Here is a 57,190-nt window from a genome sequence, read left to right on the forward strand (position 1 = left end):
CTCCTCCTACGAAACGCCGGCGATTCGTGGCGCAGGCTTCGATGACCGATTCCGCGTTGCCGCTTCGTTGTAGGAAGCGGCTTCAGCCGCGATGCCCTTCGTCATCCCAACCAAAAGCATCGGGCCTGAAGGCCTCTCCTACAGAAAGCAGGACGAACTCGCGGCGCGTGTTTCGTTGACGGTGCACGCGTTACCGTTTCGGTGTTTGCCTCAGCCGCGATGCTTCTCGCCATCCGCTCCCTTCTCCGGCCGGCGGGAGACCAAACGGCAGGACTGCCGTTTTGCGCAGCGAATGCTGCCCGCAGGGCGAGCGCCATGGATGGCGCGAGTTCAGGTGCCCGCAGGGCGGATGAGGGTGGGTGAGCCCCGCGGGGGCGAATGCTTCCCCCCCTCAGTTCTTTCCGGAATCCTTCGACTCCTTCCGATCCGCCAGATACTTCTTGTAATCAATCGGCCGTATCTCATTGATCCGACACTTGTCCTGGCCGGCGACGACGAAATCGAAGCGCCGGTTGACCTGGTGCACCGACGAGGTCAGCCCGATCGAATGCGCCCATTCCAGGTCATTGCACGGACTATCCACCGTAATCAGATACGCCTCGTTTAGCCGCGGCCAGACGATCACCTTGTACTCGCCGACCAGCTCATAGCGGATCAGATCCCAGAACTGGAACCTATCTACCGGCTCCCCCGCGTAAGGCAGGTACTCGGCGAGCCGCTTCTCCTGCACCTCACGGGTCTGCGCAGATGCCACTGTCACCGCCAATAGCGCGAACAAAGCAAACAGAATCTTCATCGGTGGCCTCCAGATGCCAAGAAATCACTCAGACCCCAAGCATGACGCATCAGGGCAAGCCATCGTCACCGCGCCGAACCACGCGATTCATCTCGGGTTTCGATAGCCGCAATCGCCCGCCAACCCCCCATCGTCGTCCCTGCGCAGGCGGGGACCCAGCGACTTTTCGCCCCATCCGGCACGCTGAACTTGACGAATCCAGCCTCAATGGCTCTAATACGCGCCCCTTCGCCGCGGCCTTCAGCGCCCCGGCACGCAAGCACAAGGGCCGGGTAGCTCAGTTGGTAGAGCAGGGGATTGAAAATCCCCGTGTCGGCGGTTCGATTCCGTCCCCGGCCACCATCAAAACAGCTACTTAGATCGTAAGCGCGAACTTCCTTAGATTCTGTGTCCGGCGTGTGTCCGGCAATACTGGCACGGCTATCGGAAAGGGTCGCTGTTCCTCCTCTCCTTTCCTCTGCTTTTCCGTTATGTAAGACTCTCAATATTGGGGAGTGACTTGATGCCAGACACGTTTGCTGACGATTTCAAGGCGGCGGTTGACGGCCTGCATGCTGCAGACGCGCATAGCGACTACCTTGTCATCAGCACCGGCATCAGTCGGGGCCTTCATCGCGATTTGAGCACTCTTGTATGCAAGCGTCCTCCGAAGGATGCAGTTACGGTATTTTTGACGACTGACGGTGGCGATCCGAACGGTGGATACCGTGTCGCGCGTTGTCTGCGGCATCACTACAAGAAGGTTCGACTAGCTGTGCCGAGTTACTGTAAGAGTGCTGGCACTCTGATCGCGATCGCCGCTGACGAGCTCGGAATTGGTGATCTAGGAGAACTAGGCCCTCTGGACATACAAGTTCGGAAGGGTTCAGAGCTTCAGGAGCAAAGTTCTGGCTTGGACATCATGCAGGCGCTCCAAGCGGTTACATCGTACACGCAGGACGCGTTCCACAGATTGCTTGTAGGTACCCGTAGCCTAGGCCTTTCGACTAAGATTTGCGCAGAGTTTGCCGCCACCGTGGCTGCCGGTGTAGCTGCTCCATTATTGGCGCAGATTGATCCGATTCGGCTCGGCGAGATGCAGCGTGCGACACGCATCGCGTATGAGTACGGCACTCGTCTTGACGCGTACACAAAAAATTTAAAACCGGGAGCCCTGGAGCGCTTGGTGGGCGAGTACCCAGCTCATGGCTTCGTCATCGACAGGAAGGAAGCGAAGGAACTCTTTCACCGCGTGTCCAATCTAACCCCGCAGGAAGCAAAACTGTGCGATGTTCTCTGGCATTGCGTAGTCAATCAAGGCGATTTCGCGCCAACTTTTCTAGACCAAACTCCAGATCAAACCACCAATGGGACCGAAGACGATGGAACTCATGACCAAGGCAATGCCGAAGCACCAGGCCAAACCGACGGTTAAGGGCAAGTTTGCGCCGCTGTCGGACTCGCATTCCACGAAATCGGCAATAAGCTCCATTGAGCAATGCCAGATGGACAAGGCTTATCAGTTTGCGCGAATGGCAACGACAGGAGCGAGGGAAGCCGAAGACCGCTGCGAACGGGTTCGTTAGAGCCGCGACGCGCTACTTTTCTGAATCGGCGAAGGGGATGCTCGCGACGTCGGCTTCTCGGGCATCCCTTGCAGGGCGCATACGCCAGGACATCGCGAGCCACGCTAGATTGCGCGAACCGATGCGGATCCGATGCCGCACATCGTCGCGTCGTCGTGTAGGAAATTTCCTACTCTGCTTGTGGGATTCGGGATGCGATCACCCCGTTCCTGTCGCACGTTTCGCAGCAATATCCGATTCCATCGCACGTTGGACAGGTCGTGTACTTCCACTGCGATCGATGAATGAAAGTGCCTACGCCGCAGTGATAGCAGCGCAGACCTACCTGGTGCAGACCCTGGCACTGCCGGCCGCAGTGGTCGCAAATGCCAGGCGGTCCCATGAAACGAGTATTTCGAGCCATGGCCAGAGAATCGCTGCTAGCCGTCTCATGCCTTGATCGGCTACCAGAGCAACAGCGCGGCCAGGATCACGCCTGCCGGTCCCTGGAAGAGTGCAAAGCCTGCATCCATTCCGCATAGTGCGGGTGGTCTTGGGCGAATATATACGGGCCGGCATCGGTACTGAAAAAGGCGAGTTCCGAAAGCTCCTCTCGGTGGTCGCCGGGAAGGAATGCCCACTCGGGCGGTGGTAGCCCTGCGTCCCAGATCGCCTCCAGGGATTCAGGCGCGTTTAGGCGTTGCCTTGTGCGGCGTCGAATGGTGCTCACTGTGCGGCCTCCCGCAGTGCGTCGCGGATGTGCTCGCGTCGCAACCATCCATCGTCCAGGTTCAGCAGCGCAGGCCCGAACAACCACGGGGGCAGGCGCAGTTCCTTGTACAGCGCAAGCCAGTCGCCGACCTTGTAGGCGTCGACTGCTAGCGGCGAGATAGCTGCGGCGTTTGATCGCTTGCGGTATCGAATCGTGCCCATTGCCTACCTCCCTGATGGCCGTCCGACTTTCATCGGTGGCAAAACGTCCAGGTTCAATTGCTTGAACGCGGCGTGCATGGCTGCCCGACTGTCACGTTCGACTGTTGTGGCCGGATTGCTTTTCAATTGGCCGAATTTGTCCGAGACCACGATTCCATGCCTGGCCACCAGCGCAGCGGCCTCGCTCATGCGGTCGAATGATCGCAACGCGGATTCAAGCAAGAATTTCGCGGCCTCGTCGGTTAGGTCGAACTCGCCATGCAACCGCTTCCACCATGCGACCGCTGCGGGTGATAGCCCTTTCGGGGCGGGGTGTGTCGATGATTTCGCCATGGAAGTCGCCTATTTCTAGAAGGATTTACCCAATTCCGGCAATACAGAGGGGTGGCATCGATTTCCTTTTGTCTTGCGGTGGCGTTTTGGCTTGCCCCCCCGAAGGTCATGCGAACCAATCTCGGACCGCCTGCAAGTCGTGCGTCTCGTAGAGCGTCCTGCCGAACTGCCGGATGGCGAAGTGCTCGCCCGTCACGCTGGGAGCCATCCGCACCGTGTAGCCCTCGCGCATTGCCGTGTCCTTCAGCCGATGCCAAAGGTCGAGTTCGTGGCTGTCAAGATCGGGCGCGTTCAGTGCGTGACCTCGCTGGCATTCAGCGGCGCTCTAAACTGAATGCACTCAAAGCCTTCGCCGAAGTCGGCTTGAGCGACTACTGCCAGCAAGGCGTAGCCATCATGCGCAATCACTTGGGCGTCAATCATCCGAACGACCGGCGGGTCATTAAGCTCCCCCTGCCATTCAGCAATTCGGCGCTCGATTGCCATGAACGCTTCCGGATACTCTGTCTTTGCGGCTTCAAGATTCATCGTCAATCCTCTGTTGAAAGTCCGCGTCTGTCGGTGGTCAGCATCCTTGTCCAGTCAGAGCCGGCTCCGGGTGCGTCCGTCGTCTCTCGGCTCGCCACCCAAAGGCTGCCGCCGAACGTCGTCATGTCGCCCTTCTGATAGCGTACGGCGCGGTTGTATTTGGCCATGAACTTAAGGCCACGACCTTCCATTGATTGCTCGAACGCATCGAGCCGCTTCGTAATTGGTTCGACCGCTTCGCGAACGATGGTGCCGATGATTCGCCCAAGCTCTTCAGCGGTTGGGATATGGGTGCTCATGCGTAGTGAACTCCCGTCAACATGACCACGGCGCCGCTGCGCTGAACTTCCCAATTCGCCAGGGCTTCCGCCATCCAAGCGGTCGTGTTCGTTTGCCAAAGGCTGACCAGTTCTCCCGGATCGGACTCCGGATCGTCGCTCATAGTCAGGGATGTTTGATCAGCCGTCTGGATATCCAGGTCTTCGAGTCCGTATGCAATCGCCTGCGTGTCGACCAGAGCAATCGTCGGGCCGTTGCTATCGAGTGCAAGCGCGGAAGTCGTCGCGACCGGCAGGCCGAACATCGTGCCGCCGGATGCGCTCAAGTCGACCTGAGACGACGCGCCGGCAAGCAGGGCGATTTGCAGCGCGCTCACGGGAGCCATGATTAGGGCAGCGGTCTCAATGTCGCCGCCGTACATGCTCAGCAAAGTGCTCAAGTCCGAACGCAATGCGTCGAAGGTTAAACCCGTCGCTGGAGTGCTCGGCGCGGCATAGGTAATTGATGCCGGGGTTTCTCCCGCGATGCCAGCGTTCGCCGGGTCGAGGAATGCGAGATCGACCGCAGCCGCAACGGCTCGTTCCAGATCAGCCGAAAGGCCCGCTTCGACCAAATTGCTTGTGTCGCGGAGTGCCTCCTGCGTCTGGCAAATGAGCGCCGCGCATTTCAGCGGCGCAAGTGTCGATCCCACAAGCGCCGGCTTGCTCAATGGTTTGGGACTCGCCTGCGAAACCCAATATCCTTGTGCGCCGGTCGTCTGGCTAATCAATCGTACGTTGAACGGAACCTGCCGAAACCCGAGTCGGGAAAGTACCGTTCGCCCCAGTACCGCCCCCAAAAAATCCGCTGCGAACTTGTTGCCGTCCGAAGTGAGTGATGAAACTGCGCCCTTGCTGATTGATTCCGGGCCAGCCCACGGCCAGCGGCTATGTGCGTACGCCGTCGTTGCCTCGGCGCTCCCCTTTGTAACGGAACGAGCGATCAATGATCGAACAAAAGTGCGGCTGGCCTTCAATGCGGCCGTGTCATATGCCATCGGTTTTCCAGTGAGTGAATGAGATTATAGTTTGGACGCTTAAACGTCCGAATTCCAGAAGGTTTCAAACGGTTTACAACGGTTCCAATCGGTATTAGTCAATCATTTTCTCCTCCGGCGAATGCAGCAACGTCTGCCAACTGATATCGGAGTCGCCCGCCACTTTTCCGGTACCGCAATCGTCCGTCTGTGGCTCGCCATCCTCGAAGCGTGTGAGTGCTACGTCCTAGCGCAGCAGCAGCGGCAGCCTCGTCGATTGTGTCGCTCGGACCGACCCAGAAACCCCGTTCGCGGAGCCATGCCCGCATATCGGCGACAGGATCACGTGCGGTCACGGGCATAGGCTGGCCGCAATGTGAGCAACGGCAGGTCATGGCAACACCTCGACAGTGGGACCATGCAGGCGATGAAGTTCCTCGATGACTTCCTCGCGTGTTCGTGTGCCGATGGCCGTGCACCACGATCGCGGGCAGCCGCCACGGAGCCGGTACTTGACGACGGTTCGCACGACGCGCGCATCGGGCAGCACGGCGAGCAATGCCGGCTTCAGTTCCCGTACGCGGGCGCGCAGGTCGTCCGGCGGACGACGGGGCGCGCGCATGTGAATACGATCGCCGCGGCGTTCGATGCGGACATGGTGTTGTTGCAGGTCCGCAAGCAGGGAGTCGACGGCATTCATTCGTCGTCCTCCCATTCGGCCTGTTCCGCCTGAAGGTGCTCAACTTTGCTGAAGGTGCTCACGTTTTTTTGTTGAGCACCTTCAGGGTTTTTGAGCACCTTCAGCGTTTCCGGGTCGTCCGACAGTTCCCATAGCCATTGCTGCGGACCCTCGCCGAAGTGACCGCCGTCCTTCCGGGTGATGACGCCTAGCCGGGTCTTCGCGCGACGGACCGATGCCCAAGCCACTCCTGCATTGCCAGCATCCGACTTCACCTGTTTCGCCGGCACCGGACCGTCGGCGAGTATCTGCCGAAGGAATTGTTCGGCGGATGTGATGGCGTCGGCGACGTCGCCCATGACTTCCTCGGCGGCGCCGAGCAGTTCGCGTGCCGAGCCGTCCAGCGTCGCGCCCCATCGGACCATGGATGCCTGCATGCCTTGCCCGATGTCGACCTGCTCCAGGTCGTAGCCGAAGCCGCCGCCGTCCGGGCCGATGTTCGACTTCGCCCTCGCCAGCATGCGCGGCGGACCATCCTCGCCCTCGGCAGACTTCGCGGCGACCAGGACCACGCGCGCCAGGGCACCGAACGCGATCGATCCGACAACCCGCTCGGTCGGGTCGCGCCCTTGACTTCCCTTGCTGAAGTGCGTGATTCCGAGAATGGCCGCGCCGATCCGGTCGGCCAGTTCGACCAGCGGTTGCAATGCTCGTCTGACCTCTGTGTTTTTGTGGCTGTCGCCGGCAACGGCAGACACGACAGGGTCGGCGACGATCAAGGACACGTTGCCGATGCGGTCGGCCTCGATCGACAGTGCCTGCACGTCGCGCGCAGGGTCGAAGTATCGGACGCCTTCCGCGTCGGCCACGTCGCCGACGAAAAAGACGCGGTCCAGGTTCGCGCCTGCGGCCCGGAGTCGCGGAATCAGCGTGTCGCCCGGATCGTCCTCGCCACTCCAGATGAGCACGCTTCCTGTCGGCGCCGATGATCCGCTCGGCCAGCGTCCGCCGCTCGACACCGCGGCTGCCAGCGCCATTCCCAGGGTCGACTTGCCGACGCCGGGGGCGCCTGCGAGCAGGTGCAACTTCCCCCGTGCAAGCCAGCCCGGCCAGAGCCAGCGGATCGGCACGCATGGGATGTCCGCTGCCCTGCGCAGGGTTACTGTCGGGCGCCATGCGTCATCATGTGGCTCGCGGTCGGCCGCTTGCTCCATGCGGCGCAAGTCACGCTCGGCGCGCTCGTCGACCTCGCGGATGCTGCGTGGAAGTTCGGGAAGTGCGTTCATGCCAGCACCTCCCGCGCGCCGTGGATGCGTTGCGCGGCCAGGTGGACGCGCTCAATGTCGCCGTCGTCGAGCATGTCGCCTCGACCGATCGCGGCGGCGGCGACCTCGATCACGGTTGCCTCAGTGCCGAGCACGGACAGCGCAGCGCGCCAGTCGGCCATCGTGACTGCCTCGCGGCGTTCCCGTGGCGACCATGCCGACGCCTCCATGCGTGCCGGGAACAGGTCGGCTAGCTCCATGCCGAGCGCGTCGAGTACCGGATGGACATCGATGCAGGCATGGCAGCGCATCAGCACGCGGCCGTCGTCGCCGACACGGATCGCCAGCGTTCCGCGCGACGAATGGCCTACCGGGCAGTCCGCACGCCAGCCGTTGCCGTACTGGCGCACGCGGTCGAGTCGGGCGAGCAGAGCAGGTATCGGGTCCGCTGGACGGCTAGACGTCTGTTTGGTACGATCACGAACAGATTGATGATGTTGTTCGACTCGACGCCCGGTGCCCGCCGGGCTTTGTCGTGTTTGGGGGTTAGGCTGCATCCGGCTGCCCTCCCTGCGCACGAAGATCGGCTATCGAACGCCTCAATCCCTCGACGATAAGTTCCGCATCCTGCAAGGATCGTGGTCGGGGTCCGAATGTCTGCCAGTTTGTGACGATGGAATCGAGCCTGCGGATTGCTGATTGCAGGTCAACAATGCGTTGGTCCTGATTGCCTGCCAGGGCGCGAAGCTGGCGAACCTGCGCCAGGTGGTCGACGGCGCTCATGCTGCCACCCGTTGCGTTTGCAGCCATGCCGCAATGTCGTGCCGGCTGTAGAGCACGCGACCAGCGATCTTGTAGTGCGGCGGACCAATCCGCACACGCCGCCAGCGCTCAAGCGTGACGACGGACCTTCTCAGGAGTTCCGCAGCTTCGGCCGGGGTCAGGGTGTCGTTTTCTTCACAAAGCATCGCAGGAGCCTCATTTGCTATGGGGCTCCTATTCAATAGCCATAATTGGCCGCAATCTAATGGACTTTAATCTGGCGTCGGATCAATCCAGAAACGATGGACGTGCTCGAACTCCGACTTGAACGGTTCGCCTTCTGGTGCCATCCAGGCGATGACGTCGCGCACCCTTCGGTCGAATCCGGCGCTCTCCCGGCCGAAACCGAACTGGGCAAATGCCGCGACCATGAAGGCATGAAACTTGCCGATCGGCCTGCCCGCTATCGGGTCCCACACTCTGCCGGGAAGCGATTTCGTCGCCTCGAAATACACGACGTAGCAGGCACATCCGAAGTCGAATTCGGCGAAGCGCATAGGCTGCCCGCGCTTCGTTGCGCGATACGTGTGGCCCGTCGCTTGACTGATTGCGTCGGACGGATGCGTTCGCTTTGCCTCAATGCCGCCGGCTGCGGCGTCTCGCAGAAGCTGCAGCGTTTCAGGATCCAGCGCGTTAAGTCGGGCTTGCGTCGCATCGGACACCAGCCATTCCCGAGTCGTCGTGAACGGCGCCCCGAATCGACCGGGCATAAAGGTTGCTGCGGCGGCAGCGATCTCTAGTCGCGCGTCCACGCTCAACTCGAGAAAAGGCTTTTCGCTCTCGATTTCCTTGAGCACGGGACCGTCGCCCGGCAGAGCGTTGCGACGTGTCTGCTTTCCCCTTATCGCAGCACACGCACGCGCCAGCGCTGCGCAACCTTCGCGCGCATCCTCGGTAGTCGCCCCGGCTGCTACAAGCGCCCCTTCTGCACTGGTCACGCGCGCGATCTCCGCAGCGGCACAACCTTGCCGCCGGGCTCAAGAATGGCGCGCAGGCGTTCCAGGGCGGCCCGTTTCTCGGCGGCAAAGTCATGCATGGCATAGAATCGGTTTTGAATCCCGCCCATGCCGTGACTCTGTAGGTGCGCGCGTACTGCCTCGGAAACCCCGGCAGCCTGTAGCCGCGTCTCGACCGTTATCCTCAGTTCCCCCGGCGTAAAGGTCCGGCCAACCTCGCCCGCGTCGACCATATCCGCAGCAACTCGCGCGACCAGGGATCGCACGGCATGATAGCCAGCGCCATGCTTGCCGCCGTCCAGGGTGAACGCAAAGCCCGATCCGCCGGCCATCGTGTCGACTGCAGCGAGTGCATCCGGAATCAGCGGGACTACGTGCCGACGGGCTGCCTGCCGGCGTCCCTTGCTGTCCCATAGCGTCATCGTCTTGGCGTCCCCATCGATGCCGCGCGCCGCGAGCCGGGCCAGTTGTTCGCAGCGCTGCGCCCCGGTCAACAGGTGGAGCCTCAGGACTGCGCCCTGTGCCCCGGGCATTTCGCGAATGCGTCGCCAGTACGCGGCGAGCTCGTCGACGGACAGCGCACGCTTGCCGGTTTTCTCGCCTTGCTCGTCCGGAGCGTCAATCTTCGGTCGCTCGATCGTGCCCAAGTCCCGCGCGATGTTCTCGACGTGACCGAAGGCCTCGAATAGATCCGCTGTCGATGCGCTTCCACGCGCCCGGCTTGCTGCCGTGAAGGCTGCCCGCAGGTAGCTCCTAGTTTTCTCGGCTTGCCGCAGCTTGCCAGCCCGAACGAGTCGATTAGTGACGCGCACCAAGTCATCGATTGTCACGTCAGCCGCAGGAGCACGCCATAGCGCCGGGAATGGCGCCTTGACCGTGCGGAGTAGTTCAGCCTCGACTTTCTGCGCGCTCGGCTTCTTCTGTCGCCTGAGCGCTTCGACGTAGGCGGTCAACATGCCTCCGAAGGTCGCGCCTTCCAGCGCGCGTTCTCTCGTGGCCTCTGCGCGCGTTTTCTGGGCATCCTTGAACGGGTCAGCCCCGCTGTCGACCTGCATCCGCAGCTTGCGTGCCGCGGTGCGTGCCGTGGTCGCAGTGAAAGGTCCGAAGTCGCCGATCTTCTGCCGGCGTTCTCGGCCGTTCGCTGCGACGTAGACGAGTAGAAACGTTTTCGTCCCTGCCGCCGTAGTACGGACAGCGAAGCCGCGCACAAAGTCCTTGTCACGCGGCCCACTCGGCACGTCGTAGTCGATCCTATTGCCCTTTCCAGGTGCCTCCAGGTTTCGCACGGTCTTGTCGTCGAGTCGAATCTTCGCCATGCCCTGCCCTCGCTAGATGCCGGACCTCGGTTTGTGTCCGGCATGTGTCCGGCGGTAAGTTCACCAGACGTTAGGGGATATGATGGCGCGTTATCCCCTTGCGATGCAAGCTTAAACAACGGTCCTCGCGCATGTACTTGCCGGACACAAGCGTTGGCGCGGGCTTGCGGGTTTGTGTTTCAGGGGATTGAAAATCCCCGTGTCGGCGGTTCGATTCCGTCCCCGGCCACCATTCCTATTGGATGCACTGAAAATTTCCGTGTGGCCCGAGTATTCCGCTTCGTAGGGGAATCGAACCGCTTGAGAGCGCGGTTCGATGATTCGCGCCTTCCTGGCGATCACCCCTTCGGGGCCGCCTTCGGCGTTCGCTACGGCATCCATGCCTGCGCAGTCCGTCCCCGGCCATCATTCCTATTGGATGCACTGAAGATTTCCGTGTGGCCCGAGTATTCCGCTTCGTAGGGGGAATCGAACCGCTTGAGAGCGCGGTTCGATGATGCGTGCCTTCCTGGCGCTTACCCCTTCGGGGCCGCCTTCGGCGTTCGCTACGGCATCCATGCCTGCGCAATCCGTCCCCGGCCACCATTCGTTTCCCCGTTTCGATTGACTTCCCGGCAACGACTGACTCCACGCGCCATGGAAATCGAACCGCTTAAAGGCACGGTTCGATGGTGCGCGCCCTCCTGGCGCCTTCCCGACGCCTGCATTGCTGGAAACGCCCACCACCAACCAACGCTCAATCAACCACCCGCAGCCTCGGCAAGACAACAATCCCCTCCCCGCCACCCCTGCGCAGGCAGGGGTCCATTTTGACGTTGCTCCTGCCCCGGCCAACAACCGGAACCCAGTCCAGGTCACCTGAACCTCGCAGGCTATTCGTAACAGGTACCCGTCTCGCGCACCTCGATGGTCGCCCACTGCGCGGCCGGGCATTCGGCGGCGATGGCCAGTGCCTCCTCCCGGCTGCCCACGTCGATCAGGAAGAAGCCGCCGATCATTTCCCGGGCTTCGGTGAACGGGCCATCGACGACGCGGCGCTCGCCGTCACGCATGCTCAGGCGAAAGCCCTCGCTTTCCGAGCGCAAGGCTTCGCTGGCCACCAGCAGGCCGCGTTTGTGCAAGCCGGCGCCGAAATCGAGCATGCGCTGGTAGGCCTCGCGGCCCTGCTCGGGGGTGCGTTCGCTGCGTTGTCCACGCGGCTCGAGAACAGTCAACAGATAGGCCATGACCCAGTCGCTTCCTCAGGTTGGAGAATCCGGAACATCATCAATCGCCGCGTCGCAGCCCGGCGGCGCGTTCAAGCAGGAATTCGCGTTCCCGCGCATTGCCGGCAAGGGCGGCCGCCTGCTCGAACTCGGCACGCGCCTCGTCGAGGCGACCGAGCCGTTCGAGCAGGTCACCGCGCACGCCCGGCAACAGATGGTAGCCCACCATCTTCGGCTCATCAGCCAGCGTAGCGAGGGCATCGAGGCCGGCCTGCGGCCCGTCACGCATCGCCACGGCGACGGCGCGATTGAGCTCAACCACCGGCGAAGGGGCCACGCTGGCCAGCCGGGTGTACAAGGCGACGATGCGCGCCCAGTCGGTCGCCTCGTACTGTTCAGCGCGTGCGTGACAGGCGGCCAGGGCCGCCTGCAGCACATACGGGCCGTCCGCCCCGCCCAACTCTTCGGCACGCGCCAGCGCGGCCAGGCCGCGGCGGATGCAGCCCGCATCCCAGCGCGAGCGATCCTGCACGGCCAGCAGGATCGGCCGGCCAGTGCCATCCACGCGTGCGGCGAAGCGCGAGGCCTGCAACTCCATCAGCGCGATCAGGCCATGCACTTCGGGTTCGGCCGCGGCCAGCGACATGATCGTGCGGCCCAGGCGCAGCGCCTGCGCGCACAGCAAGGGGCGCATCCAGTCCTCGCCGCTGGTCGCGGCGTAACCTTCGTTGAAGATCAGGTAGACCACTTCCAGCGCCGAGGCCAGGCGCGGCCCCAATTCCGCCGTCGGCGGCAGTTCGAACGGCACCTGCTTGTCCGCCAGCGTCTTCTTGGCCCGCACGATGCGCTGGGCGATGGTCGCTTCGGGCACCAGGAACGCGCGGGCGATCTCCGGCGTAGTCAGTCCGCCGAGCACGCGCAGGGTCAGGGCCACGCGCGCATCGGTCGACAGCACCGGGTGGCAGGCGATGAAGATCAGGCGCAGCAGATCGTCGCCGAACTCGTCATCGGCGTGGGTGGGATCGCCCCCGGCCTGCAAGGCATCCGACATCACGTGCTCCAGCAGTTCGTGCTTGCGCGTGGTCAAGGTGGCGTGGCGCAGGATGTCGATGGCGCGACGGCGAGCCGTGGTCAACAACCAGGCTCCGGGCCGCTCCGGCACGCCCTTGAGCGGCCAGGTCTCCAGCGCCGCCACCAGCGCGTCCTGGGCCACTTCCTCGGCGAGCCCGAAATCGCGCAGCGAGCGCGCAAGACTGCCGATCAGCCGGGGCGCTTCAATGCGCCAGACGGCCTCGATTCGGCGGCGGATGTCATTAGTGCCTGGCATGGCCACCGATCAAAGCATCGCCCACGCCGTCGCGCAAGACGCACCAGCGCGCCGCCGACGATGCATCGCGAACCCTGGCCGACAATGCCAAGCCGATCGACACGCACCCCATCAGCAAGGCGAGCCGCCATCGGTCACCGCGGCACGGACCTCCGGCGGAAAATCCGCGAGCTCCTGCACCTGGCGCACCTCGATCACCTCGTTCGCGCCGGCCGGGCATCGACGCGCCCATTCGATGGCCTCGGCCAGCGAGCCGACATCGATCATCCAGTAGCCACCCAACACCTCGCGGGCCTCGGTGAACGGGCCGTCGACCACGCGACCCTGGCCCTCGTCAAAGTGGATGCGCGCGCCCATCGACGGCGGATGCAGCCCGTCGCAGCCCAGCAGCACACCGGCGTGCTGCAGCTCGCGGTTGTAGGCCATCATCCGACGCACCGCTTCGGGGTCAGGCATCGTTCCGGGTGCGGCCTGGTCATAGCCGCCGGGAATCATCAGCATCATGAAACGCATGGGAGTTTCCTCAAGGTGAGTGGCGGCGACGATCGCCCGCAAGCGAACGTGCCGCATGGGCCAGTATTCAGCGAGGGATCGCGCGGATCACCCGCCGAATCCGGGCTTCGAAACCACGATGATCCAGGCCACGCCAAAGCGATCGGTCAGCATGCCGAAACTGGTCGCGAAGAAGCTTTCCGCCAGCGCCATCTGCACCTTGCCCCCATCCGCCAGCGCATCGAACAGCCTGCGCGCATGTGCATCGTCGTCCGCGTTCAGCGACAGCGAGACCCCCTTGAACTCGGGATTCCCCGCCGCGAACCCATCGGAACACAGCACCTGGCTGTCACCGACCTGCAGACATGCATGCATGACCTTGTCCGCAGGCGGCATCGGCCCCGTGCATCCGTCTCCGTCGGGTGCCTCGCCAAAGCGCATCAGCATGAGCACTTCCGCGCCAAGATTCTTGCGATAGAACTCGATCGCCTCATCGCAACGACCGTCGAAATAAAGGTAAGGCTGGATATGCATGCCGTGATCTCCATGGTTGGGAAACGAGCCCGAATGGCGGCTCTACCCCTGACGACGGATGGGCAACATGGAAATCGACATGGCCTTGGTCAATCGCCTGCAAATTGCGCTCAGATTGACAAATTCGGGGGCAACCACAGCAGCAATCCCCTCCGAGCATACTGTCTGCTCGGCGTCTCCGACCTCGCGATTGAATACGGCCACTCCAATACGTTGAAGAATCGACGCTAAACCATGGGTCGAGCGACTTCATTCAATTCAACAACAACCGCGCTGTGATCTGAGAGCCCCATTTCTCGCGGTGCATGATCGATTCGGCAGGTTGCATTCGGATATGCGTCCACGAACGCGCTATTCCCGAACGCATGATCGATTCGGAATCCGTTCTTTGGCGATCGCCAGGTCCAGTCGCGCGCTTCATCGCCACGCTGCGCGCGCCAGAGATCGGTCAGACCGCGAATTTCCGATAGTTCGATGAACTGATCTTCACAGTGGAATGGTGCGCCGCCAGATTCGATATCACGTTCATTGCATCCCGTGTTCAGATCACCGATCAACAACAGCGGCCCGACATCCTTCGAAGCCGATTCGGCACAGTATGTGAAGTAGGTCGCCTTGGCTTGCCTCTGCGGAAAATACGCCCCAAGAATACGAATACCCTGGACATCAACAAGTAGAAGTTCGCCTCGCATTGCCTCTCGCGGCGTTACCCGAGTACCCGTATGCTCGGCCCTGGAAAATACGGCAACGCCATTATCCGGCTTGCCGTCGCGGATGGCCTCGGTTCGGTTGAAACCCGCCTGCTCGAGCGCAGCACGAATTTCTGTCGAGCTTCTACGCCATTCTGTGAGAACGAACAAATCGGAACAGGTGCCGATCAACCAGTCTGCCAGTGCGCGCTGACGCGTTCCGCCTCCTTGGCGGATATTGAGGCAAGTGATCGTCCTCATTGCGGTACCGCCCCTGGCAATCTGCTCAACCTCACCTGATTGCTGGCCATCATCTCCACTCCGGCTTCAGGACTGCTTCACCCATATCCACCCTTCACGAAGCGCTATTTCGAAATCGCATTCAGGAGGTGGCCTCGACTTGTCGCTCAGGAAATCTGCCGCTGCAAGCAAACAAAGTCCGGCATCGAATATGTCGGCGCTTCCTTCACATAGCACGTCGAGGCCTCGGACGGTATTCACGAGTCTCGCAGCAATCTCTTTACGCTTTTCGCCTTGCTCCCGCTTCTTGTAGCTCGAACGTGGAAGGCCATTCGCCTTCAGCGATGCCGCGGGATACACCTCGATGACGGCGTTCCCCAAAAATCCGGGTGTCCAGGCAAGCGGGAAACCCAGTCCGGTCATGGTGCGAATCTCGTCTAGTACGGAGAGCGCCTCATGAGCCGCACGCGCGATTCTGTCCGCCGCTACCTCAAGCGGCGCATGTCCACCGAATTCTGCTTGCCTGAGATTTCGTTCAGTCAGCCGACGAAACGTCGTCTCTTTCGAAGCAGTCAGGTTTTTACCAGCAACGTGGTGCTTCAATGCATCCGACAGCGCAGACGGCCAACCCAAGGGGGCATCGATCGCGAGCAGGATCCGATACTTTGGATCGATACCGAGAATCCAGTCCACCACTCGACAAAGCTTGTCCCGCCGTCCTTCGACCGTTCCAAGGCAACCTGATGAACTGACCTCGACGGAGCCATTCCGGAAATACCCTGTCGCATAGCCAAACTTGCGAGGGTCGGAAGCGGCGTCAAGCCCGACGACGGCAACCATTTCCGCGCCGCCTGCGAGGGACTCGGCAGTCGCCCCTCCCGACAAGTCGTCATTGCTCATCGGTTGGCCAAACTCGCCCGGAGTTCATCACACCCATTCCGCACAAAGCAGTTCGGCCTGCATGAGCACGGTCTTCACCGCTTCCTCCTGAAGGTCCGGCGGATAGCCGTGCTTTCGGAGGATGCGCTTCACCATGATCTTGATCTTCGCTCGCGCACTTTCGCGGAGGGTCCAGTCGATGGTGACGCTCTTTTTCACCTGGGTGATGAGTTCGGCGGCGATGACCTTCAGCTTCGCGTCGCCCATCGCCTGCACGGCGCTGTCATTGGCAGCGAGGGCGTCGTAGAAGGCGATCTCGTCGTCGGTCAGTCCCATGTCCTCGCCGCGCTTGGTAGCGGCATCGAGGTCCTTGGCCAACTTGATCAGCTCTTCGATGACCTGCATCGTCGAGATGGCGCGGTTGTGGTAAGCGTTGAGCGTCTTCTTCAATTTCTCGGAAAAGACCTGGCTCTGCACGAGGTTGCGTCTGGAGCGCACCTTGAGTTCGTCCTTGAGAAGCTTCTCCAGCAACTCGGCCGCGACATTCTTGTGTTTGAGACCACGCACCTCGGCGAGGAACTGGTCGCTCAGGATCGAAATATCCGGCTTCGGCAACCCGGCGGCAGTGAACACGTCGATCACCTGGCCTTCGGTCGTGATGGCCTTGCTCACGAGCTGGCGGATAGCGGCGTCGATTTGCTCGGGCGTCTTGCGGGTGTTGCTGCTCTGCTTGTTGAGCGCGGCTTGCAGGGCCTGGAAGAAGCTCACGTCGTCGCGGATCTCGGTGGCATCATCACTCGCGGCGCAGAGGGCAAACGCGCGGGAAAGCTCCGTCACCACCTGAATCCAGCGCTTCTTGCCATCGTCCTGCTTGAGGATGTGCTCCTGCCCGGCCGGAATGAGTTGCAGGCGTTCAGTCGGCGTGCCGCTGACCCACTTGTCCCAGTTGAAGCCATGCATCATGTCGCAGGCGATGCCGTGCTTCTCCCGCATCACCGCAACAGCCTGGGCGACGTCGTAGGTCGGGTTTCCGTGGCCACCGCTTTCGGTATAGGTGACGAGCGCCTTCTTGAGCTGATCGGCGAGGCCGAGATAGTCCACCACCAGCCCGCCTGGTTTGTCGCGGAAGACACGGTTCACACGGGCGATGGCCTGCATGAGGCCGTGGCCTTGCATCGGCTTGTCGACATACATCGTGTGCAGACAAGGTGCATCGAAGCCGGTAAGCCACATGTCCCTCACGATCACGATACCGAACGGATCTATTGGATCCTTGAAGCGGTTTGCCAGCGTGCGGCGCTTTTCCTTGTTGCGGATGTGCGGCTGCCAGTCGGGCCCATCGTCGGCACTGCCGGTCATCACCACTTTCACCACGCAGGCTTTACTGCGCTCGGCTTCGACGTCGTCGTCCTTGGCGCTGGCCCAATCGGGGCGCAGCTTGATCAACGCGTCGTAGAGAGCGACGGCGATGCGGCGGCTCATGCAGACGATCATTGCCTTGCCGTCCATCGCCTCCACCCGCTTCTCGAAATGCGTCACAAGATCGGCGGCCACGAGTGCGATACGTTTCGGGTCGCCCACCAATGCTTCCAGGGCGGCCCACTTGGTCTTGAGCTTCTCCTTCCTGGTCAGCTCTTCGCCTTCGGTAATCTCTTCGAACTCCGCGTCGATCTTTGGCAGCTCGGCAGCGTTGAGGGCGAGCTTGGAAATTCGGCTCTCGTAATAGATCGGCACCGTGGCCTTGTCGGCAACAGCGCGCTGGATGTCGTAAATGGAAATGTAGTCGCCGAAGACCGCCCGCGTATTCGCATCCGTCTTCTCGATCGGCGTACCGGTGAAGCCGATGAACGAGGCATTCGGCAACGCATCGCGCAGGTTGCTGGCGAAGCCGTAGGACATCTCGCCGGTCTTCTCGTTGACCCTGCCGCCGAAGCCATACTGGCTGCGGTGCGCTTCATCGGCGATCACGACGATGTTCCTTCGCGCGCTCAGCTCGGGCATCACCTCGCCCTTTTCCGGCATGAACTTGTGGATGGTCGTGAACACCACGCCGCCGCTCGCCCGGTTCAGCATCTCGCGCAAATGCTCGCGCCCGTCGGCTTGCATAGGCGTTTGGCCGAGGATGTCCGCGCAGCGCTGGAACTGGCCGAAAAGCTGGTCGTCCAGATCGTTGCGGTCGGTCAGCACCACCAGCGTCGGGTTTTGCATCGCCGGATGGCGCACCACGCGGGCGGCGAAGAAGAGCATGGAGAAACTCTTGCCGCTGCCCTGCGTGTGCCAGACCACGCCCGCGCGACGGTCGCCCGGCTTGCCGCCATGCATTCGACCTGCCCAATAGTGCCCCGGCGCTTCCCGCTGGCGATCGAAATCTGCCATGCCGCTGGCGCGAACCGTTTCCTCCACCGCCGCATTCACGGCATGGAACTGATGATAGCCGGCGATGATCTTGTGCAGCGCGCCCGAATCTGGGTCTTCCTCGAAGACGATGAAATGCTGCAGCAGGTCGAGGAATCGACGCCGCTCGAATACGCCCCCGATCAGTGTCTCCAGTTCCAGCGAACCGGGTGCGGCGTCACCCTGCCCGTCAATCGTTCGCCAGACCTTGAACCACTCCTGGTTGGCCGTTAGGGAGCCGATGCGCGCTTGCAAGCCGTCACTGACGATCAAGGCTGCGTTGTAATTCAGCAGTGAAGGGATTTCCGCCTTGTAGGTTTGCAACTGCGCGTAGGCGCTCCAGATCGTTGCATCCTCATCCACCGCGCTTTTGAGTTCGATCAATCCCAACGGAATGCCATTGACGAAAACCACAATATCCGGCCGGCGGTGGTGCTGAGCCTCGACCACCGTGAACTGATTCACCGCCAACCAGTCATTTTTGTCTGGATCGGCAAAATCCACGAGCCGCACATGATCTCCCGCGATGCTGCCATCGGGTCGCTGGTATTCAACCGGAACACCGTCGCGCAGCATCCGCTGAAACGAACGATTGGTCTGCGTGAGCGAAGGCGTCGCTATACGCAACGCCTTGAGCAAGGCGTCTTCAAGAGCAACGGCAGGTATCTCCCGGTTCAGTCGAGCAATGGCGTCTCGCAGTCTGCCAACAAGCACCACATCGCCAAACGAGTGGCGCTCAGCAGCGGGCTCTCCCGGCGCGAGATCTGGACCGCTCTCGATGCGGTAGCCAAGCTCGCGGAACCACGAGAGGGCAGCATCTTCGACAATGGATTCGTTCAGACCACTCACGATTTTCCCCAACGCTCGCGCGCTGATGCCAAAGGTAGCGCAACAAGGTCCCTTATGCGGGCGACGACCTCATCCAGCGAAGGCCCAACAAGTCCATTCTTGGCCAAAAACGCCTTCCATTGGGACTGCTTGAGCGGATCGAGCCCGAAGTCGTCGCTCAACCCAATCGGCAAGCTGTCTGGGACGAGTGTCCTGCGACGCTCGAAAGTCGCGGCAATCGACTCACCCAATTGATCAGAACGCGCCAGCCCTTCCCGGGCAATCGCGTTCAAGTCGAAGTAATCCTTCATCCGGCTGTTTCGTGAGCCGAGCAACACGATGGCATGAAGCTTCTCTGCAACAACGGTCTCTACTGCATACGCACGCATTCGTGGGCGCGGCAGATCCAACAGACTCGGATAGTCCAGCCAGACAGGTTCCGGCACCGTTGCATCGCCGATACCGACGTCCACCTGGACACGCAGCGCGGCTTTACCCATCTTCGCGCCGAGAAGAACTCGCCGACCGCCATAGGCGTCCTCGATCCGGATGGGTTCCACGCGCACAGATTCAGAGAGAAACTGAATCGCATCGGGCTCGACTACGGTGTCGCAGACCTCAGCAAACATTTTCCCCAACGTCTCGTCAGACAGTTCTCCGAATCCCAGCAGATCGGCGTCCCGGGTAGGTCGCAAGGTTTCGCCCAGCCATACCAGCATCAACAGCGCACCCTTCAGTACAAACCGTTCCGCGTGCGGCGAGCGTGAAAGTCGATACAGAAACCGCTCGATCGCATACCGAGTCAGCAACAGATTCGGATCGACGCCAATTTCCCTCGCATGCCTCGCCAACCGCGACTGCAAAGAACGGACCAGCCCATCGCGGTCGCCGCTCATGCAGTCAGGGCTTCGAGATACGGTTGCATCACGCGCTGGACGCGGCAAATGCGGGCGTAACGATCCAGTTCGTCCATCGTCACACGGCGGGCGCGCCACGCTTCGCGCAGCGCCTCCAGAGCGACATCGACACCGATCTTGTTGCGGTATTTGAAGCAATCGGCCACGGTCTTGGCCAGGCTGTACACGCGAACCGTCTGCCCCTCGATGCGATGCGATTCGACTCCCGCAGTGAGGGCCGGGCCAGAAAATCGGACGATGCGCAAGGGTGGATAGGTCAACGCCGGGCGACGATCACGCCGATCAATCGCGATCCACACCTCGAACGGCGCCTGGGTGCCGATGCCATGGAACTGCAAGGCGCTGAGCAGGCAAACGATCGCACGCGGAATCGCCGTGCTCGCCAGAACCAGACCATGGTGTTCCGAAAACGATTGCTCCGGCAGCCGATACAGCCCGCGCGCGATGCGTTCCACCTGCCCTGTCTGGACAAGTCGAGTCAGCGTTTGCGTATGAATACCGGCAGCCACCAACTCGCGCGTGGTGACCCCCTGACGGCGACCCGCCAGCTTCAGAACCTTCGCGTGGTCGGTACCGGGCATGTGGCGAATAGTAGACGTTTACTCATAACTGTCAACGATTAGCCACACATTGGATCTTCACTGCGGAAAAGCAAACCCAATAGATTCAATACGTTCCCCTCGATACCGGGCTTCGCTTCGGCCGCTGGGGCCCGCATGTTCCGCACTGACTACTGTCGTCCCGGCTCCATTCCGGGACCACGGAAGAGAACGTAAACGCCCAGTCAATCAGGTCGCGAAGTTCCTGCTCCAAGGCGAGACCGTGGTTGACACGATGGCCTCGCCCCAGCGAAGCAACCCGCCTCGCCACACGCGGGAACAATCGCTTGTACTTATCTGTCCCCATGCTGCCGAAATAGCGGAAATCGGTGGACAACAGCGTATTGGCACGCCGATAGGCCGGAGGCGCGCTCAGATCATGAACCAGGTCACCGGGATGATTGTGAAATCGGGCATCTTTACGCAAGTCGTATCGGCCACCACGCCACGCGTAAATGCAATCCCCACGGTTCCGAAACTCCGGATCTCTGAAGTATCCTCCGTCAGTGGTTTTTCCGGTGACGCGCGCGACATAGATCAAATGATTGTCTGAAGCCAGCGCGTTGGCCGCACGCCGATCAACACATCACCCTCAATGGCAACACTGCGAATTCTCGGCTTGCAGATGCACAATGAAAGCAGCTCGTCCTCGACACACGGCGCACCACCGTCATCGTTCGTGAGCTTGTAGACGTAGATGCGCGACATCACTAGTTGTTGCGTTGAACCAGATCGACATTCCGGGAAAGGAACCACTTGTAGAATCGCCCGGCATCATGAAAGGAAGGCGGGCGCGCGCTGCGCTGCAGGTAGCCATCTCGAACGCTCAAGCCACCCCAGGCCTCCTGCAAGTCGGGCCAGACCCGGTAAGCACGATCGCGATAGTCGCCGATCGGAATGCAGCGCTGAAGTCGACCGGAAACCCCTTGTCTTGCACGTACGATGATGTCACTTGCATCGGCCGATGGAACCCGCCGTGTGTGCGCATTTTCATGCCATCGGTTCGAAGGCACATCAGCGCCGTCTATGATCCCATCGACAACCAGCAATCCAATCAAGGCATACACCAAGCCATTCGGTCTTCTTGTATCCCGCAGACCGGAATAGAAAGCGATCAGATCGCCTGACTTCAATGTCTCGCGGATCTGTTTTCCCTTTTGGCCCTGGTCGCCATAGCTCAGGTGCGCGAAATCGGGATCCAGATGCATCTGTCTATCCACGAGATGCGCAGGCAATCGGGCTCCAAAAGCATCCAGCTTTTCGCGCAGACCCGCATACGGCGTGTTCAATCCATCGCGAAAGTCTCCCGACTCGGGAATCGACACGTAGACAAACTCGCTGCTGAGCGAATCGACCGGGCCATTCCAATGGCCACCACCTTCACTCTGATCGGCACCCACACGCACTAGGAGCCCATTCATCTTGCGATCTCACGCTCGGCAGATTTGACTCTCAATTCCCCGCTCAGCAGCTTTGGCAGCAGCGTGTTGCGCAGGGTGGCGAGGGTGCGGGATTGCTCCTTGTTTTCTTCTACTTGGATATGTGCCGCTTCTGCAAGCGCCGTGAATTTCTTAACCAGTTCGACGGGCGGGACAACGAGCAGGGGCATTTCGAGGGCATCCTTCGGAAGCATATTTATCGTGGTGCCATTCGAGAAACCACTTATCCAGTAGTGCCAGCGCCGGTTGTTAAATAGTTCGACAAGGTAGTGTGGGCTGAACGGCGAGTTGGGCTTGTGGCGGACTCGGTAGATGTGATGACTGAATAGTCCCTTCGGGCCATAGCATCGTGGAACGATAGCAGCATGACCGATCAGCAAATGGTCGAAACCTTGCTCGGTGTTCGTCACGATCATGTCGCCCGAATCAAGTAGGTGCTTCTCGCGATATTCGCCTGCGTAGTACTTCAGTCCTTCATGCTTGTAGCCACCACCCTCGTAGATCGAGTTGAGGTTATGCATCGGCAGGCCAGCTCTGTCATCACGCAAGCCTTCGCCTTTGTAGCTCAGACCACGGTCAGCGGCGATGTGTGTGTCAAAACGATCGACCTTCCAGCCTGTAGGTACATGGCCAATCGGCGAATCTTGGAAGGAGTCGGGGAAGAGGGCGGCGGTGGCGGAGTCGAGGCCGGGAGGGGAGCGGCCGTCGAGTTTGGCGCGGACGGGTTCGAAATCCACGAACCAGCTCTGGAACAGAGCGCGCGCCGTCGTCTCAAGCGTCGCGTTCATCCGCCGGTTCAACTCGATCTTGTCTTCGATGCGTTCGAGCACTTCCACGATGCTTTTTCGAGTGCACGAAAAACTGGGCACAGGGTAGTCGAGGAAGTCATCGCGGCTCAGGGCGACAACTGCGCTCCCCATTGCTCGGCCGTCGCAATAGGCGCGGTATTGAGGAGTGCGAAGCAACCAGTAAAGGTAACTGGATGCCTTTGCTCTCTCGGCGCTCCGAAACTCTAACTTCACGGTGTCTTGCGTGAGGCGGCCAGAGGGCACTGAAGCCGGCACGCGAGCAACCGACCCAATCATTTTGCCATCTTTTGTAGCGCCTTTGAGCGACACAAACAGGTCGCCCGGAGTGAGCATCAACTTCGGAGGGCAATCGCCGCCGTATGTTTTATAGTCGCCCTCACGGAACCCCCCGCCGGGATAAATCGAACCTAGTCCAAGCAACGCTGGGCCAGGCTTACCAACGAGGATTCCCTTGTATGTGGTGCCTCGAATAAGCGTCACGTAGTCCCTGACGGTTTGTTCACCCGCCATAACCCAGCCCCCCCAGGTTTGCTTTCATGGCCTCCTCCAGATTCGCGGACTCGGCGAACCCGCCTTCGCTGAGGCTTCGGCGGACAGGCTGGGCTGTGGTCTTTACGCTCATTCGTAGCCGAGTCCTTTCAAATTGGCGCGAATGGCAGCTTCCAGTTTGGCCGACTCCGCAAACTGACCATGCAGTTCGGCGACGAGGCGCGGCATCTTCTCCTCGAAGGGCTCGCCGTCGTCTTCGGCTTCCTCGGCGCCGACGTAACGGCCGGGGGTGAGGACGCGGCCGTGGGCGGCGATTTCGGTGGCGGTGGCGGATTTGCAGAAGCCGGGAATGTCGTTGTAGGTCGAAGAATCAGGAGCGCCCTCATCCGCCTTCGGCACCTTCTCCCGCTTTGCGGAAGAAGGAACGGCGGTGTCCCCACGGTCGCTCTCGGCCGTCCTGGCCTTTGCGACACTCGGGCTTCCTGCCCTTCGCCAGGCGTGATAGGTGGATGCGATCTTGTCGAGGTCGGCGTCGGTGAGTTCGCGGTGGACGCGGTCGATGAGGGTGCCGAGTTTGCGGGCGTCGATGAAGAGGGTTTGCTTGCGGCGATCGCGGAAACCGCGTTTGGCGTCGGCGTTCTTGTTCTTGGCGAGGAACCAGAGGCAGACCGGAATCTGGGTGCTGTAGAAGAGCTGGCCCGGTAGCGCGACCATGCAGTCGACGAGATCGGCTTCGACGATGGCCTTGCGGATGTCGCCTTCGCCGGACTGGTTGGAGGACATGCTGCCATTCGCCAGGACGAAGCCGGCCATGCCATCCGGCGCCAGATGATGGATGAAGTGCTGCACCCAGGCGAAGTTGGCATTGCCCTTCGGCGGAACGCCGAATTGCCAGCGCACGTCGTCATCCTTGCGGAACCAATCGGAGTCGTTGAAAGGCGGATTGGCGAGGACGTAGTCGGCGCGCAGGTCAGGATGCTGGACATTGCGGAAGGTATCGGCGTGCTCCTTGCCGATGTCGGCTTCGATGCCTCGGATGGCGAGGTTCATGATCGCGAGGCGGCGCGTGGTGGCATTGCTCTCCTGGCCGTAGATGGAAATGTCGCCGAGCTTGCCGCCGTGCGATTCGACGAACTTCTCCGACTGCACGAACATGCCACCGGAGCCGCAGGCGGGGTCGTAGATGCGCCCCTTGTAGGGCGCGAGCATCTCGACAAGGCAGCGCACGACGCAGGACGGCGTATAGAACTGGCCACCGTTCTTGCCCTCGGCACTGGCGAAGCGGGTGAGGAAATACTCGTAGACGCGGCCGAGCAGGTCGACCGAACGGTGGGATTTCTCGCCCTCGCTGGCGGCGGTGAGGCTGATGGTGGCGATGAGGTCGATCAGTTCGCCCAGGCGATGCTTGTCGAGGCCGGGGCGGGCGTAATCCTTGGGCAGGACGCCCTTGAGGCGCGGGTTGTCACGCTCGATGGCGACCATGGCGTCGTCCACGGTCTTCCCAATGGATGGCTGCTTGGCGTTGGCCTGGAGATGCGCCCAGCGGGCGTCGGCCGGCACCCAGAACACGTTCTCGGCCTTGTATTCGTCAGGGTCTTCGGGATTTGCGCCCTCGTAGTCACCGTCCCCGGCCAGGAGTTTGGCCCGGTGTTCCTCGAACGTATCAGAGATGTACTTGAGGAAAATCAGACCGAGTACGACATGCTTGTACTCCGCCGCATCCATGTTGTTGCGAAGCTTGTCGGCGGCCAGCCAGAGCTTGGCCTCGAAACCGAGGTTGGCACTGGATGATTTGGCATCCTTCTTCCGGGTAGCCCCTGTTTTTCCTGCGCGCGCCATTGCTTCCTCTTTCCATACAAACGAAGCGGCAAAGTACGGCGAATGCCGAGTTGCCGCAAGGCGCTCGACTTGCTTCTGGCGTACGGGCCAAGCAACCGAGTCGGACTTGGCCAGTGCTACCCCTCAATCCAAGTGCAGCGCCGATGCTTGCCGACGGGATTTAGGCAGGCCAGTAAAGCCGCTTGAGCGGCACCAGCCGTCGAGTTTCACTGTCGACTGTCTCGTAGTAGTCCACGAGCGCCCGGACGATGTCGTCGAGCTCCCATAAGGTCACCGGAATACTGGCGCGATCGGCCTCGTAGCGCGCGTCCTTGCTGAATCCGCCGGTGCTCACGTAGAGCCCGCGGTCGTCCTTGTGGCGACCGCCGAGGAAGCTGCGCACTTCCTTGCTGCCCATCGAGCCGCTGCGGTGTTTGACCTCGACAACAATGCGAGGATTCTCGAACCCGAGTCCGTCGGGCGAAGCGACGATATCCGCTCCGCGATCGGGCCCTTGCTTCGCGACGCGTGTCTTGTACCCCATCGCCCGAAGGATTCCCGCAACCAACTCCTGCATTTCGTCCCAATCGAGCTGGCTGATCTTGTCCTTGATGAACTCGACGGCCTTGGCCTCCAGACTCTGCAGGAGATCGTCTGTCTCTTCGCTCGATTCCTCGTCGGTCGCTGGAATGTTCGAGGCGTTATGTGCGCCAGGCCCGGACTTGCCGGTCGCAACGCGAAAAATCTCCGCTGCAGCGGCCGGCGGCACCTGAAAGAACGTCATCGTCGAACCGAGCGAATTCTTGGTGCTGACACTGAGATCGTCGCGGTCAATCTCGTGGTCCCAGCGCGTAGCTCTCAACAAGCTCATTCCGGGCAAAGAAGGGTTTTGCTCGACGGTGAGGTCACCTTCGATTGTCCCGACCAGATACCGTCGGGCAGAAGGATTGTAGGTGATGACCTTATCGCCCTTCTCGACCTTGTTGATATAGCGCCAAACTTGCGATGCGCCTGCGAGGATTGAGCCGGGCTTCAGGTCTGGACGCCTCGCAGCGAATACTTCCGCCAGCTTATCTTTCGAAACACCCGGCTTGGCGACATGAGCCAGCTCAATCCATCCCAGCGCGACGACCCTCTGGTCGCGAAATTCCTCATATAGCCGGCCACTGTCTCCGCGAACCATCCACATATGAGCCATAGCAATCCATTCCACTTTCCAGTGCTGTCGATAGTAACTAACGTGATGCTCTGATGGGGGATAGTCCGAAAGTTCTCCCTTCCGGGAACTGGATCGAGACACTTGGCCAAAAGCCAGATCGCAAGGCGTGAGACAAACCTGGCGCATACCCTAACGCTCGTTCCCGTCATGAGCACGCCATGGCTCTCCTTGCTGCGACTACCGTAGGATCCGCCCAAATCGGCTGCGCGTCGCTTTTTGACGCCGTACCTCGAGATCACCGGCCCGGCAGGCCAGATATTGCGCCCTCCTTCCAACTCACCCACCCCACCCTCCCCGAACCGGACCCCGAGCAGGCCAGTCTCTTCTCGCCAGCCGGTGTACCGGTGCGGGATTGGCTCGAGTCGGAAGCCGTGCGGGACCGAGTTGGGGTCTTGCTGGCCGCGGCGCATGTGCCGGGAAGTCACCTTCGCGCCTATGCGGACTATCTCTGCGATGGGACCTTGGTCGATCCAGGGCTGGTGGTCTGGCTTGGGGCGCCGGGGCGGTTGCTGCGTTGGGAGGGCCTGGTGGAGGGGTTCGATGCCGATGGGGATGGCTTGCAGGCGGCGTGGAATCGGGCGATGGCGTTGCTGAGCTATGCGCGTGAGGTCCGGCAGTGGCCGCGGGCGGCGATGCTGGCGCTGAAGCGGCAGCGGCCGGTCGGGCGGGCATTCGACATAGCGATGTTTCCGCCGTTGCCGGATCGGCTCGGCGAGTTCCGCCACGCCTTGCTCGCGCTCGCTTTGCGCACGCGCGCCCTGCTCTATTCGGAGTTCGCGAGCCCGACCCGGGTGTCGCGCGGCGAGGGCTGGTGCGTGGTCGATGTGCTCGGGGCGTTCGGCGTGCACTTTGATTATCAGCGACGCTTCATCAGCGTTTCGGTGCGGTCCGCCAACAGCTTCGGATTTCCGCGCTATGCACAGGTCGACCTGCTCGAACCCTTGCGCACGGAGGACTGGTGTCGCGCGTTCGCCAACCGGCTGCGCCAGGATTTGCGCACGGCCCTGGGTTGGGCCTGGCCGCATGCGGACATCGAGGCGCCGGCCTTCGCCTGGCTGACTTCGGTGGTGCAGACGATCGCCGCGCGCTCACGCCTGCTCGAGCGCGTGCGCCGCCGCATATCCGACGCGTATCCCTACAATCGCCAGGTGGTACGCGACCTGCGCGAGGCCACGATCGACCTGCGCCGTGGCCGCGGCCTGCTGGGCGGCGACTACATGTGGGCCTGGCGGCATGCCGAGATCCTGCGTCAGCGCGTCGGCGAGGCGCCGAGGCTCGCGCCGCTTTGGGGCTTGGCCGTGCGCCTGAAACTGATCGGCGTACGTGATGATTTCCATGCGCTGCGGCGTCTGCTCACCGAGCGCGGCGTGACGACGGCCGGCTGGAAGTTGCTGTGCCGCTGGTCGCGCGCCCTGTTTCGCCCGCTTGATCGGCCGAACGCGAGCCTGCAGGTGGCCTGGGACGACCTGATCGCCCATGTGCGACTGTTGCAGCGGGCGCAGGCGGTGGTGCCGATGCCCTACTGCATCGTGCGCGCATTGTTTGCGCGCCATTGGTACACCGACGAGCTCGACGTCGGCGGATTGCCGCTGGGCCTCGTGCGCGGGGCGATCGAGCAGGTCCGCGGCCCGCTGCCGCTGGGCGCGCTCGATGCCTTCATCGACCACGAATTGACGCCCGTGCTCGGCTGGATCGCGCGGGCCAGGCCGGTGTTCGACCGCAACCAGCAGCGCGCGCCGTGGCGCTGGTTCCATGCGCGCTGCATCGAATGGACCGAGAGAGAGCGCCAGCGCCGCCAAATGATCGACTGGACGCACGGCATCAATGGACTGCGCTGGCGCCGCTTCGATGTGGTGCCGCTGCGCGACAGCGCCATGCTGTGGCAGGAAGGCGAAGCCATGCGCACTTGCCTGAGCACGTATGCAGACGATTGCCGGGGACGGCTGTACATCATCTACTCGGTGCGTGCCGGCGGGCGGCCGCGCCCGGTGGCGCATATCGGCTTGCATCTTGGCGAGGACGGCACGGGGCGGCTCGACCAGGTGCGCGGGTTTGCGAATTCGGCGGTGGAGCCGGCCCTGGTGGAGTTTGCGAAGGGCTTGGCGCGGATGGGGCATTTTGGCGAAGGATTGGAGGCGGGTGAATGATGCGCCGGGGTTTGTAGGCGTCCGATTTCGGGCGAGATTTTCGCCGTTGCGACGGGATGCTCGCCCCTTAAGGAGGGTCTGATCAAGTAGCAAAGTCGTCATGGCGTTCAGAAGGTTTTCCACATGTGCCGCGTGGCGAAGTGAAGGCTGGTTGCCTTGACGAGGCGCGCGGTGCATGTGGGGAGCCTTCTGGACGCCACCTTTTCATCATCCAATCAATGCGTTAGGCGACGCCTGCCTGCGCGCATATCTTTGTTGCGTCGACTTGAAAGACGGCCAGTCTGTCTGCGTCGACGCGTCGCGATCTGCACACAGGCAGGCGTCGTGACGACTTTGCTACTTGATCAGATCCTCCTTAACGGGCCTCCGTTAGCGTGCTGTGCGCCTCACCCTGCATGAACCAAATGCGGATCTGATTGACTATGGACACCGTCAGCAGACCGTTGTCGGGCGGGCGCGCGAAAGACAGAGCGGTCAAGACATCGGATTTGTGCCGTGTGCCGCTACACGCTACACTGTTGTCATGATCGTCAGCTTCCGGCACAAGGGCCTTGAGATTCTGTATCGAACGGGCTCCGCTCGTGGTGTACAGGCTGCACATGCCAGCAAGCTGAACCGCATTCTTGCCGCGCTGGATGCCGCAGCAACAGCGACGGAATTGAACCAGCCTGGCTACAAGCTGCACCCGCTGAAGGGAGGCCTGAGGGGCCACTGGTCAGTTTGGGTCAGTGGCAATTGGCGTGTCACGTTTCGGTTTGTCGGTGCGGACGTGGAGCTGGTCGACTATCAGCACTATCATTGAGAACGAGGTCAACATCATGATGAAGAATCATCCGCACCCCGGCGAGCTGCTTCGCGAAGACGTGCTGCTGCCGCTCGGGATCGAAGTGACCGATGCCGCAGAGCGACTCGGCATGTCCCGCACCACATTGTCGCGCGTGATCAATGGCAGGGCTGGGATAAGTCCGGATCTTGCAATCAGGCTGGAACGTGCTGGTGCAAGTACCGCACGGTTCTGGATGACCTTGCAGAGCAACTACGAGTTGTCGCAGGCGGCGCAACGGAAGCAGCCGAAGATTCGGCGCTTGCAGGATGCGGCTTGAGATTGGCCGCCTAGGGAGAGCATCGCTCCTGAAGGGGGTTCCTAAGTGGGAAGCGGGGTTCGGGGAGCGCAAACAGTCCGTTCGTTCCAACCGTGGTGGCGTGACGCAAGCCTGATGGCCTCGGAGAATGCCGGGGCGATTCAGTCGCGGTCGTCCCCATGTCGGACGGGAGCGCGTTCATTCCCGGTCAGGCCGCTTTACTATGCGCCGCTTCAAGGACTCACGAGATGACGATTCACTGGTACCCGGGGCATATGCACAAGGCCCGGAAGGACATGATCGCGCTGCTGCCGCAGGTCGATCTGCTGATCGAGATCCTCGATGCGCGGATTCCGTGGTCGAGCGAGAATCCGGCGATCGCCGGGCTGCGCGGGGACAAGCCTTGCATCAAGGTGTTGAGCAAGTCCGATCTGGCCGACCCCGAGGTGACGGCGCTGTGGCAGGCGCGGTTCGAGCAGCAGCGCAACGTCAGGACGTTTCCGACCCGCAGCGATCAGCCCGCCGGCATCAAGGCGCTGGTGGGGCTGTGCCGGGCGATGCTTCCGGAGCGCGACGCGAGCCGCAATGCGATCCATGCCATGGTCGTCGGCATTCCGAATGTCGGCAAATCGACCCTGATCAACATTCTGGCCGGGCGCACGATTGCGAAAACCGGCAACGAACCGGCCGTGACCAAGTCGCAGCAACGGATCGACCTGGGCAGCGGGATCATCCTGTTCGATACGCCGGGGATCTTATGGCCGAAGGTCGAGAATCCGGCCAGCAGCTACCGGCTGGCCGTGACCGGGGCGATCCGGGATACGGCGATGGAGTATGACGATGTCGGCCATTTCGCGGCCGAGTTTCTGCTGCGCCACTATCCGGGCTTGCTCGTGGAGCGCTTCAAGCTCGATGCCGTGCCGGGCGATGAGGAGGCGTTCCTGCAGGCCGCCGCGCTCAAGCGGGGTGCGGTGAGTTCCGGCGGCAGGTTCAACCGGCACAAGATCAGCGAGCTGCTGGTCAAGGAGTTTCGCAGCGGCAAGCTGGGCCGGATCAGCCTCGAAACGCCGACGATGATCGACCAGGAACAGGCCGCGATGGATCAGGCGGCGGCGGAGAAGGCCGCCGGGAAGGCGGAGCGCAAGCAGCGTTTCAAGGAAGGTTCCGGCAGCCTGGACAAGAAGGAACGCAAGGAGGTGCGGGTGGAGAGGCGCGAGGCCGGAAAACCAAAAGCGAAGCGGTGACGCGGGGATGGTGATCGAAGCCCAAGGTACGTTTCGGCGTTCTTTGTAGGAAGAGCCTTCAGGCTCGATGCTCTTTCGCAGCGTGACGGGAAGCATCGCGGCTGAAGCCGCTTCCTACAACAGAGCCGAAGCGCGAGGCCGCATCGAAGTCCGCGCCGCCCATTCGGCGCTCTCTGTAGGAAGAGCCTTCAGGCTCGATGCCCTTTCGCAACGTGACCGAAAGCATCGCGGCTGAAGCCGCTTCCAACAACGGACCCGGGAACGATGATCGAAGCCCGCGCCGCCCATTCGGCGCTCTCTGTAGAGCCTTCAGGCTCGATGCCCTTTCGCAACGTGACGGAAAGCATCGCGGCTGAAGCAACAACGAAGCGGTGACGCGGGAACGATGATCGAAGCCCGCGCCGCCCATTCGGCGCTCTCTGTAGAGCCTTCAGGCTCGATGCCCTTTCGCAACGTGACGGAAAACATCGCGGCTGAAGCCGCTCCTACAAAGAGCCTTCAGGCTCGATGCCCTTTCGCAGCGTGACGGAAAGCATCGCGGCTGAAGCCGCTCCTACGACGGCACAAGACGGAAAACATCGTGGCTGAAGCCGCCTCCTACAATGGCTGTGGAGAGTTCCGTACACTCGTCGCTTTGCAGGTGCCGCCATGGACGTATTGATCTGTACCGCAAAGGAACAGGGTGCGTGGCGCGATGCGCTGGCGGCCTGCCTGCCCGAGGCGCGCGTCCATGCCGGCCTCGATGCGCCGCCTTGCGACTACGCGGTGGTCTGGAAACCGCCGGCGGCCCTGTTCGCCGCGCAACCGCGCTTGAAGGCACTGTTCTCGCTCGGCGCCGGTGTCGACGGCCTGCTGGCGATGCCTTCGCTGCCGCGCGATGTGCCGCTGGTACGCATGGAGGATGTCGGCATGGCGGCGCAGATGATCGAGTACGCGCTGTACGTGGTGCTGCGCCGGTTCCGGCGCTTTGCGGAATACGCGGCAGCCCAGGCGGAGGGACGCTGGGCGCCGCGAAGCTACCGCGATCGGCATGACTTTCCGATCGGCGTGCTCGGGCTCGGCGTACTCGGCGGTGCCGTGGCCCGGGCGCTGGCCGATTTCGGATTCGCGGTGTCAGGCTGGAGCCGCACGGTCAAAACGATCGATGGCGTGCAGTGCGAGCATGGTTCGCTCGGGCTCGATGCGGTGTTGGGCAGCAGCGAGTTGTTGCTGGTGTTTCTGCCGTTGACCGGCGATACCGAGGGGCTGCTCGACCGGGAGCGTCTGGCGAAGCTCCCGGAAGGTGCGGCACTCGCCAACCTATCGCGCGGCGAACTGATCGACGACGAGGCGCTGCTCGACGCACTCGATTCAGGATGGATTTCGGAAGCCTATCTCGATGTATTCGCGCGCGAACCGCTGCCGGCCGACCATCGTTACTGGATGCATCCCCGCGTGCGCATGACGCCGCACGTGGCGGCATTGACCCCTCACGACGTGGCCTGCGAGCAGGTGGCGGAGAAGATCCGCAAGCTGGAGGCAGGCGAACCAGTCAGCGGCGTTGTCGACCGCGTGCGCGGGTATTGATCGAGCTGAAAAGCGCCACCCTCATCCCCCTCCGGGACCTTCTCCCGCCGGCGGGAGAAGGAAAAAGAAGGGGCAAAAGCCCACCCTCATCCCCCTCCGGGACCTTCTCCCGCCGGCGGGAGAAGGAAAAAGAAGGGGCAGGAGCCCACACTCATCCCCTTGATTCGCCCCGTCCCTGGGGCTCTCCCTGCGGGCCGGCATTCGCCGTTCGCGCCCGATCCGGTCGGGCGCAGTCGGGCACCTGAACTGGCACCATCCCTGGCGCTCGCCCTCGCCGGCATCTGCGCTGCGCAAAACGGCTGTCCTGCCGCGTTGGATTCCCGCCGACGGGAGAAAGAACAGCAAGGGCCCATCACCCCGTTCGTCCTGAGCGTAGCGCAGCGAAGTCGAAGGACAGGTTCGCAGGATCCTCAATCCACCGGCCCGACAATTGTTCGGGACAGAGGCCTCTCCCGCCGGTGGGAGAAGGACAGCAAAGGCCTGCGGGCGGAATGCGCTGCGAGCCACGGAGCGGCGTCGTGATGAAAGGCTCGAAGGCCGAGGCGTATTGATTCGCTATCGGGGCCGAACAGATTCCTGTCAGTCCTGCGGACAGGGCATGCAATTTTCCGGCGGCTGATGCGACATCCGAGGCGGTTCATCGTCGGAGAGGCCTTCACTCCCGATGCGGTTCCCCACGTGGGAACGGGCATCGCAACTGGAGCCGATGCCTACGACGAGGTCTTTGGCTTTGGCGAAAACTTGAAGCGGCAGACGTTGCCGCCTTTTGCCATGCATTCCTGGTGGTCGATCTTGCTGTCAGTGAAACGGGCCATCAGGGCGAGGTCGAAGCGGCAGATGTCGGGGTTTTTCATGGCCAGGTTGTGGAAGATGCAGTTGTCGGCCTCGATGACGGGCTTTCCCTCGCCCACGGTGGCGCCGCCCGTGTTGTAGCCCATCCCCTCCATCACTTTGGCCAGTTTCTCGACCTGCTTCTGGCGGTTCGCCCCTGGCGGATTCTGCGCGCGCAGCTGGTCGGCGATGCGTTCGCCCATGCGGTCGAGGCGCTTCTTGAGCACCTCGTCGCCAGCGTCGTCCCGGATCGTGTCGATCACCAGCTCTGCGAACCACGAATACTGGCGCGGAAAGATTTCCTTGCCTTCATCGGAGAGCACGTAGAGCTGCTCGGGTCGCCCGCCCGACGGCCGGCTGATGCCCGGCGCGACCAGGCCATCGCTTTCGAGCGAGGCCAGGTGCTGGCGCACCGCGTTGCGCGTGATCTCGAGCTGGCGAGAGAGCTCGTCGACGGTCAAGCCGCCCTTGTTGCGGAGCAGGAGTCTGAGCAGGTCCTGCTGGCGCTGTCCCAGTACATTGATCATGGCATCCTCGACGATAACGCGTCCGACTGCGATAGCCCGCGACCGGATGGCGGCAGCTGCATGTTACCGAAAATCCGGGTTAACGCCGTTATGGCATATTTTACTTGACAATCTATTTTATCAGTCCCAGCATTGCGACCTCCTCAACCGTGATCGGGAGATCGCAATGCTTGCCACCCTCGGGAAACCCCTAGTCGCCCTGGCCCTGACTGCCCTGCTTGGCGGCGCCACCGTAGTTCTCGCGCACGACAACGAACCTGCGGCCGACTGCGTGACGGCCACGCAGTCGGCGACCCAGGCCACCCTGCGCGATCTGTGGATCGGCCACATCTTCTGGGTGCGCAACGTGGCCCTGGAAACGATGGCCCACGACGATGCCGCGGCCAAGGTTGCCGAAGGCGAAGTGGTCGCCAATGCCAGGCAGATCGCGGCATCCATCGAGCCCTTCTATGGCAAGGCCGGTTCGGACGCGCTGATGAATCTGCTGGTGGAGCACTATGGCGCGGTCAAGGCGCATATCGATGCCACCGATGCCGCCGACAAGGACAAGCAGGCCGCCGCCGCGAAAAGCCTGACGGACAACGCGGGACACATCGCCGACTTCCTCAGCGGGGCGAACCCGAACCTGCCACGCGCGACCGTGGTCTCGCTGTTCGTCGGCCATGGCGCCCACCACATGTCGCAGGACCAGCAGATCAAGGACAGGCAGTTCGCGCAGGAAGCAAAGACCTGGGCCGCGATGCGCGAGCACATGTACGTGATCGCCGATGCGCTGACCGGCGCGATCGCCAAGCAGTTCCCGGACAAATTCAACTGATCAAGCCATAGCGTGCGGCGGGCTTGCGGCCCGCTGCGCCTCGAGGATTGCCATGAACGTCTTCACCCCCACGCAACTGCTTCCGGATGTCCAGGCGCAGGCCGATTTTCGCGAGCAAGGCATCGATGCCGTTGGCATCAAGGGCGTGCGTTACCCGGTCGTCGTCCAGTCGGGCCCACGTGCCGTCCACACCATCGCCAGCCTGTCGATGACCGTGGCGCTGCCGGCCGAGGTCAAAGGCACGCACATGTCGCGCTTCATCGAACTGCTCGAGGCGCGCGCCGGCCATCTCGACCAGGCCACCTTCCGCACCATGGTTCTCGAGATGCTCGAGCGGCTCGGCGCCCGCAGCGGCCGTATCGCCATGCGCTTCCCCTGGTTCGTCAGCAAGGCAGCGCCGATATCCGGCGTGTCCAGCCTGCTCGACCACGACGTGGAATGGATCGGCAGTGTTGCCCAGGACGGTCGCTACTCGTTCCGCATGCGCGTGCAGGTGGCGGCGACCAGCCTGTGTCCGTGTTCGAAGCAGATTTCCGAATACGGGGCGCACAATCAGCGTTCGCATATCAACATCGAGGCCGCACTGTGTGGTGCGATGCCGATGGAGGAGCTGATCGCGATCGCCGAGGCGAGCGCCTCCTGCGAGGTCTATGGCCTGCTCAAGCGTGCCGACGAAAAGTTCGTCACCGAGCGCGCCTACGACAACCCGAAATTCGTCGAGGACCTGGTGCGCGACGTCGCCCACGCGCTCGACCAGGATCCGCGCATCACCAGCTATGTGGTCGAAGCCGAGAACTTCGAGTCGATCCACAACCACTCGGCGTTCGCGCGTATCGAGCGGGACAAGCCGGCAGGCGACGCTGTTCGTGCTGCGAGGCGGCTGCTGGCGGCGACGGACCGGACCTGCAGGGCGAGGGGCGTGTCGTGAGCGCCCATCGAAGCGCACTGTTGCGCAAGGAAACCGTGGCCGAGGGCACGCTCGCCCTGCATTTGCGGAAGCCGGTCGGATTCGCGTTCAAGCCGGGGCAGGCCATCGACCTGGTCCTCGGGGCGCCGGAGCTTGCCGAGGCGTCCAGGCGCCACGCCTTCTCGATCGTCAGCGCGCCGCACGAATCCCACGTCACCATCGCCACACGCATGCGCGACAGCGCATTCAAGCGTGCGCTGGCCGCGTTGGCGCCCGGCGACGCGCTCGACATGGACGGGCCATTTGGTTCCCTGACCTTGCACAACAATGTTGCGCGCCCCGCCTGCCTGATCGCCGGCGGCATCGGCATCACGCCGTTCATGAGCATGCTCCGCCACGCCACCGCCGAGAAATCCGCGCATCGCCTGTTGCTGATCTATTCGAACCGACGACCCGAAGATGCGGCCTTTCTGGCCGAGCTGGAGGATCTCACCCGGCGCAACGACCGCTTTCGCCTGGTCGCAACGATGACCGGCATGGACACATCGAAGCAGCCATGGAGCGGCGAAACCCGGCGCATCGACGCGCCGTTCATCGCCGGCGTGCTTGCCGAAATGCCCGAATCGATCTTCTACGTCGTCGGCCCGCCGGCCATGGTCGCCTCGGTGCTCAGCGCGCTCGAAGCAGCCGGCGTGGACGGGGACTACGTGCGCAGCGAAGAATTCCCCGGATACTGAGTGGCTCGGCGCTGCGCGCGCCGCCGAGATGTCGATCCGACTGCCGATGCAAGGACTCCGGGTTCGTGATGGCTGCGATGGTTCCGTCCCATGGAAGTGCCGGCGCGAGCACGAGGAAGCCGGTGTATCGGGTTTGCGACGCGGAGATCGATGCGGCTCAGTGCGATTCCAGGACCCGCCGGAATCCATACACGGGCAGGCGTTCCTGGTCGAAATCGAGATCCGTGGAGCGTACGAATCCGAGGCCTTCGTAGAGCTTCCAGGCGACTTGCATGGCTTCGGTGGTATGCAGGATGACTTGCCCGCGGCCGCTTTCCCTGGCCCGCGCGATGCAGGCGAGTGCGAGGGCCTTGCCGACGCCGCGACCCCGATACTGCGGACTGACGCCAAGCAGGCGAATGCCGGCAGCGTTTACTTCGGAGGTTGCCGTGCCACCCGATCCGTACTGGGCCATGTCGGAGAAGTACACCACGCCGCCCATCAATTCGTTGCCGGCGCCCAGTGCGACCAGCACCTGCACGCCCGGCTTTTCGGAGAAGCGGCCGATGTTGGCGAGGGTTTCGTAGTAGCGCGGTTGTTCCTGCGGGCTCGGAAAGCCCGGCAGCGAGGCATAGACCTCGACCATGAGCTGGCCGAGGGCGGCGAATTCGTCGGGGTGAAGCTCGCGGATCTGCGGTTCGGATTTCATCGTGGGCTCGAATGCTGCGGCAGCCGATGGCGGATGCCCATTATCAGCCATGCCGCGCGAACCCGGACCGATCTGGCGCTTTCACCGGCGCAGGAGCGGCGCCGTGCGCCGACCCGACCGTGACCCGCTGCACGTTCAGGCGCCCTGCACCCCGGTAGTCTCGACCGACCTTCAGCGTGGGGCTGGGTCAGGCATGTTCGTCATCCGCAATGGAAGTGGGCAGCGCCGGTCGGCGGCCTTATGGGCTGCCCTGCTCGCGCTGGCGCAGGCTTCGCCGGTGCTGGGTGGATCCCCATCGTTGGGATGGCAGGAAATCCCGGACACGCGCATTCGTCCGCTGTGCCCGCTGCCGGAGGCCGATCCGGGCGAATTCGGAGTCTGCCAGTCGGTGACCGGCGCCTGGAGCGGCGGCGCCTTCGACACCCAGCGCAACCGCCTGTACATCCTCGGCGGCGGCCATGCCGACTATGCGGGCAACGAGGTCTACGTACTCGATGTGAACCTGCTGCAGCTGAGTCGGCTCAATGCGCCGAGCTATCCGGTCCGCGATGGCTGCGCCGAGGGCAACGATTCGATGTACGCCGACGGCCGCCCGGTCGCGCGCCACACCTACAGCAACGTCGAGTTCCTGCCGGCTGCGAACCGGCTGCTGCTGTTCGGCGGATCGCGCTGGAAGTGCGGCTATTTCGGCGACGATACCTGGCTGTTCGAGCCGGCCAGCGACACCTGGACGCGGCAGTCGCCGAGTGTGTCGCCGGGCGGCGATTTCAATCTGTCGATGGCGCGCGATCCGCAGACCAACCTGGTGTATGCACGCGATACGCATGCGCTGTTCTCCTACGATCCGGTCGCGTCCAACTGGACCCAGCGCAGCGAGGAGTATTCGATCACCAGCTACAAGAACGGCGTGATCGACCCGCTGCGCCGGCGCTACTACTGGTACGACACCAGCAGCACGACGCTGCACTGGTACGACATCAGCAGTTCGACCGCGGTGGGCCTGGTCGATCACACGCGGTCGACGAGGGGCTGCACGTTTCTCTCCAACGATCGCGCCGGCTGGCAGTACGACCCCGTGCTCGACCGACTGGTGGCCTGGTCGGATGGGGACAGCGTCGAACTGCTCGACGGCGAAACCGGCGTCTGCGAGACGCGCACCTATGCGGGCGGCCCGACCGCGGTGGCCACCGGCACGTTCGGTCGCTTCCGCTATTCCAGCGCGAGCAACCTCTATGTGGTCTGCAACGGCATCGATGACAACTGCTACACGTTGCGGCTGACGTCGGTGGATTCGATCTTCGCCAACGGCTTCGAGAATTGATCGTGGCTGATCACGGCGAGCACCGGAAGGACCTGCGGCAGGTGCCCGGCCCGATCCGTCGAGGATGCTGCGCCGCGCGCTGGCTGGCCACCTGGCTGATGCTGACGATGCCGTTGATCTCGTTCGCATCGCCGGTGACGACCCTGCGACTGCACTCGACGCAATCCGGCCTGCACGTGTTCACGGCAGGGCTCGGGTTTCGCAAGGGCGATGTGCCGGACTTCGCGCACCTGCAGCTCGCCGATTCGCAAGTCACGGTCAAGGCACGCTGGAACGATGGCAGCGTCAAGCATGCGATCGCCGCCGGGCAGATCAGCCTGGTCGCCGGGCAGAATACCGAGGTAGTCGTCGAGTCAGTCGCCACCGAACCCGGCGGCACGGCGTTGACGGCGAGTGACATCCAGAACGCGAATCCTTCGGCGCTCGTCGATCTCGGCGCGGTCGGCGCGGTCAGCCTTTCGACCCTGCTCGCGACGCCGGTGCGCACCTGGATCAGCGGCCCGGAGATGGTCGAGGCGCACTACCGGGCTTCGCCCAACGGCAACGCCAATATCGCGATCTGGTTCCAGGTGCGCCTGTACAAGAGTGGACAGTTGTGGGTGCGCACATGGGTCGACAACGGCCGGCTCGATGTCGCTGCCAGCGATCGCAGCTACGTGCCGAGCGTCGTCATCGGCGGCGTGCAGGTCTTCGACAACGGCGGCGCGGTGCTGACCCACTTCGCGCACACGCGCTGGTCGCAGGAAGCCTGGATCGGCGCGGCGAGCCCGGTCGAGGCGGACATCGACACCGGCTATCTGGTCAGCACGCGCTTGCTGCCGAACTTCTTCGGCGACACGCCGGGCCAGGCCGCGCTCGATGGGCTGACCCAGGTCTACGTGCCGTTCTCACCGGCCGGCTGGACGCCGCAGATGGGCGAGACCGGGTTCCAGGACCAGATCGGCCTGCTGCCGCTTTGGGATGCGCTGTATGTCACCTCGCACGCCGATTCGCGGGCGCGCAAGGCGGTGATGGCGCAAACCCTGGCGTTGAACAGCTACCCGATCGTCTGGAAGGACAGCGTCACCCAGGCTACGCCGCTGCCGAGTGCGCGACCGACCTGGACCGTCGACGGGCCGAACCAGGGCGGCGCCACCTCGATCGGCGCGGGAGCGCTGGTTTGGGATATCGCCCACCACGGCTCCGGCGGTTACCTGGCCTATCTGATCAGTGGCGACTACTACGCACTCGAAACCATGGCCGACCAGGCCGCGCTCTGCTACCTGATGAACACATCGGGCAACGGCAGCGGCACGGCACGCCTGATGACCGGGCAGACGCGCGGAATGGCCTGGTGCCTGCGCACGCTAAGCCAGTACGTGGGGATCGCGCCGAGCGGAGATCCCATCGCCGCCGACTATCGCGCCCTGCTGGCCAGCAACATCGCCCACTGGGCCGGGGTCGTCGATACGCTCGGCGCGAGCGGCATCGGCTATTTCTACGAGTACGACATCGACCTCTACGCACCCGGCACGATCGCGCCGTGGCAGCAGCACTTCATGATGCAGGCGCTCGGCCTGGGTTCGGACCTCGAGCCGCTGGCCAACATGAGCGCCTATGAGCGCGTGCGTGACTGGCTCTATCAGGGCGCGGTCGGCATCCTTGGTACCGGCGCCGGGTATTGCTTCAACTACGCCAGCGTCTACAACGCGAAGATCAGCGACGGCGGCAACGACAATCCGGCCTCGTGGTATCCGACCTGGGCCCAGGTGTTCGCCGAGACCCACGGCAGCGCGGCATGCGGCAACGCGCTGCTCGGCAATTCCGGCGGCGCCCCGTCCGCCGCGGCAACCGGCTATTGGGGCAACCTGCTACCGGCCATCGCCTATGCCGTCGATCATCAGGCCAGCGGCGCCGCGGCCGCCTGGCAACGCCTGACCGGTGCGAGCAATTGGCCGGTGCTGCGCAACAGCGGCTTCGGCGCCATCCCGAACTGGGGTATCGAACCGCGGGCGACGGCGACCGGTGATTTGATTTTCGCGGATTCGTTTGAGAATCCCTGATTGGGGAGAAATCCGCGCTGACGAAAACCGTTCGCCATTCTCAGTCGCCGTTCGCTCCGAGCTTGCCGAAGGGTCCTCTCGTCGCCCTGCACTGTTGGTCTTTGGTCAGCGTCGCGCTGGTCTCATCCGGCGAGACCGCACCTACCTATATCCAAGGGCTTCCACTGGAGGCCCCGATGACGATCGCGAACGAACCTGCCCTGCTCGAATCTGCACCCCGATCGATCGAACGCCTCGTCGAACGCTGGGCGCGCAAGTACGGGGATCGCATCACCGGGTATTTCCGCCGCCCGGCGCAACCGGCTCGTTTTGCCGAGTTTCCGCCGGGCCTTTCGGCCGACCTGCGCGAGGCGCTCGAACGGCGAGGCATCAGCGAGCTCTACAGCCACCAGCGCGAGGCCTGGGATCACGTGCAGCGTGGTGAACACGTGGTGGTGGTTACGCCGACCGCCTCGGGCAAGACGCTCTGCTACAACCTGCCGGTGATCGAGGCGGTGCGCGAGGCGAAGGCCAAGGCGCTGTATCTGTTTCCGACCAAGGCGCTGGCCCAGGACCAGGTCGCCGAGCTGCTCGAACTGAACAGCGCCGGCACGCTCGGCCTGCGCGCGTTCACCTTCGATGGCGATACGCCGAACGATGCGCGCCAGGCAATCCGCATCAAGGGCGACATCGTGGTCAGCAATCCGGACATGCTGCACCAGGCGATCCTGCCGCACCACACCAAATGGGCGCAGTTCTTCGAATCATTGCGCTACGTGGTGATCGACGAGGTGCATACCTACCGCGGCGTGTTCGGCTCGCACGTGGCCAACGTGATCCGCCGCCTGCGTCGGGTCTGCGCATTCTATGGCGTCTCGCCGATCTTCATCCTGTGTTCGGCGACGATCGGCAATCCGAAGGAACACGCCGAGGCCCTGCTCGGCGAGGCCGTGCATGCGATCACGCAGAGCGGCGCGCCGTGCGGCGAGCGCCACGTGCTGCTGTGGAATCCGCCGGTGATCAACCCCGATCTCGGCATCCGCGCCTCGGCACGCTCGCAGTCGATGCGCCTGGCCCGGCATGCGATCCGGGCGAAGATGAAGACGATCGTGTTCGCGCAATCGCGACTCATGGTCGAGATCCTGACCAAGTACCTCAAGGACGTGTTCGACCACGATCCGCGCAAGCCGGCGCGCATTCGCGCCTATCGCGGCGGTTACCTGCCGACCGAGCGCCGCGAGACCGAGCGCGCGCTGCGCGGTGGCCACATCGATGGCGTGGTCAGCACCTCGGCACTCGAACTCGGCGTCGATATCGGCGCCCTCGATGTGGCCATCCTCAACGGCTTTCCTGGCTCGATCGCGGCGACCTGGCAACGCCTCGGCCGGGCCGGTCGACGCCAGAAGCCGTCGCTCGGCGTGATGGTCGCCTCGAGCCAGGCCCTCGACCAGTACGTGGTGCGTCATCCGGAGTTTTTCGATTCCGCACCACCCGAGCAGGCGCGCATCGCGCCGGACCAGATGCTGATCCTGCTGGATCACATCCGCTGCGCCGCATTCGAATTGCCGTTCACCTCGGGTGACGCCTTCGGCGAATCGCGCGTCGATGATTATCTGGAAGTGCTGGCCGAATCGGGCGTGCTGCATCACGAGGGCGAGCGCTGGGACTGGATCGCCGACAGCTATCCGGCCGGCGCGGTCAGCCTGCGCTCGGTCGCCGACGGCAATTTCGTCGTCGTCGACCGCAGCGATGGGCGCCAGACCATCATCGCCGAGGTCGATTATTCGAGCGCCGCCTTGACCCTCTACGAAGGCGCGATCTACATGGTGCAGTCGAGTCCGTACCAGGTCGAACGCCTGGACTGGGAAGGGCGCAAGGCCTTCGTCACGCGCACCCATGCGGACTACTACACCGACGCAATCGACTACACCAAGCTCAAGGTGCTCGAGCGCTTCGACGGCGCCAACGCCGGTCGTGGTACCTGCCACCACGGCGAAGTACACGTGGTGCGGCATGTCTCGGGTTACAAGAAGATCCGCTTCTACAGCCACGAGAATATCGGCTACGGACCGGTCACCCTGCCCGACCAGGAACTGCACACGAGCGCGCTGTGGTGGCAGTTGACCCAGGGAACGCTCGAATCTGCGTTCGCGAGCCGGCAGGAAGCGCTCGATGGCTTCCTCGGTGCCGCCTATGCGCTGCACACGGTCGCCTCGGTGCGCGCGATGGCCGACGGTCGCGACCTGCAGAAAGCCGTCGGTTCCGGTGACGCGGCCTGGTTCGCCACGCGCGATGGCAACGGCCGCGGCCAGTGGCGCGATGCCGGCGGCCAGCCGACCGATCCAGAGCAAGCCGATGCGTTCTTGCCGACCCTGTACCTCTACGACAACTTCCCGGGCGGCATGGGCTTGTCCGAGCCCTTGTTCCGTGATGCGGCCCTGCTCGTGCGCGAGGCGATGGCCCTGGTCGAAGGCTGCGACTGCACGGGCGGCTGCCCAGCCTGTATCGGCCCGGTCAGCGAAGCCGACGAGATCTCCGGCGCCACCCAGCGCGAATGCGCGGCGGCGGTGCTCGCGTTGCTCGACGCATGAGCACCGTTGCCGAAAAGCTGCGCCAGTTGCGCAGGGATGCGGGGCTTGATGGGGTGAACAATTCGCCGGGCGTCGATGGCCCTGCAGCAAAAGCACCACCCTCATCCCCTTTATTCGCCCCGTCCATGGGGCTCACCCTTCGGGCCGGCTTGCGCCGTTCGTGCCCGCTCCCATCGGGCACAGTCGGGACCTTCTCCCGCCAGCGGGAGAAGGAACATCGGCTTCATGCTTTGCGGAGGCTCATCCGCGCACGTGAGCAAACCCCATTGCAATCGCGGCGAATCTTGCCACCTCCAGCCGGCGAAGAAATCGCGCCCGGGCTGCACTACGTCGAAGCACAGTTCGCCTATGCGGCCAGCGCGACCCTCGATGTACCGGCAATCGACGAAGCCCCAATCGAGCGCAATCGCCTGCTCTGTTTCGACACCGAGACCACCGGGCTCGCCGGCGGCGTCGGCACACGGGCCTTCATGATCGGCGTCGCCGCGTGGGCCGACGATGTGCTGACCGTACGCCAGCTCTACCTGACGACCATCGCCGGTGAACGCGCAATGCTCGAAACCTTCGCCAATTGGCTGCGGCCCGAAACGATCCTGGTCAGCTACAACGGCAAGAGCTACGACGCGCCGCTGCTGAAGGGACGCTTGCGGCTCAACCACGTCGCCCATCGCCTCGCCGAGTTGCCGCACATCGACTGGCTGCATCCGACCCGGCGCGTCTACAAGGGCCACTTGCCGAACTGCAAGCTCGCCACGATCGAACGCGAGGTCCTGCGCATCGTCCGCGAGGACGACCTGCCCGGTTCCGAGGCACCTGCAGCATGGCTCGCCTTTCTGCGCGGCCAATCCAGCACGAACCTCGGCCGCGTGCTCGAGCACAACCGCCAGGATGTAATCACCCTGATGCGCCTCGGCGATCACTTCACCCAACTCTGAGCGTGCGAATATCGCGCGCTCTTCCGCAGCCGCCTGGGCTGCGGTCCAGGCCTCGATCGATTTCCACGCTGGCGGCTGCCATGCATGCACGAATACCATGGCGTCACCCATGACGACCGCGCCGTCGAGTCGCCGCGATGGCCGTGAATCAATGATTCGTGCACTCTCGGCACAATCCGCCGCACCGGGCCTTGCGACCGGCAACGCTGGAGAGGAGACGACGATGACCAGGCCGATCGCCAGGCACAAGCGGGAAGTACTTTCGCCATGAGCCATGACACACTCTCGGATCTCCTGCGGTTCGTGCGCCTGCGGGGCGCGCTCTTCTTTCATGTCGATTGCACGGCGCCCTGGGTGACCGAGGCGCCGAAGGCTGCCGATCTTGCGCGAGCGATCATGCCGGGTTCCGAACACGTGATGGAGTATCACGTGGTCACGCACGGATCGTGCTGGGCGAGCCTGGCCGGAGCGGATCCGATCCGCTTGCAGGCCGGCGACGTGATCGTCTTCCCCCATGGCGATGCCCACGTGATCTCGAGCAAACCGGGCATGCGGACCAAACCCGACCTCGACTTCCTCTTCGAGCACCGTTCGACGCAACTGCCGTTCATGCTGCAACAGGGAACGACGGAAACAGCGAATACCGTGGCGGCCGACGTCGTCGATTCGGACAAAGCCGGATTGCTCTGCGGCTTTTTTGGCTGCGACAGGAGCCCGTTCAATCCCGTACTCGACTCCCTGCCGCGCATGATCCATGTCTCTGCCGAAGAGCTCGCCGAAGGCTCCATCGATTCGGTCCTGCATTTCTCGCGACTGGCCGCCGCTGAGTCCGCGCAGAAGCGGCCGGGTGGTGAAGTCGTGCTCGAGCGCTTGAGCGAATTGATGTTCGTCGATCTGCTTCGACGCTACCTGGATCGCCTGCCTGAAGCGGAAAGCGGATGGCTTGCCGGGTTGCGCGACCGCCATGTTGGCCGTGTGCTCGGGCTGATGCACGACCATCCGACCCAGGCTTGGACCATGGATGAATTCTCCGGCCGCGTCGGCTTGTCACGCTCGGCATTGCACGATCGCTTCGTGCAGTTCATCGGCCTCACACCGATGCAGTATCTGACCCGCTGGCGAATGCAGATCGCCTCGCGCCTTCTGACCGAAGGGAACTCGACCATAGCCTACGTGGCGCTCAAATCCGGCTACGACTCGGAAGCGGCATTCAGCCGCGCCTTCCGGCGTATCGTCGGGGTGTCGCCTTCGACATGGCGGCGCCAACGGGCCGCGGAAGCTGCCCGGTGACGACTGCCCTGCCCGTTACGTACCCTGCCGCGGAAGGCCGTGTCCAGGCCAGCGAAACATGGGTCGATCGGAATCGGCGCAGCAGAGGATCCACCGCGCCAATCCGGTTCAGGCGACCTTTCTGGCGGACATCGACAGCACATCGTCGGTTGCCAGGGTCTTTCCGCCGATGGCCCAGTGACCGCTCTTCACCTCTTCGATCACGACCCAAGTGACCGGACGAAGCGCTTCGCCTTCGATCGATACCATGGTGTCGGTCAATTTTGCGGCGATTTCCTTCTTCTGCGAATCCGAGAAAACGCCTTCGATCAGTTTTACGTTGATAAGTGGCATCGCTTGTTCCTGAGTTGAATGGTGTGCCCCGACAACAGCGCCAGGGCCAGGAAAGTATCGCCAGAGTGCGCGAAACTTCGAATGATCCAGGCTCCATGGCGCTTGCTCGATACGCCAGCATTCAAGGGCATGCGCGGTCGCCCAACGGTGGTCAGGCGTCGCTGCGAGGCGAAGAAACGTCGGACATCGACCGGACGCGGGATTGGCGCTGGGCAGAATCGGCAGGATTCGGCCCGGTTGGATCTCGGAGTACGGCTGGGGCAGCGCTGCTGATCGGGCCGCCGACTGTCTCGATTTCGGATCCCTGGTGGGTACGAGAAATCCGGGATCGCTTCACCCGCTTCGGCTCGCGTTGAGCCGGGCCGGCCCTCAAGCGCATCGAAGGAAGCAATGATCGGACATGGCCGGAGCGGGACGGCAGCCCGGCGATGCCGCTTCGACAGACTCAGGGCCAACGGGTGCGGCAGGTCCGATGTTGATGGCGCAGGGTCGCCCCATCGATGAGCGAGGCGATTTCGCAGTCCGAACGCGCGCCGATACTCCAAACCAGCCGACAAGGTCCATCGGAATCCGTTCGCAGGTTCGCACCCGCATTCGAGCGCCCCCCACAAAGCTACAGCTTGACCACGATGCCGCTCCGGCCCTTGGCCGGGTAGCGCGTGCTGAACGCGGCGCCGGGCTTCAGCGACTCGGCCTTCCAGGCGATGTTGTGGTCGGAGCGGTAGTTGAACCACAGCGTCGGTTTGCGCCGTGAGCCCTGGATCACCGCTTCGATCGCTTCCCTGTTCGGGTGGCCGAACTTGTCGCCGTTGGTGCTGACCAGGTAGTGCCTTGCGTTGACCAGTTCGAGCAGTTCGGGGGTGATGTTGTTCTTGCTGCCGTGGTGGGCGAGTTTGAGTGCATCGACCTTGAGCGGTTTGGCCTTGGTGTAGCCCTGATCGCGCAGGGATTCGCAGACGACCTTGGCGTGCGCATCGGCGAGGAACAGGCACGACTTGCCGGCGAACTCGGCGAGGAATGCGATGCTGCTGCCGTTGGCGTCACCGGAATCCTGACCTTTGAGCAGGCTGCGCAAGGTATCGGAAAGGTCATCCGGGCCGAGGGTCAGCTCGGCATCCGGATGGAACTTGTTTTCCTCGACCAGTTGGGCCCAGGCCGCGTCGAGGTCGCCGGGATCGATTTGCCACTTGTCGAGGTTCTTTTCCCAATCCTTCCTGAGTTTGGCGAGCGATTGCGCATTTGGCGAAACCAGGGTCAGGCGCATGCCGTCGGCCAGCTCGACCGCATCGCCGGGCAGCTTGCCGGTGCACACGGCCTTGCCGTCGAAACTCGCGTTCCAGCGTTCGAACGCGCGTCGATGGATCAGGGCGCTGAGGAACTCGCCTTCGCGACCGCCGAGGTCCGTCGCTTCGTCAATGTGCCGCCAGCCGTTGAACCAGATCTCCGCGGGATCGATCGGCCAGCGCTGGAACGGCTCGGCCATCAGGCGGACCAGGCCTTCGATGTGATCGGTGTCGACATGGCTGATGACCGCGAGCTCGACGCCGAGATCGCCGGCGGGCAAGCGTTCGAGCCGCGCCGAAACCTCGGGCCAGGCATTGATCGGGCCGCCGTCGATGAGGATGCGGCGGGTCAGTTCCTCGGTGCCGTATTCGATCCAGAGCGCGTCGCCGTGCTTGGCTGGCAGCATTTCGATGCGAAAGAATGGCTTGGACATGATGGCATCCTCGGGGAGGCTCTGATCAGTTGGACAGCAGCCAGTCGGCGTCGCCGAAGCCGATCAGGCACAGCGGCATCAGTTCGCCATCGAGCAGCGCATTGCGCTTGAGTTCGCGCATCGCTTCGCCGAGGCGGCGGGTCTGCGTGCGATCGGCGAAGGTCAGGCCCTGCATGAGGCGGGCAGCAACCTCGGCCGAATGCTCGGCCAGCACGGTGGCGACCGTTCCGACCACGGCGGCCGCACCACGGGTGCAGAAAACGGCGACCGGATTGGCATAGTCGTCGCCGGTGCCGGCCATGTCGCAACCGAGCAACGCGACCAGTGGCCGCTCGCCGCCCTCGGCGCTGGCACAGATATGCGCCGCGGTGATGCCGATGGTCTTGATCGGCTTGCCACCGATTTCGATCGTCGCCGCACGGCCCGCGCCATCGGAGTGGGCGAGCGCGATCAGCACGGACGGACTGGCCTGGCCGACCTGCGCTTTCCAGTCGCTCCAGTCGGCGGCTTGATGGCCATCCAGCTGGGCGGCCTGCAGACGTTGGCGCAGGGGGCCGAGCTGCTCGTCCTTGACGCGCGCGCTCGAGCCGAACACGACCGCGCCGGCGATCTTCAATGTGTCGCGGCCGGCGACCGGCTCGGACTGCAGGCCGACCTCGCCTTCGAGGGCGAGGTCGGCCTGCAAGGCATGCCGCTCGATGACCTTGCTGAGACCCCAGAAGCCCATCGGGCAGAACGTGCTGTCGTCGTGCTTGCAGGTCGCCGCGCATTGGCCGGCCTTGATCGCGTCGCGCCAGTGCGGGCACAACATCGCGTCGTCGGCCGGGGCGTCGTATTCGTAGATGAACTCGAACGGGATGACCACGGCGTCGCTGCGCGTACTGACGACCTGGATGAATTCGCCGTCGAACAGCTGCCTGCGCGCGGCCCCGGCCGCACCGGCGCGTTGCGGTTCGACGAGATAGAGATGCAGGTAGTTGCCGAGTTCGGCGAGATTGCGCAGCAGGGTCTTGCCCTTGTCGCTGTCGAGGCCGCCGGCGTAGTCCCGGGCCGTCCGGGCAACGCCACTGAGCAGCGCGTTGATGTCCTCGACGGTCTTCTCGACCACACGCAGGTTGGACAGCCAGGCCCGCTGACCGCCCATCGCATGGGCGACCGGCTGGTCGGTCGCGGCGTGGTTCAGCACATAGGCCAGGTCATAGCGCCGCCGATCCGGATCGGCGAGCATGCGCTTGACCTGCAAGACGCTTTCGAGGACCGGCGCCGTGCCGTTCGCCGAGGCGGCCTCGCTGGCACTGGCGGTCGCGCGCAATGCCGCGGTCTGGATCACCCGACCGCGATACAGCACGCTGATGCGGCCGTTGAACGGCTCCGCCGCGGCCGGCGTGAACTCGAAGGTGCAGGCCGTGCTGTTGCCGGTGCGGTGCAGGATGATGGCGGCGCCGAGCGGCACCGGCAGGTGCGTGGGTTCGGACAGCCAGACGTCGAGGTCCCAGCTGTCGAATTCCTGCGGCAGGGCATCTTCCGGGAACGGTTCCGGCAAGGCATTGGACTCGCGATCGGGCGGACCGATGTGCACACGCACGCGCGCGACCAGCCCGACCACGAAACCGCGGCTGGCAGGGATCTCGTTGTCGTTGCGCACGATCGAGGCGCGCTGCTGCAGATAGCGGTTGGCCGAGACCGCCGCCTCGGCGCGCTCGAGTGCCTCGGCGGCCTGGACCAGGCGTGTGGCACCGGCCGATTCGTGATCATAGGGTGCCTCGAGCCGCTCGTAGTCGGGTACCTCGGGCTCGGCTCCGGCTGCCGCTGCCGCTGCCGCGTCGGCAGCGGATTCGCCGCCGAGCGATTCCAGACCATCGGACTGTTGCACCGTATCCGAACCAAGCGACTCGAGTCCCGATGGCGCACGCGGTACCGGCGCCGGCAGGTCGGGAACCTGGGGCATGATCGCGCCGAGTTCGGCGCGCAACGGGGCTGGCAGTCGGACCGCGCGCTGCACGTTGCGCGAGCGTTCCTGCAGGCGACGGGCGACGCGACGGATGGTGAAGCGCGCGAGTTCGTCGCAGAGGCCGACGATGGCCGGCTGCGGCAAATCGCGAAACGCCTGGCAGGCCGCGACATCGACGCGCCGGGCATGCGAGAGCTGTTCGACGAAGCGGTTGATGCGACCCGGCAGGTCGATGCCAGGATCGTCTTCGAACAGGACGAATCCGCCAGACTGGGTGGCGTCGACGAGGCCGAGGATGCGCGCGTGATCCTCCCTCGCCAGCGGCCCCGGTGCGCGCGCGAAGAGGATGTTGGCCGACACCTGGCCGCCGTCCAGATATGCCGCAAGCCCATCGAAATCTCCGGACAGCATGAGGACATCGCAGGCGAAGCACTCGCTGCCCGAACCGACCATGCGGGCGAGTCCGCTCGCTGGCCAGAGTCCCGTGGCGTCCCTGATTGCGGCGCGGTCGATGTCCTCGAGGGCGGCGATGCGCAACGGCCAGCCGAGCATGCGGTTGCTCAGCAGCGGCAGGCGCAGCGAGGTCACCGGAACGAGCCGGTACAGGGAGGTCAGCCAGGCCGGATCGTCCTCGGCGGTTGGCCATTCGGCGACGCGCACCGGAACCTTGTCGAGCCGGGCGCCGATCCGTGCATTCCAGCCGGCGAGCCAATCCGGCGCCGGCAGGGCCTGCAGGCGCTGGGCGAACGAACCGGCAAAGCGCGGCGCGGTCCAGCCCAGTTCGCCGCTTCGCGCAGCACGTGACGTGATCCGACCGAGCCAGTCATCGAGTACGCCTTGCGCGGGACGCAATGCGGTGACTGCGCCTAGAGCAAGCCACAGTCGCGCGAAGGCGGTCTCGTCGAGGCCTGCCGCCCAGTTCCTCCATTGACTGTAATCGCTCACTGGGTGGGCTCCGCCTTGCGTGTGTCCTGGACCTCGGAGGAAAGCCGCCGGGCCAGACTGGCGCGCCGTTCATCGCCGAGCACGCGGAACAGGACGGCGAGGTTGTCGAGCACTTCGGTGTTGCGCGGATCGTCCTGCGAGGCCTGCGCGAGCGCGGTGGCGACCCTGCGCACGACGACGTCATCGAGACGGATCGCGTCGTAGGGCCGTTCGCCCTGTTGCTTGAAGGCGTCGGCCAGCGTGCTCAGGGCCAGGAAGTCGGCATAGGGCGCGCCGAAGTCGCTGGCTTTGGCGCCATCCCAGCGCGCGAGGTAGACCTCCGCCGGCCGGAATGTCCTGCCGCGCAGATCGGCCAGCACGGCGAGCTGGCGCGCCACGACCAGGGTATCGCGCGCGAGATCCTTCGAAGGCGTCGGCGCCGGTCCGCCATCGCCGAACTTGAGCAGGGCGCCGACGAACGAGGCGGTACCGAGCAGTTGCGCGCATTCGCGCGTGCAGTCGGTGGCACCCTGGACCCAGCCCGCCCTGCCGTCCACGACGAACTTCGACCAGCCGCCGCGCGTTTCGGTGACCGTCATCGCCGAGTATTTGGGGATGCGCGCGGAAATCGCCGCGCTGCGCGATGGCGCGGCGCGCACGACGTTGCCGGCGCTGGCCATGGCCGCGAGCGTCGTGGCGAACTCGCGAGGCATGCGCACGTGCTGGACCTGCAGCCGGGTCGGCGAAATGCGCGCATGCAGGGTTTCCCCACCCATGGCCTGCGGCAGTTTCAGTTCCCAGGCATAGGATCGGGCGACGACCGGATCGGGCAACTGGGCCTGCACGTCGATGAGGATCGACGACTCGTCGCGACGCACCACGCCCCAGATCGCGAGGCTGGCCTGCTGCGCGCGGACGACCAGGTCGACCTTGTCGAAATAGCTCTGCGGATGCTTCCGTGTCGGCGCCAGCGAGCCGTAGTAGTTGAGCACGCCGAGCGACCCAAGGCCGCTGCGCAGAAGCACTTCGCGCGCGATCAGGGTCGACACCGCGCTGCCGAGGCCGGTGCCATCGGGGTCCTCGAACTCGAACACGGCGATGCGGTATTTCGCGTCCGGCAAGTGCAGCGGCGGTGCACGGCCGGCCAGCACGCTGTCGATGTCCTCGTTCACATCGACACCGATGATGGCGTGCGCGAGCGGCGCCAGGGCGAACAGGCACAGGCCCATCAGGACGAGCTGGATCCGCTTCATCACAGCAACCCCCGGTTCGGCAGGGCCGCCCTGCAGTCTTCGCGCAAACCGAGCAGGGTATCGGGCAGGTTGCCGAGCAGGCGCTCGGAAGCGGCGATCAGGTCGATGCACTCCTGCGGCTTGTTGGCCAGCTTGTAGCCGATCGCGAGTGCCGTCAGCACCGCGGCATTGGCCTCGGGCGCGAGTCGGGCCAGTTGCGGATCGTCGAGATCGACATCGAGACTGGTGGCGGTCATCGGCGCACTCAGCACGCCGTAACCGTCGGCCACCGCAATCTGCACCTTGACCTTGACCGGATCGGGACTGGTGACGTAACCGCCGACGTAGGCATCCGCCCCGAACAAGCGTGCGTAGCCGCCGTAGCGTTCCGGCACCTTCGGCTCGGCCGCACTGCACGGAAAGATGCGCGGCTGCGCATCGGCTGCGAAGTTGGCCTTCTGGATCTGGACCAGCAGGTTGTAGCGCAGGGTATCGGCTATGCGATCGGACAGGGCCGGATCGGGACGCCCGCTGGCCGGGCGGAAATGGCCGACGATCACGGCCGGGCGCTGCTTCTGGATGCAGGCGGACACGCCCGCTGGAACCAGGCGCAGGCCGTAGCTGTTTTGCGTGGTCTTACCCTTGATCACTTCGACCTTGTCGACCGCGACATCGTAGCCGTCGACCGATGCACTGAGGTCGACCGACAACGGTGCACTGTCGGGCGCGGTTTCGAACTGCAGTTCGAAGTGGCCGTCGGAATCGCTCAGCGCGCTTGCTTGGCCCTGCGCACCGAGCGCGAGAGAGACGCGGGCGCCGGCCAGCGGCTCGTCGGTGGCGGCATCGCGGACATTGCCGATCACGGCGGTGGTGAGCGGAGGCGGCTTCGGGTGGCAGCCAGCGATCAGGACCACCGCGATGCCGATTGCACTAGTTCGGTACCAGCACGACATGCGCACCCTCCAGTTCGTAATCGCCCTGCGCGCGCGGACAGCCGGCCATGTCCACGGGGCGCGAAGCGGCTTCATCGAAGCGCAGGCTGAATTGCCAGTGTTCGCCGGCGGCCATGCGCGGCAATGCAAGTTCGGCCGCCCCGCCGGGTGTGAGCACCTCGGAACGGGTCAGCCCATCCGCGCGGACCACGTCGATGACGCGAGCCACGCGGCCCGGTGCGCCGGCGCTGACGCGGACCTCGAGCCGGCAATCGCGCGGGCGCGTGTATTGCCAGAGACCCGCGGCGACAAGGGCCATGACGACGATCGCGGCCAGCGTGCGCATGAGCCAGGGTGAAACCGGCGGCGGCGCAGTCGGTGTGGTCGGCCAGGCATTGCGACGTGTATCCAGCGCATCGCGGATATGGGTGATCGCGATCGCGTTGCGCTGCAGGGCGCCATCGTCAGCGGCACGATGCAGGCCGACCAGGGCGCCGTCTTCGTCGAAGAGGCCACCGCCACTCATGCCGGGGCGGGTCTCGTCGACGCCGGACAGGCTGAGCATGCCGGGCTCGGGCGTGCGCTCCTGGCTGAACGGGCCGGTCGCGAGATTCTCCACGACGCTGCCGTTGACCCAGATGCGCGTGCCGGCGGCATGACGGGTCAGGCCGGCGCCGCCCGGATAGCCGACGATACGCACCGGCGCGCCATCCTCGATATCGGCCCAGCGCAACGGACGGCCTTCGTTCTGGAAGGTCGGGTCGGCGATGTCGAGCAGGACCCAGTCGTTCGGCGCGGTGCGCAGTTCGTCGGGCAATGCCGCCGCTGCACCGCCACAGGGCGAGAGCACGCTCAGGCGGGCGGAATAGATGTCCGGGTGCTCGCCGCAGCGGCGCTTGTCCCTGTAGGTGCGGGTATAACCCTGGCCCGGTCGCCAGCAGAGGATCTCGTCGTGGACCGGGCCACCCCAATCGCCGCTGACCGGATCCTTGCGGCGCACCACATGGGCACAGGTCAACAGATAGCGTCGCACCTGGCGCGGTTCGTCGCGCTGCTCGATTTCGACGAGCACGCCGCTGCCCATCGACGCCGCGTCTTCCGATGCGTAATCGCCTTCGCCACAGGCGCGGGCCTCGATGTACCAGACCCTCTGCCTGATATCGGAAACGAGCTTGCTCAAGGTTTGTGTCCGCGTTCTATCCTCGTCGTATCGACCACGCGAATCTCACCGCTGTCGATGTAGGCCTTCAGATTGGAGGGCTGGTAGGCGCAACGCGCATCGTTGAAACGATCGAGTGCGGACTGGTGCACGGCCTCGCCGTGCAGCCGGTGTTTGCCGATCTCGCGGATGTTGCGTCCCATCACCCGATAGGCGGCCGTCATCGAGTCCTTGAGATCGGAATAGTAGACCGGCGCGAAGAAGTTCAGATAGGCGGTGTTGAACTGAAGCCCGAGCGCCTCGGCTTTTTCGACGACCCAGTGCAGGGCCTCGTTGGCCAGTCCGTCGGGGGTGTAGCCGCCGCCGATGTTGCTGTGCACGCCGGCGAACCAGGCCTGCTCGAGCCGACCCTGCCAGTCCGGCGGACGTATCCAGAGATCGGGCGCGAACGGCACGCGCTGTTCATCGATGGCCATCGCGTGGATGGCGTTTTCGACATGCCGGTTGAGGGTGATGTCGTGGTACTTGTACTTGTTGCGATTGAGCACGCGGCCCAGCAATCCCGGTGCGCCGAGCGAGCCGACCGTGTCCCAGACGCCTATCATTCGGATCGGCGGACACTCGCGGCGGACCTTGACGTTGTGGAAGCACTGCTTCCAGCGTTCCGAACCGGGCTGTTCGTCGCTTTCGTAGCAGGAGAAGACGTCGGGCACGTAATAGTCGTCGCCCTTGTCGAGCAGGCCGACCCGATTCATGAAACCGGCCAGGGTGCGTACGGTGAATGCGCCGCGGCTGAATCCGAACAGGTAGATCTCGTCGCCTTCCTCGTAGTTGTAGCTGAGGAAGCGGTAGCTGTCGCGCACGTTGCGCTCGATGCCACGGCCGAAAGCACCGCCGGTGACCTTGTCGAGCCCGCCGCTGGTACCGACACCTTCGTCGTAGAAGACAATCTGGTCGACGCCGTCGTGTGCCCGCGGCAGGACCGCCCGGGCCAGTTTCGTCACATTGGTCGGGCGGCGCTTGCCGGTGTCTTCGTCGAGTTGATCGCGCACGTTCCATGTGCCATCGGCACAGATGACGATCCGCTTCATGAGCTTCTCCTGCCCCGATGACCCAATCGACTCGCGTCGAAAAATCGGCCGGTTTCGGGAACCTCGAAACCGCTCGGACTCCGCGCACTGGAATATACTTTTTCCTGCGCAAAGTCAAACAGGACAGGCGCTCGACTCGCGCCATCCCCATCGCTCCGGTTCGGGTCACGCCGGCGACCCCGGCCCCGCGCACCGAGGAGCCATCAGGCGACCTTGCTGCGGATCTCCTCCTGACGGGTGCGAAAGCGTTCCAGCGCCTCGCCCAGAGCCTTGGCCCGATCACGGAACTGCAGCATCTGCTGGCGTGTCTTGATGACGCTGCGGATCAGGTCGGCACGTTGGCGGATCTGCTCATCGGTCATCGGCATGTCGAGCGGCGCCAGGTCGGCGCAGATCGAACCTATGGCCTGCAGTGCATTGACTGCCGTCCTGGCGTTTTCAGACGCTTTCTTCATGGTCATGCCACTTCTCCCGACCGTCGGCGCGAGCGCGCCTTGATGTTGTCCAAACCTGCGATGACCGGATCCGCAAGCCGGCATTGCCTGCACGATCCCTGCGGGTGCCCGACTGCCAGCGGCAAACACCGATTCCCTGTGCAGTAGATTTGCCATTGGGTTCGCAGGAATCTGTCGCTGGCCACGGCCATCGCCCAGGCAGTTTTCACGCTGCGGACTGAACCACCGCTAATCCGGTCAGCACCCCGTCCGGAAACTGCGAAGTGCACGACAGAATCGATCGCCCTGCCGGCACGGGCAGGCCACCCCGGGCCCAGGCCTCCTTAACCGCGTTTTCACAAAAACCGCTCGCTTCGCGGAATCCTCAGGAGATCGGTTTGTGTCCGATCGTCATATCCGAAGACGCGCCGCGACGAAATTCACTGTCGAGCCGAATCCGAATGCGCCGTACCAGTTTCGTTCATTCTCGATCGTGGAGACTCATCCCGGTAGGAAGATGGGAGCATCGAGATGAATGTGACGATCCTGTTTGGCGACCGCGAAAGAAAATGCTCGCTCGATGAAATCGTGCAGCGGGCCCACGCGGCCGTCGAGTCCGTGCTCGAACGGTTTGCCGGCGCCGACGCGGCCGAACGACACGTGCGGCCGATATGGCACAGCGTGGCGATGCAGATCGATTGCCGTGAGGAAACGGAATATCGGCAGTTGCTCAGGGCCATTGAAGTGAATTGCGCGCTGCGCCGCATTGCCGTGATGGGCGTGCGCCGCGCCTGAGCCAGCCCACGATGACAACGGTGACGGGACGGCGCGATCCTCTCGCGTCGAACGAGGTGCATGATCTTGGTCGATGACGACTGGATCCCGACTTCCGCCGGGACGGCTGAGAGAGGGCCTGAGCCGTCCCGCGTTGGCTCGTCACTCCTGCCAAGGCAGGACTCGGAACGCCGGCTGCCGAGCAGGAATTCGCGTCGTCAATGGTTCGACGGGCGAGCCGCGAGAGCGTTTCGTCGTACCGATTTCCCAGCCTCAAATCAGAATGGATCCCAGCCTTCGCTGGGATGACGGTGTGGCCGTTCGTGCCATCCCCCTCCAGGGAGGCTCTGAACAAGTGGCGCAATCGTCATGGCGATCAGAAGGCTCGCCACAGGTGCTGCGTGGCGACTTGAAGGCTGGTTGCCTTGACGAGCCGCGCGGTGCCTGTGGCGGGCCTTCTGAGCGCCACCCTTTCTCAATGACATCAGTCTGTTGGGCGACGCCTGCCTGCGCGCAGCTCTTTGTTGCGCCGACTTGAAAGACGGCCAGTCTGTCTGCGTCGGCGCGCCGCGATCTGCGCGCAGGCAGGTGTCGTGACGGTTGTGCCACTTGTTCGGAGCCTCCCTAGCTCGTCATTCCTGGGCGTGCAGGACCGCGGAGGCCATCGCGCGGTTGCTGCCTGGTTATTGATGACACATTGACCGGGCTTGGTTAAGTTGGGCGCCCCGCACACCTTCGGATGCCCGTGGAACAGCGACTCGATGCCATTGCCCAACTGATCGCGCAGGGTCGTCCCGACAAGGCCGCACAGCTGGCGAGCGAGGCGCGGGCGAACTTTCCGCTTGCGGTCGAACCGGCGCGCCTGCATGGCGTCGCCCTGTTCAGCATGGGCCGTCTCGACGAGGCCGTCGTCGCACTCCGCGAAGCCAGCGCCCTCGAACCGCGTTCGGTCGAAACCCTGTGCAATCTCGGCAGTGTCCTGTTGGCACGCAACGATGTCCACGCCGCCCTGACCGTGATGCAGTCGGCCCGGCTGATCGCGCCCGGACACGCCGCCGTTCTCAACGGTCTCGGCAACGCACTGCGCGCGGCGGGTGACGCCCGGGCGGCACGCGACACCTATGAGGCCGCCGCGCGTGCGGCCCCGGAATTCCTCGGCGCCTGGCTCAACCTGGCCGCCGCCGAGCTGGCCCTGGGCCAGCCTGCGCAATGCGAACGCATTGCGCGCATGGTCCTCAAGCAGACGCCCAACGCGCAGGCCTATCTGCTGCTGGCCCAGTCCCTCGCCGCCCAGCACCTGCTCGACGAAGCGGCCGATGCCTGCCGCGAGGGCGAGCGTGTTTCGCCGGGCAACCCCGACCTGCCCTATCAGCTCGGCCAGATCGCCGACGAACTGAAGCAGCCCGGGCTGGCGGCCGAGGCCCATGCCAGGGCGCTACAGATCGACCCGAATCTCAGCGGCGCCCTGGCCCAACTCGTCTTCATCAGGCGACAGCTATGTGACTGGCGCGATCTCGACCGGCTTTCCGGTCGGCTGCGCGAGGCCGTTGCCGCGGGCGCGAGCGACGTCGCGCCATTTGGCTTCCTCGCCGAAC

The 57,190-nt window shown here is 63.6% G+C and carries 55 protein-coding genes and 1 tRNA gene (1 of these 56 cut by a window edge); 17 read left to right on the plus strand and 39 right to left on the minus strand.

From position 1 onward, the window contains the following. Positions 1 to 391: 391 nt before the first annotated feature. Positions 392 to 796, minus strand: a complete 405-nt coding sequence (locus tag BM125_RS15805) for a DUF6491 family protein (protein ID WP_092409736.1) — start codon at positions 794 to 796, stop codon at positions 392 to 394. 266 nt (positions 797 to 1,062) lie between these two features. Here BM125_RS15805 and BM125_RS15810 point away from each other — a divergent pair. Then, positions 1,063 to 1,138: transfer RNA gene (locus tag BM125_RS15810), tRNA-Phe, on the plus strand. Between the two features lie 160 nt (positions 1,139 to 1,298). Then, positions 1,299 to 2,210: an SDH family Clp fold serine proteinase gene (locus BM125_RS15815; protein WP_092409738.1), complete on the plus strand. Its 912-nt coding sequence runs from the start codon at positions 1,299 to 1,301 to the stop codon at positions 2,208 to 2,210. A gap of 856 nt (positions 2,211 to 3,066) precedes the next feature. Here BM125_RS15815 and BM125_RS15825 read toward each other — a convergent pair. The 28 genes from BM125_RS15825 to BM125_RS15950 form a co-directional block, all read right to left on the minus strand. Continuing rightward, positions 3,067 to 3,273 (minus strand): hypothetical protein, encoded by a 207-nt coding sequence (locus BM125_RS15825; RefSeq protein ID WP_092409741.1) that lies wholly within the window; start codon positions 3,271 to 3,273, stop codon positions 3,067 to 3,069. A gap of 3 nt (positions 3,274 to 3,276) precedes the next feature. Next, on the minus strand, positions 3,277 to 3,606 hold the full coding sequence (locus tag BM125_RS15830; protein WP_139225066.1) for a P27 family phage terminase small subunit: 330 nt from the start codon (positions 3,604 to 3,606) through the stop codon (positions 3,277 to 3,279). Positions 3,607 to 3,712: 106 nt separating this feature from the next. Then, positions 3,713 to 3,838: a hypothetical protein gene (locus tag BM125_RS20850; protein WP_281243963.1), complete on the minus strand. Its 126-nt coding sequence runs from the start codon at positions 3,836 to 3,838 to the stop codon at positions 3,713 to 3,715. A gap of 59 nt (positions 3,839 to 3,897) precedes the next feature. Continuing rightward, positions 3,898 to 4,134, minus strand: coding sequence for a hypothetical protein (locus BM125_RS15835; RefSeq protein ID WP_092409745.1), 237 nt, complete (start codon positions 4,132 to 4,134; stop codon positions 3,898 to 3,900). A 2-nt stretch (positions 4,135 to 4,136) separates the two neighbouring features. Beyond that, a complete protein-coding gene (locus BM125_RS15840) occupies positions 4,137 to 4,433 on the minus strand; it encodes a hypothetical protein (protein ID WP_092409747.1) in 297 nt (98 codons plus the stop codon). After that, positions 4,430 to 5,449, minus strand: a complete 1,020-nt coding sequence (locus BM125_RS15845) for a phage major capsid protein (protein ID WP_092409749.1) — start codon at positions 5,447 to 5,449, stop codon at positions 4,430 to 4,432. Before BM125_RS15845 ends, BM125_RS15840 begins: the two co-directional genes overlap by 4 nt. A 370-nt stretch (positions 5,450 to 5,819) precedes the next feature. Continuing rightward, positions 5,820 to 6,128, minus strand: coding sequence for a hypothetical protein (locus BM125_RS15850; RefSeq protein WP_092409751.1), 309 nt, complete (start codon positions 6,126 to 6,128; stop codon positions 5,820 to 5,822). After that, on the minus strand, positions 6,125 to 7,393 hold the full coding sequence (locus tag BM125_RS15855) for an AAA family ATPase (protein WP_217647895.1): 1,269 nt from the start codon (positions 7,391 to 7,393) through the stop codon (positions 6,125 to 6,127). The genes BM125_RS15850 and BM125_RS15855 overlap by 4 nt, the downstream gene beginning before the upstream one ends. Next, positions 7,390 to 7,782, minus strand: coding sequence for a hypothetical protein (locus tag BM125_RS15860; protein ID WP_092409753.1), 393 nt, complete (start codon positions 7,780 to 7,782; stop codon positions 7,390 to 7,392). Before BM125_RS15860 ends, BM125_RS15855 begins: the two co-directional genes overlap by 4 nt. A 136-nt stretch (positions 7,783 to 7,918) precedes the next feature. Further along, positions 7,919 to 8,155, minus strand: a complete 237-nt coding sequence (locus BM125_RS15865; protein WP_092409755.1) for a hypothetical protein — start codon at positions 8,153 to 8,155, stop codon at positions 7,919 to 7,921. Continuing rightward, positions 8,152 to 8,340, minus strand: a complete 189-nt coding sequence (locus BM125_RS15870) for a helix-turn-helix domain-containing protein (protein ID WP_092409757.1) — start codon at positions 8,338 to 8,340, stop codon at positions 8,152 to 8,154. The genes BM125_RS15865 and BM125_RS15870 overlap by 4 nt, the downstream gene beginning before the upstream one ends. Before the next feature lie 66 nt (positions 8,341 to 8,406). Then, entirely contained in the window at positions 8,407 to 9,132 is a 726-nt protein-coding gene (locus tag BM125_RS19955; RefSeq protein WP_139225067.1) for a hypothetical protein, read from the minus strand. Then, positions 9,129 to 10,466 (minus strand): integrase arm-type DNA-binding domain-containing protein, encoded by a 1,338-nt coding sequence (locus BM125_RS15880; protein WP_092409761.1) that lies wholly within the window; start codon positions 10,464 to 10,466, stop codon positions 9,129 to 9,131. Before BM125_RS15880 ends, BM125_RS19955 begins: the two co-directional genes overlap by 4 nt. An 872-nt stretch (positions 10,467 to 11,338) precedes the next feature. After that, complete coding sequence (locus tag BM125_RS15890; RefSeq protein ID WP_092409763.1) at positions 11,339 to 11,692, minus strand: YciI family protein; 354 nt, start codon at positions 11,690 to 11,692, stop codon at positions 11,339 to 11,341. Between the two features lie 40 nt (positions 11,693 to 11,732). After that, positions 11,733 to 12,998, minus strand: coding sequence for an RNA polymerase sigma factor (locus BM125_RS15895; RefSeq protein WP_092409765.1), 1,266 nt, complete (start codon positions 12,996 to 12,998; stop codon positions 11,733 to 11,735). Positions 12,999 to 13,109: 111 nt separating this feature from the next. Then, positions 13,110 to 13,502: a YciI family protein gene (locus BM125_RS15900; protein ID WP_217647896.1), complete on the minus strand. Its 393-nt coding sequence runs from the start codon at positions 13,500 to 13,502 to the stop codon at positions 13,110 to 13,112. Positions 13,503 to 13,598: 96 nt separating this feature from the next. Further along, positions 13,599 to 14,024: a VOC family protein gene (locus BM125_RS15905; RefSeq protein ID WP_092409769.1), complete on the minus strand. Its 426-nt coding sequence runs from the start codon at positions 14,022 to 14,024 to the stop codon at positions 13,599 to 13,601. 227 nt (positions 14,025 to 14,251) lie between these two features. Beyond that, the gene (locus BM125_RS19960) at positions 14,252 to 14,974 is read right to left on the minus strand and encodes an endonuclease/exonuclease/phosphatase family protein (RefSeq protein WP_139225068.1); all 723 of its coding nucleotides are present in this window, start codon (positions 14,972 to 14,974) and stop codon (positions 14,252 to 14,254) included. 66 nt (positions 14,975 to 15,040) lie between these two features. Further along, on the minus strand, positions 15,041 to 15,853 hold the full coding sequence (locus BM125_RS15915; RefSeq protein ID WP_092409773.1) for a DUF429 domain-containing protein: 813 nt from the start codon (positions 15,851 to 15,853) through the stop codon (positions 15,041 to 15,043). A gap of 27 nt (positions 15,854 to 15,880) precedes the next feature. Next, positions 15,881 to 19,075, minus strand: a complete 3,195-nt coding sequence (locus tag BM125_RS15920; protein WP_092409775.1) for a type I restriction endonuclease subunit R — start codon at positions 19,073 to 19,075, stop codon at positions 15,881 to 15,883. Beyond that, a complete protein-coding gene (locus tag BM125_RS15925) occupies positions 19,072 to 19,950 on the minus strand; it encodes a nucleotidyl transferase AbiEii/AbiGii toxin family protein (protein WP_092409777.1) in 879 nt (292 codons plus the stop codon). The genes BM125_RS15920 and BM125_RS15925 overlap by 4 nt, the downstream gene beginning before the upstream one ends. Then, positions 19,947 to 20,552: a type IV toxin-antitoxin system AbiEi family antitoxin domain-containing protein gene (locus BM125_RS15930; RefSeq protein WP_092409779.1), complete on the minus strand. Its 606-nt coding sequence runs from the start codon at positions 20,550 to 20,552 to the stop codon at positions 19,947 to 19,949. Before BM125_RS15930 ends, BM125_RS15925 begins: the two co-directional genes overlap by 4 nt. Before the next feature lie 85 nt (positions 20,553 to 20,637). Continuing rightward, complete coding sequence (locus BM125_RS21010; RefSeq protein ID WP_175498137.1) at positions 20,638 to 21,111, minus strand: hypothetical protein; 474 nt, start codon at positions 21,109 to 21,111, stop codon at positions 20,638 to 20,640. Beyond that, on the minus strand, positions 21,108 to 21,278 hold the full coding sequence (locus BM125_RS21015; RefSeq protein ID WP_175498138.1) for an Nmad2 family putative nucleotide modification protein: 171 nt from the start codon (positions 21,276 to 21,278) through the stop codon (positions 21,108 to 21,110). The genes BM125_RS21010 and BM125_RS21015 overlap by 4 nt, the downstream gene beginning before the upstream one ends. 2 nt (positions 21,279 to 21,280) lie before the next feature. Then, positions 21,281 to 21,991, minus strand: coding sequence for an Nmad3 family putative nucleotide modification protein (locus BM125_RS15935; RefSeq protein WP_139225069.1), 711 nt, complete (start codon positions 21,989 to 21,991; stop codon positions 21,281 to 21,283). Then, positions 21,988 to 23,328, minus strand: a complete 1,341-nt coding sequence (locus tag BM125_RS15940) for a restriction endonuclease subunit S (RefSeq protein WP_092409783.1) — start codon at positions 23,326 to 23,328, stop codon at positions 21,988 to 21,990. The genes BM125_RS15935 and BM125_RS15940 overlap by 4 nt, the downstream gene beginning before the upstream one ends. A gap of 108 nt (positions 23,329 to 23,436) precedes the next feature. After that, positions 23,437 to 25,146, minus strand: coding sequence for a type I restriction-modification system subunit M (locus tag BM125_RS15945; protein WP_092409785.1), 1,710 nt, complete (start codon positions 25,144 to 25,146; stop codon positions 23,437 to 23,439). Positions 25,147 to 25,306: 160 nt separating this feature from the next. Then, positions 25,307 to 26,314, minus strand: coding sequence for a restriction endonuclease (locus BM125_RS15950; protein ID WP_245778952.1), 1,008 nt, complete (start codon positions 26,312 to 26,314; stop codon positions 25,307 to 25,309). A gap of 188 nt (positions 26,315 to 26,502) precedes the next feature. Between BM125_RS15950 and BM125_RS15955 the strand changes: the two genes are divergently transcribed. The 5 genes from BM125_RS15955 (at position 26,503) to BM125_RS15975 (ending at position 32,383) form a co-directional block, all read left to right on the plus strand. Then, positions 26,503 to 28,491, plus strand: a complete 1,989-nt coding sequence (locus tag BM125_RS15955) for a PcfJ domain-containing protein (protein WP_092409789.1) — start codon at positions 26,503 to 26,505, stop codon at positions 28,489 to 28,491. 379 nt (positions 28,492 to 28,870) lie between these two features. Continuing rightward, positions 28,871 to 29,293 (plus strand): type II toxin-antitoxin system RelE/ParE family toxin, encoded by a 423-nt coding sequence (locus tag BM125_RS15960; RefSeq protein ID WP_245778953.1) that lies wholly within the window; start codon positions 28,871 to 28,873, stop codon positions 29,291 to 29,293. Positions 29,294 to 29,309: 16 nt separating this feature from the next. Then, a complete protein-coding gene (locus BM125_RS15965; RefSeq protein WP_092409793.1) occupies positions 29,310 to 29,594 on the plus strand; it encodes a HigA family addiction module antitoxin in 285 nt (94 codons plus the stop codon). 227 nt (positions 29,595 to 29,821) lie between these two features. Next, positions 29,822 to 30,817, plus strand: a complete 996-nt coding sequence (gene ylqF / locus BM125_RS15970; RefSeq protein ID WP_092409795.1) for a ribosome biogenesis GTPase YlqF — start codon at positions 29,822 to 29,824, stop codon at positions 30,815 to 30,817. Between the two features lie 648 nt (positions 30,818 to 31,465). Then, the gene (locus tag BM125_RS15975) at positions 31,466 to 32,383 is read left to right on the plus strand and encodes a 2-hydroxyacid dehydrogenase (protein ID WP_092409797.1); all 918 of its coding nucleotides are present in this window, start codon (positions 31,466 to 31,468) and stop codon (positions 32,381 to 32,383) included. Positions 32,384 to 33,093: 710 nt separating this feature from the next. Here BM125_RS15975 and BM125_RS15980 read toward each other — a convergent pair. Continuing rightward, complete coding sequence (locus BM125_RS15980) at positions 33,094 to 33,741, minus strand: helix-turn-helix transcriptional regulator (RefSeq protein ID WP_092409799.1); 648 nt, start codon at positions 33,739 to 33,741, stop codon at positions 33,094 to 33,096. A 166-nt stretch (positions 33,742 to 33,907) separates the two neighbouring features. Here BM125_RS15980 and BM125_RS15985 point away from each other — a divergent pair, with 166 nt between their 5' ends. From BM125_RS15985 to BM125_RS15995, 3 genes are read left to right on the plus strand one after another with little or no spacing between them, the layout of a single operon-like run. Next, a complete protein-coding gene (locus BM125_RS15985; RefSeq protein WP_092409801.1) occupies positions 33,908 to 34,558 on the plus strand; it encodes a hypothetical protein in 651 nt (216 codons plus the stop codon). 52 nt (positions 34,559 to 34,610) lie between these two features. Continuing rightward, entirely contained in the window at positions 34,611 to 35,486 is an 876-nt protein-coding gene (gene folE2, locus BM125_RS15990) for a GTP cyclohydrolase FolE2 (RefSeq protein ID WP_092409803.1), read from the plus strand. Next, the gene (locus BM125_RS15995) at positions 35,483 to 36,202 is read left to right on the plus strand and encodes a ferredoxin--NADP reductase (protein WP_092409805.1); all 720 of its coding nucleotides are present in this window, start codon (positions 35,483 to 35,485) and stop codon (positions 36,200 to 36,202) included. Before folE2 ends, BM125_RS15995 begins: the two co-directional genes overlap by 4 nt. A 157-nt stretch (positions 36,203 to 36,359) precedes the next feature. Here BM125_RS15995 and BM125_RS16000 read toward each other — a convergent pair whose 3' ends face one another. Continuing rightward, a complete protein-coding gene (locus BM125_RS16000) occupies positions 36,360 to 36,890 on the minus strand; it encodes a GNAT family N-acetyltransferase (protein ID WP_092409807.1) in 531 nt (176 codons plus the stop codon). 103 nt (positions 36,891 to 36,993) lie between these two features. Here BM125_RS16000 and BM125_RS16005 point away from each other — a divergent pair, with 103 nt between their 5' ends. The 5 genes from BM125_RS16005 (at position 36,994) to BM125_RS16025 (ending at position 45,048) form a co-directional block, all read left to right on the plus strand. Beyond that, positions 36,994 to 38,211 carry a Kelch repeat-containing protein gene (locus BM125_RS16005; RefSeq protein ID WP_139225071.1) on the plus strand — a complete coding sequence of 406 codons (1,218 nt, stop codon included), beginning with the start codon at positions 36,994 to 36,996 and terminating at the stop codon, positions 38,209 to 38,211. A 2-nt stretch (positions 38,212 to 38,213) separates the two neighbouring features. Continuing rightward, a complete protein-coding gene (locus BM125_RS16010) occupies positions 38,214 to 40,253 on the plus strand; it encodes a hypothetical protein (protein WP_139225072.1) in 2,040 nt (679 codons plus the stop codon). A gap of 176 nt (positions 40,254 to 40,429) precedes the next feature. Continuing rightward, complete coding sequence (locus BM125_RS16015) at positions 40,430 to 42,823, plus strand: DEAD/DEAH box helicase (protein ID WP_092409813.1); 2,394 nt, start codon at positions 40,430 to 40,432, stop codon at positions 42,821 to 42,823. Between the two features lie 284 nt (positions 42,824 to 43,107). Further along, the gene (locus BM125_RS20725; RefSeq protein ID WP_425429637.1) at positions 43,108 to 43,758 is read left to right on the plus strand and encodes a ribonuclease H-like domain-containing protein; all 651 of its coding nucleotides are present in this window, start codon (positions 43,108 to 43,110) and stop codon (positions 43,756 to 43,758) included. A gap of 267 nt (positions 43,759 to 44,025) precedes the next feature. Beyond that, entirely contained in the window at positions 44,026 to 45,048 is a 1,023-nt protein-coding gene (locus tag BM125_RS16025; RefSeq protein WP_092409816.1) for an AraC family transcriptional regulator, read from the plus strand. Between the two features lie 108 nt (positions 45,049 to 45,156). On the opposite strand, the gene BM125_RS16030 is transcribed toward BM125_RS16025, so the two are convergent. From BM125_RS16030 to BM125_RS16065, 8 genes are all read right to left on the minus strand, one after another. Then, complete coding sequence (locus BM125_RS16030; RefSeq protein ID WP_092409818.1) at positions 45,157 to 45,381, minus strand: tautomerase family protein; 225 nt, start codon at positions 45,379 to 45,381, stop codon at positions 45,157 to 45,159. A 613-nt stretch (positions 45,382 to 45,994) separates the two neighbouring features. After that, on the minus strand, positions 45,995 to 47,098 hold the full coding sequence (locus BM125_RS16035) for a ComEC/Rec2 family competence protein (RefSeq protein WP_092409820.1): 1,104 nt from the start codon (positions 47,096 to 47,098) through the stop codon (positions 45,995 to 45,997). Positions 47,099 to 47,123: 25 nt separating this feature from the next. Then, a complete protein-coding gene (locus tag BM125_RS16040; RefSeq protein ID WP_092409822.1) occupies positions 47,124 to 49,994 on the minus strand; it encodes a hypothetical protein in 2,871 nt (956 codons plus the stop codon). Then, entirely contained in the window at positions 49,991 to 51,226 is a 1,236-nt protein-coding gene (locus tag BM125_RS16045) for an SH3 domain-containing protein (RefSeq protein ID WP_092409824.1), read from the minus strand. The genes BM125_RS16040 and BM125_RS16045 overlap by 4 nt, the downstream gene beginning before the upstream one ends. Continuing rightward, complete coding sequence (locus tag BM125_RS16050) at positions 51,226 to 52,158, minus strand: carboxypeptidase-like regulatory domain-containing protein (RefSeq protein WP_175498139.1); 933 nt, start codon at positions 52,156 to 52,158, stop codon at positions 51,226 to 51,228. Before BM125_RS16050 ends, BM125_RS16045 begins: the two co-directional genes overlap by 1 nt. Continuing rightward, positions 52,136 to 53,317 (minus strand): S1 family peptidase, encoded by a 1,182-nt coding sequence (locus BM125_RS16055; RefSeq protein ID WP_092409828.1) that lies wholly within the window; start codon positions 53,315 to 53,317, stop codon positions 52,136 to 52,138. Before BM125_RS16055 ends, BM125_RS16050 begins: the two co-directional genes overlap by 23 nt. Continuing rightward, positions 53,314 to 54,387 (minus strand): DUF2235 domain-containing protein, encoded by a 1,074-nt coding sequence (locus BM125_RS16060; RefSeq protein ID WP_092409830.1) that lies wholly within the window; start codon positions 54,385 to 54,387, stop codon positions 53,314 to 53,316. Before BM125_RS16060 ends, BM125_RS16055 begins: the two co-directional genes overlap by 4 nt. 203 nt (positions 54,388 to 54,590) lie before the next feature. Beyond that, positions 54,591 to 54,848 carry a hypothetical protein gene (locus tag BM125_RS16065; RefSeq protein ID WP_092409832.1) on the minus strand — a complete coding sequence of 86 codons (258 nt, stop codon included), beginning with the start codon at positions 54,846 to 54,848 and terminating at the stop codon, positions 54,591 to 54,593. Positions 54,849 to 55,352: 504 nt separating this feature from the next. On the opposite strand from BM125_RS16065, the gene BM125_RS16070 reads away from it, so the two are divergent. Further along, complete coding sequence (locus tag BM125_RS16070; protein ID WP_092409834.1) at positions 55,353 to 55,616, plus strand: hypothetical protein; 264 nt, start codon at positions 55,353 to 55,355, stop codon at positions 55,614 to 55,616. Between the two features lie 724 nt (positions 55,617 to 56,340). After that, positions 56,341 to 57,190: the 5' portion of an O-linked N-acetylglucosamine transferase family protein gene (locus BM125_RS16075; protein WP_175498140.1), read on the plus strand. The gene runs 1,226 nt beyond the window's last position; the window shows 850 of its 2,076 coding nt (coding positions 1-850); the start codon lies at positions 56,341 to 56,343; its stop codon lies beyond the right edge, outside the window.

It is taken from the genome of Dokdonella immobilis (assembly GCF_900115085.1).
Lineage (GTDB): Bacteria > Pseudomonadota > Gammaproteobacteria > Xanthomonadales > Rhodanobacteraceae > Dokdonella > Dokdonella immobilis.

Coding starts and splice junctions, on each gene's coding strand:
- BM125_RS15805 (WP_092409736.1), bottom strand. CDS start 796: ATGAAGATTCTGTTTGCTTTGTTCGCGCTATTGGCGGTGACAGTGGCA.
- BM125_RS15815 (WP_092409738.1), top strand. CDS start 1,299: ATGCCAGACACGTTTGCTGACGATTTCAAGGCGGCGGTTGACGGCCTG.
- BM125_RS15825 (WP_092409741.1), bottom strand. CDS start 3,273: ATGGGCACGATTCGATACCGCAAGCGATCAAACGCCGCAGCTATCTCG.
- BM125_RS15830 (WP_139225066.1), bottom strand. CDS start 3,606: ATGGCGAAATCATCGACACACCCCGCCCCGAAAGGGCTATCACCCGCA.
- BM125_RS20850 (WP_281243963.1), bottom strand. CDS start 3,838: ATGCGCGAGGGCTACACGGTGCGGATGGCTCCCAGCGTGACGGGCGAG.
- BM125_RS15835 (WP_092409745.1), bottom strand. CDS start 4,134: ATGAATCTTGAAGCCGCAAAGACAGAGTATCCGGAAGCGTTCATGGCA.
- BM125_RS15840 (WP_092409747.1), bottom strand. CDS start 4,433: ATGAGCACCCATATCCCAACCGCTGAAGAGCTTGGGCGAATCATCGGC.
- BM125_RS15845 (WP_092409749.1), bottom strand. CDS start 5,449: ATGGCATATGACACGGCCGCATTGAAGGCCAGCCGCACTTTTGTTCGA.
- BM125_RS15850 (WP_092409751.1), bottom strand. CDS start 6,128: ATGAATGCCGTCGACTCCCTGCTTGCGGACCTGCAACAACACCATGTC.
- BM125_RS15855 (WP_217647895.1), bottom strand. CDS start 7,393: ATGAACGCACTTCCCGAACTTCCACGCAGCATCCGCGAGGTCGACGAG.
- BM125_RS15865 (WP_092409755.1), bottom strand. CDS start 8,155: ATGAGCGCCGTCGACCACCTGGCGCAGGTTCGCCAGCTTCGCGCCCTG.
- BM125_RS15870 (WP_092409757.1), bottom strand. CDS start 8,340: ATGCTTTGTGAAGAAAACGACACCCTGACCCCGGCCGAAGCTGCGGAA.
- BM125_RS15880 (WP_092409761.1), bottom strand. CDS start 10,466: ATGGCGAAGATTCGACTCGACGACAAGACCGTGCGAAACCTGGAGGCA.
- BM125_RS15890 (WP_092409763.1), bottom strand. CDS start 11,692: ATGGCCTATCTGTTGACTGTTCTCGAGCCGCGTGGACAACGCAGCGAA.
- BM125_RS15895 (WP_092409765.1), bottom strand. CDS start 12,998: ATGCCAGGCACTAATGACATCCGCCGCCGAATCGAGGCCGTCTGGCGC.
- BM125_RS15900 (WP_217647896.1), bottom strand. CDS start 13,502: ATGATGCTGATGATTCCCGGCGGCTATGACCAGGCCGCACCCGGAACG.
- BM125_RS15905 (WP_092409769.1), bottom strand. CDS start 14,024: ATGCATATCCAGCCTTACCTTTATTTCGACGGTCGTTGCGATGAGGCG.
- BM125_RS19960 (WP_139225068.1), bottom strand. CDS start 14,974: ATGAGGACGATCACTTGCCTCAATATCCGCCAAGGAGGCGGAACGCGT.
- BM125_RS15915 (WP_092409773.1), bottom strand. CDS start 15,853: ATGAGCAATGACGACTTGTCGGGAGGGGCGACTGCCGAGTCCCTCGCA.
- BM125_RS15925 (WP_092409777.1), bottom strand. CDS start 19,950: ATGAGCGGCGACCGCGATGGGCTGGTCCGTTCTTTGCAGTCGCGGTTG.
- BM125_RS15930 (WP_092409779.1), bottom strand. CDS start 20,552: ATGCCCGGTACCGACCACGCGAAGGTTCTGAAGCTGGCGGGTCGCCGT.
- BM125_RS21015 (WP_175498138.1), bottom strand. CDS start 21,278: ATGTCGCGCATCTACGTCTACAAGCTCACGAACGATGACGGTGGTGCG.
- BM125_RS15935 (WP_139225069.1), bottom strand. CDS start 21,991: ATGAATGGGCTCCTAGTGCGTGTGGGTGCCGATCAGAGTGAAGGTGGT.
- BM125_RS15940 (WP_092409783.1), bottom strand. CDS start 23,328: ATGGCGGGTGAACAAACCGTCAGGGACTACGTGACGCTTATTCGAGGC.
- BM125_RS15945 (WP_092409785.1), bottom strand. CDS start 25,146: ATGGCGCGCGCAGGAAAAACAGGGGCTACCCGGAAGAAGGATGCCAAA.
- BM125_RS15950 (WP_245778952.1), bottom strand. CDS start 26,314: ATGTGGATGGTTCGCGGAGACAGTGGCCGGCTATATGAGGAATTTCGC.
- BM125_RS15955 (WP_092409789.1), top strand. CDS start 26,503: ATGGCTCTCCTTGCTGCGACTACCGTAGGATCCGCCCAAATCGGCTGC.
- BM125_RS15965 (WP_092409793.1), top strand. CDS start 29,310: ATGATGAAGAATCATCCGCACCCCGGCGAGCTGCTTCGCGAAGACGTG.
- ylqF (WP_092409795.1), top strand. CDS start 29,822: ATGACGATTCACTGGTACCCGGGGCATATGCACAAGGCCCGGAAGGAC.
- BM125_RS15975 (WP_092409797.1), top strand. CDS start 31,466: ATGGACGTATTGATCTGTACCGCAAAGGAACAGGGTGCGTGGCGCGAT.
- BM125_RS15980 (WP_092409799.1), bottom strand. CDS start 33,741: ATGATCAATGTACTGGGACAGCGCCAGCAGGACCTGCTCAGACTCCTG.
- BM125_RS15985 (WP_092409801.1), top strand. CDS start 33,908: ATGCTTGCCACCCTCGGGAAACCCCTAGTCGCCCTGGCCCTGACTGCC.
- folE2 (WP_092409803.1), top strand. CDS start 34,611: ATGAACGTCTTCACCCCCACGCAACTGCTTCCGGATGTCCAGGCGCAG.
- BM125_RS16000 (WP_092409807.1), bottom strand. CDS start 36,890: ATGAAATCCGAACCGCAGATCCGCGAGCTTCACCCCGACGAATTCGCC.
- BM125_RS16015 (WP_092409813.1), top strand. CDS start 40,430: ATGACGATCGCGAACGAACCTGCCCTGCTCGAATCTGCACCCCGATCG.
- BM125_RS16025 (WP_092409816.1), top strand. CDS start 44,026: ATGAGCCATGACACACTCTCGGATCTCCTGCGGTTCGTGCGCCTGCGG.
- BM125_RS16030 (WP_092409818.1), bottom strand. CDS start 45,381: ATGCCACTTATCAACGTAAAACTGATCGAAGGCGTTTTCTCGGATTCG.
- BM125_RS16035 (WP_092409820.1), bottom strand. CDS start 47,098: ATGTCCAAGCCATTCTTTCGCATCGAAATGCTGCCAGCCAAGCACGGC.
- BM125_RS16045 (WP_092409824.1), bottom strand. CDS start 51,226: ATGAAGCGGATCCAGCTCGTCCTGATGGGCCTGTGCCTGTTCGCCCTG.
- BM125_RS16050 (WP_175498139.1), bottom strand. CDS start 52,158: ATGTCGTGCTGGTACCGAACTAGTGCAATCGGCATCGCGGTGGTCCTG.
- BM125_RS16060 (WP_092409830.1), bottom strand. CDS start 54,387: ATGAAGCGGATCGTCATCTGTGCCGATGGCACATGGAACGTGCGCGAT.
- BM125_RS16065 (WP_092409832.1), bottom strand. CDS start 54,848: ATGACCATGAAGAAAGCGTCTGAAAACGCCAGGACGGCAGTCAATGCA.
- BM125_RS16070 (WP_092409834.1), top strand. CDS start 55,353: ATGAATGTGACGATCCTGTTTGGCGACCGCGAAAGAAAATGCTCGCTC.